At 40.6% G+C, this 57,671-nt stretch carries 53 protein-coding genes (2 of these 53 running past the window's edge); 29 read left to right on the plus strand and 24 right to left on the minus strand.

Going from position 1 to position 57,671, the window contains the following annotated elements; genetic code table 11:
- Positions 1-869: the end of an AMP-binding protein gene (locus HJP15_RS01610; RefSeq protein WP_170172913.1), read on the plus strand. It extends 2,926 nt beyond the left edge of the window; only the last 869 of its 3,795 coding nucleotides appear in the window; its start codon lies beyond the left edge, outside the window; the stop codon is at positions 867-869.
- A 249-nt stretch (positions 870-1,118) separates the two neighbouring features.
- A complete protein-coding gene (locus HJP15_RS01615) occupies positions 1,119-3,215 on the plus strand; it encodes a TonB-dependent siderophore receptor (protein ID WP_170172914.1) in 2,097 nt (698 codons plus the stop codon).
- Positions 3,216-3,291: 76 nt separating this feature from the next.
- On the opposite strand, the gene HJP15_RS01620 is transcribed toward HJP15_RS01615, so the two are convergent.
- From HJP15_RS01620 to fhuF, 6 genes are all read right to left on the minus strand, one after another.
- Positions 3,292-4,056 (minus strand): SDR family NAD(P)-dependent oxidoreductase, encoded by a 765-nt coding sequence (locus HJP15_RS01620; RefSeq protein WP_170172915.1) that lies wholly within the window; start codon positions 4,054-4,056, stop codon positions 3,292-3,294.
- Positions 4,046-5,380 carry a condensation domain-containing protein gene (locus HJP15_RS01625; RefSeq protein WP_170172916.1) on the minus strand — a complete coding sequence of 445 codons (1,335 nt, stop codon included), beginning with the start codon at positions 5,378-5,380 and terminating at the stop codon, positions 4,046-4,048. Before HJP15_RS01625 ends, HJP15_RS01620 begins: the two co-directional genes overlap by 11 nt.
- A complete protein-coding gene (locus HJP15_RS01630; protein ID WP_170172917.1) occupies positions 5,380-6,246 on the minus strand; it encodes an isochorismatase family protein in 867 nt (288 codons plus the stop codon). The genes HJP15_RS01625 and HJP15_RS01630 overlap by 1 nt, the downstream gene beginning before the upstream one ends.
- A gap of 8 nt (positions 6,247-6,254) precedes the next feature.
- Positions 6,255-7,865: a (2,3-dihydroxybenzoyl)adenylate synthase gene (locus HJP15_RS01635; RefSeq protein WP_170172918.1), complete on the minus strand. Its 1,611-nt coding sequence runs from the start codon at positions 7,863-7,865 to the stop codon at positions 6,255-6,257.
- Positions 7,855-9,069, minus strand: a complete 1,215-nt coding sequence (locus HJP15_RS01640) for an isochorismate synthase (protein WP_170172919.1) — start codon at positions 9,067-9,069, stop codon at positions 7,855-7,857. Before HJP15_RS01640 ends, HJP15_RS01635 begins: the two co-directional genes overlap by 11 nt.
- Positions 9,070-9,172: 103 nt before the next feature.
- Positions 9,173-9,901, minus strand: coding sequence for a siderophore-iron reductase FhuF (fhuF, locus tag HJP15_RS01645; protein ID WP_169327553.1), 729 nt, complete (start codon positions 9,899-9,901; stop codon positions 9,173-9,175).
- Between the two features lie 121 nt (positions 9,902-10,022).
- On the opposite strand from fhuF, the gene HJP15_RS01650 reads away from it, so the two are divergent.
- From HJP15_RS01650 to HJP15_RS01660, 3 genes are all read left to right on the plus strand, one after another.
- Entirely contained in the window at positions 10,023-11,657 is a 1,635-nt protein-coding gene (locus HJP15_RS01650) for a cyclic peptide export ABC transporter (RefSeq protein ID WP_170172920.1), read from the plus strand.
- Between the two features lie 407 nt (positions 11,658-12,064).
- Entirely contained in the window at positions 12,065-12,379 is a 315-nt protein-coding gene (locus tag HJP15_RS22390; protein ID WP_170172981.1) for an IS66 family transposase, read from the plus strand.
- Positions 12,330-13,235 carry a heme/hemin ABC transporter substrate-binding protein gene (locus tag HJP15_RS01660; RefSeq protein ID WP_170172921.1) on the plus strand — a complete coding sequence of 302 codons (906 nt, stop codon included), beginning with the start codon at positions 12,330-12,332 and terminating at the stop codon, positions 13,233-13,235. Before HJP15_RS22390 ends, HJP15_RS01660 begins: the two co-directional genes overlap by 50 nt.
- Positions 13,236-13,250: 15 nt before the next feature.
- Here the strand turns inward: HJP15_RS01660 and HJP15_RS01665 are convergent, their stop codons facing one another.
- The 3 genes from HJP15_RS01665 to HJP15_RS01675 form a co-directional block, all read right to left on the minus strand.
- Positions 13,251-13,703 (minus strand): hypothetical protein, encoded by a 453-nt coding sequence (locus tag HJP15_RS01665; protein WP_054203971.1) that lies wholly within the window; start codon positions 13,701-13,703, stop codon positions 13,251-13,253.
- A 338-nt stretch (positions 13,704-14,041) separates the two neighbouring features.
- Positions 14,042-16,108 carry a TonB-dependent receptor domain-containing protein gene (locus tag HJP15_RS01670; protein ID WP_170172922.1) on the minus strand — a complete coding sequence of 689 codons (2,067 nt, stop codon included), beginning with the start codon at positions 16,106-16,108 and terminating at the stop codon, positions 14,042-14,044.
- Between the two features lie 238 nt (positions 16,109-16,346).
- Entirely contained in the window at positions 16,347-17,036 is a 690-nt protein-coding gene (locus HJP15_RS01675) for a 4'-phosphopantetheinyl transferase family protein (protein ID WP_170172923.1), read from the minus strand.
- Positions 17,037-17,215: 179 nt separating this feature from the next.
- Between HJP15_RS01675 and HJP15_RS01680 the strand changes: the two genes are divergently transcribed.
- Genes HJP15_RS01680 through HJP15_RS01695 form a run of 4 tightly spaced genes read left to right on the plus strand, consistent with a single transcriptional unit; the run spans position 17,216 to position 19,344 of the window.
- Positions 17,216-17,596 carry a VOC family protein gene (locus HJP15_RS01680; RefSeq protein WP_054203974.1) on the plus strand — a complete coding sequence of 127 codons (381 nt, stop codon included), beginning with the start codon at positions 17,216-17,218 and terminating at the stop codon, positions 17,594-17,596.
- A 23-nt stretch (positions 17,597-17,619) separates the two neighbouring features.
- Complete coding sequence (locus HJP15_RS01685) at positions 17,620-18,372, plus strand: polysaccharide deacetylase family protein (protein WP_249365774.1); 753 nt, start codon at positions 17,620-17,622, stop codon at positions 18,370-18,372.
- A gap of 3 nt (positions 18,373-18,375) precedes the next feature.
- Positions 18,376-18,738 carry a MerR family DNA-binding transcriptional regulator gene (locus HJP15_RS01690; protein WP_054452502.1) on the plus strand — a complete coding sequence of 121 codons (363 nt, stop codon included), beginning with the start codon at positions 18,376-18,378 and terminating at the stop codon, positions 18,736-18,738.
- A gap of 39 nt (positions 18,739-18,777) precedes the next feature.
- The gene (locus HJP15_RS01695) at positions 18,778-19,344 is read left to right on the plus strand and encodes an NAD(P)H-dependent oxidoreductase (protein ID WP_170172924.1); all 567 of its coding nucleotides are present in this window, start codon (positions 18,778-18,780) and stop codon (positions 19,342-19,344) included.
- A 388-nt stretch (positions 19,345-19,732) separates the two neighbouring features.
- Here HJP15_RS01695 and HJP15_RS01700 read toward each other — a convergent pair whose 3' ends face one another.
- The 5 genes from HJP15_RS01700 to HJP15_RS01720 are packed head-to-tail and all read right to left on the minus strand — an operon-like array spanning position 19,733 to position 24,818.
- The gene (locus HJP15_RS01700) at positions 19,733-20,590 is read right to left on the minus strand and encodes an aminotransferase class IV (RefSeq protein WP_054203977.1); all 858 of its coding nucleotides are present in this window, start codon (positions 20,588-20,590) and stop codon (positions 19,733-19,735) included.
- Positions 20,587-21,456, minus strand: coding sequence for a glutamate cyclase domain-containing protein (locus HJP15_RS01705; RefSeq protein WP_170172925.1), 870 nt, complete (start codon positions 21,454-21,456; stop codon positions 20,587-20,589). The genes HJP15_RS01700 and HJP15_RS01705 overlap by 4 nt, the downstream gene beginning before the upstream one ends.
- A complete protein-coding gene (locus HJP15_RS01710; RefSeq protein ID WP_170172926.1) occupies positions 21,444-22,172 on the minus strand; it encodes a 5-oxoprolinase subunit PxpA in 729 nt (242 codons plus the stop codon). Before HJP15_RS01710 ends, HJP15_RS01705 begins: the two co-directional genes overlap by 13 nt.
- A gap of 12 nt (positions 22,173-22,184) precedes the next feature.
- Positions 22,185-22,982: a putative hydro-lyase gene (locus tag HJP15_RS01715; protein WP_169327550.1), complete on the minus strand. Its 798-nt coding sequence runs from the start codon at positions 22,980-22,982 to the stop codon at positions 22,185-22,187.
- A gap of 21 nt (positions 22,983-23,003) precedes the next feature.
- Positions 23,004-24,818 carry a glycoside hydrolase family 3 protein gene (locus HJP15_RS01720; protein ID WP_170172983.1) on the minus strand — a complete coding sequence of 605 codons (1,815 nt, stop codon included), beginning with the start codon at positions 24,816-24,818 and terminating at the stop codon, positions 23,004-23,006.
- Between the two features lie 811 nt (positions 24,819-25,629).
- Between HJP15_RS01720 and HJP15_RS01725 the strand changes: the two genes are divergently transcribed.
- Complete coding sequence (locus HJP15_RS01725) at positions 25,630-26,079, plus strand: energy transducer TonB (protein WP_169327549.1); 450 nt, start codon at positions 25,630-25,632, stop codon at positions 26,077-26,079.
- A 139-nt stretch (positions 26,080-26,218) separates the two neighbouring features.
- Positions 26,219-27,802 (plus strand): sensor domain-containing diguanylate cyclase, encoded by a 1,584-nt coding sequence (locus HJP15_RS01730; protein WP_212760604.1) that lies wholly within the window; start codon positions 26,219-26,221, stop codon positions 27,800-27,802.
- A 43-nt stretch (positions 27,803-27,845) separates the two neighbouring features.
- On the opposite strand, the gene HJP15_RS01735 is transcribed toward HJP15_RS01730, so the two are convergent.
- Genes HJP15_RS01735 through HJP15_RS01745 form a run of 3 tightly spaced genes read right to left on the minus strand, consistent with a single transcriptional unit; the run spans position 27,846 to position 30,643 of the window.
- Positions 27,846-28,646, minus strand: coding sequence for a heme ABC transporter ATP-binding protein (locus tag HJP15_RS01735; RefSeq protein ID WP_170172927.1), 801 nt, complete (start codon positions 28,644-28,646; stop codon positions 27,846-27,848).
- 3 nt (positions 28,647-28,649) lie between these two features.
- Positions 28,650-29,702 carry a FecCD family ABC transporter permease gene (locus HJP15_RS01740; protein WP_054203983.1) on the minus strand — a complete coding sequence of 351 codons (1,053 nt, stop codon included), beginning with the start codon at positions 29,700-29,702 and terminating at the stop codon, positions 28,650-28,652.
- Between the two features lie 2 nt (positions 29,703-29,704).
- Positions 29,705-30,643 (minus strand): heme/hemin ABC transporter substrate-binding protein, encoded by a 939-nt coding sequence (locus tag HJP15_RS01745; RefSeq protein WP_054452489.1) that lies wholly within the window; start codon positions 30,641-30,643, stop codon positions 29,705-29,707.
- A 64-nt stretch (positions 30,644-30,707) separates the two neighbouring features.
- On the opposite strand from HJP15_RS01745, the gene HJP15_RS01750 reads away from it, so the two are divergent.
- From HJP15_RS01750 to HJP15_RS01785, 8 genes are all read left to right on the plus strand, one after another.
- A complete protein-coding gene (locus HJP15_RS01750) occupies positions 30,708-31,451 on the plus strand; it encodes an energy transducer TonB (RefSeq protein WP_170172928.1) in 744 nt (247 codons plus the stop codon).
- Between the two features lie 24 nt (positions 31,452-31,475).
- Positions 31,476-32,021: a MotA/TolQ/ExbB proton channel family protein gene (locus HJP15_RS01755; protein WP_054203986.1), complete on the plus strand. Its 546-nt coding sequence runs from the start codon at positions 31,476-31,478 to the stop codon at positions 32,019-32,021.
- Positions 32,014-32,427: a biopolymer transporter ExbD gene (locus tag HJP15_RS01760; protein WP_054203987.1), complete on the plus strand. Its 414-nt coding sequence runs from the start codon at positions 32,014-32,016 to the stop codon at positions 32,425-32,427. Before HJP15_RS01755 ends, HJP15_RS01760 begins: the two co-directional genes overlap by 8 nt.
- A 192-nt stretch (positions 32,428-32,619) precedes the next feature.
- Positions 32,620-34,719 (plus strand): TonB-dependent receptor domain-containing protein, encoded by a 2,100-nt coding sequence (locus HJP15_RS01765; RefSeq protein WP_170172929.1) that lies wholly within the window; start codon positions 32,620-32,622, stop codon positions 34,717-34,719.
- Between the two features lie 85 nt (positions 34,720-34,804).
- Positions 34,805-35,860 carry a hemin-degrading factor gene (locus HJP15_RS01770; protein WP_170172930.1) on the plus strand — a complete coding sequence of 352 codons (1,056 nt, stop codon included), beginning with the start codon at positions 34,805-34,807 and terminating at the stop codon, positions 35,858-35,860.
- A gap of 142 nt (positions 35,861-36,002) precedes the next feature.
- On the plus strand, positions 36,003-36,692 hold the full coding sequence (locus HJP15_RS01775; protein ID WP_054203990.1) for a M15 family metallopeptidase: 690 nt from the start codon (positions 36,003-36,005) through the stop codon (positions 36,690-36,692).
- A 574-nt stretch (positions 36,693-37,266) separates the two neighbouring features.
- Positions 37,267-37,476, plus strand: a complete 210-nt coding sequence (locus HJP15_RS01780; protein ID WP_054203991.1) for a cold-shock protein — start codon at positions 37,267-37,269, stop codon at positions 37,474-37,476.
- Between the two features lie 155 nt (positions 37,477-37,631).
- On the plus strand, positions 37,632-38,351 hold the full coding sequence (locus HJP15_RS01785) for a substrate-binding periplasmic protein (RefSeq protein ID WP_212760605.1): 720 nt from the start codon (positions 37,632-37,634) through the stop codon (positions 38,349-38,351).
- Between the two features lie 316 nt (positions 38,352-38,667).
- Here HJP15_RS01785 and HJP15_RS01790 read toward each other — a convergent pair whose 3' ends face one another.
- From HJP15_RS01790 to udk, 3 genes are all read right to left on the minus strand, one after another.
- A complete protein-coding gene (locus HJP15_RS01790; RefSeq protein ID WP_249118509.1) occupies positions 38,668-39,348 on the minus strand; it encodes a substrate-binding periplasmic protein in 681 nt (226 codons plus the stop codon).
- Positions 39,349-39,861: 513 nt separating this feature from the next.
- On the minus strand, positions 39,862-41,085 hold the full coding sequence (locus HJP15_RS01795; RefSeq protein WP_054203994.1) for a NupC/NupG family nucleoside CNT transporter: 1,224 nt from the start codon (positions 41,083-41,085) through the stop codon (positions 39,862-39,864).
- An 18-nt stretch (positions 41,086-41,103) separates the two neighbouring features.
- Positions 41,104-41,733 carry a uridine kinase gene (udk, locus tag HJP15_RS01800; protein WP_054203995.1) on the minus strand — a complete coding sequence of 210 codons (630 nt, stop codon included), beginning with the start codon at positions 41,731-41,733 and terminating at the stop codon, positions 41,104-41,106.
- A 190-nt stretch (positions 41,734-41,923) separates the two neighbouring features.
- Between udk and HJP15_RS01805 the strand changes: the two genes are divergently transcribed.
- The 5 genes from HJP15_RS01805 (at position 41,924) to HJP15_RS01825 (ending at position 45,990) form a co-directional block, all read left to right on the plus strand.
- On the plus strand, positions 41,924-43,156 hold the full coding sequence (locus HJP15_RS01805; protein ID WP_170172931.1) for a phosphopentomutase: 1,233 nt from the start codon (positions 41,924-41,926) through the stop codon (positions 43,154-43,156).
- Complete coding sequence (gene deoD, locus HJP15_RS01810) at positions 43,156-43,857, plus strand: purine-nucleoside phosphorylase (protein WP_054203997.1); 702 nt, start codon at positions 43,156-43,158, stop codon at positions 43,855-43,857. The genes HJP15_RS01805 and deoD overlap by 1 nt, the downstream gene beginning before the upstream one ends.
- Positions 43,858-44,071: 214 nt before the next feature.
- Positions 44,072-44,812 carry an FAD-binding oxidoreductase gene (locus tag HJP15_RS01815; protein ID WP_170172932.1) on the plus strand — a complete coding sequence of 247 codons (741 nt, stop codon included), beginning with the start codon at positions 44,072-44,074 and terminating at the stop codon, positions 44,810-44,812.
- Between the two features lie 94 nt (positions 44,813-44,906).
- Positions 44,907-45,650 (plus strand): nuclear transport factor 2 family protein, encoded by a 744-nt coding sequence (locus tag HJP15_RS01820; RefSeq protein ID WP_170172933.1) that lies wholly within the window; start codon positions 44,907-44,909, stop codon positions 45,648-45,650.
- 19 nt (positions 45,651-45,669) lie between these two features.
- Positions 45,670-45,990: a hypothetical protein gene (locus HJP15_RS01825; protein ID WP_054204000.1), complete on the plus strand. Its 321-nt coding sequence runs from the start codon at positions 45,670-45,672 to the stop codon at positions 45,988-45,990.
- On the opposite strand, the gene HJP15_RS01830 is transcribed toward HJP15_RS01825, so the two are convergent.
- Positions 45,987-46,874 carry a tetratricopeptide repeat protein gene (locus tag HJP15_RS01830; protein WP_054204001.1) on the minus strand — a complete coding sequence of 296 codons (888 nt, stop codon included), beginning with the start codon at positions 46,872-46,874 and terminating at the stop codon, positions 45,987-45,989. The two genes, HJP15_RS01825 and HJP15_RS01830, sit on opposite strands and share 4 nt — an antisense overlap.
- A gap of 1,302 nt (positions 46,875-48,176) precedes the next feature.
- On the opposite strand from HJP15_RS01830, the gene HJP15_RS01835 reads away from it, so the two are divergent.
- On the plus strand, positions 48,177-48,734 hold the full coding sequence (locus HJP15_RS01835) for a TetR/AcrR family transcriptional regulator (protein ID WP_054204002.1): 558 nt from the start codon (positions 48,177-48,179) through the stop codon (positions 48,732-48,734).
- Between the two features lie 261 nt (positions 48,735-48,995).
- Positions 48,996-49,487, plus strand: a complete 492-nt coding sequence (locus tag HJP15_RS01840; protein WP_054204003.1) for a DUF417 family protein — start codon at positions 48,996-48,998, stop codon at positions 49,485-49,487.
- Between the two features lie 168 nt (positions 49,488-49,655).
- Here the strand turns inward: HJP15_RS01840 and HJP15_RS01845 are convergent, their stop codons facing one another.
- The 3 genes from HJP15_RS01845 to HJP15_RS01855 all read right to left on the minus strand — a co-directional run bounded on the left by HJP15_RS01845 (position 49,656) and on the right by HJP15_RS01855 (position 52,951).
- Positions 49,656-50,609, minus strand: coding sequence for a calcium/sodium antiporter (locus HJP15_RS01845; RefSeq protein ID WP_054204004.1), 954 nt, complete (start codon positions 50,607-50,609; stop codon positions 49,656-49,658).
- A gap of 847 nt (positions 50,610-51,456) precedes the next feature.
- The gene (locus HJP15_RS01850) at positions 51,457-52,662 is read right to left on the minus strand and encodes a type II toxin-antitoxin system HipA family toxin (RefSeq protein WP_170172934.1); all 1,206 of its coding nucleotides are present in this window, start codon (positions 52,660-52,662) and stop codon (positions 51,457-51,459) included.
- Positions 52,652-52,951, minus strand: a complete 300-nt coding sequence (locus tag HJP15_RS01855; protein ID WP_054204006.1) for a helix-turn-helix domain-containing protein — start codon at positions 52,949-52,951, stop codon at positions 52,652-52,654. The genes HJP15_RS01850 and HJP15_RS01855 overlap by 11 nt, the downstream gene beginning before the upstream one ends.
- A gap of 1,344 nt (positions 52,952-54,295) precedes the next feature.
- On the opposite strand from HJP15_RS01855, the gene HJP15_RS01860 reads away from it, so the two are divergent.
- The 3 genes from HJP15_RS01860 to HJP15_RS01870 form a co-directional block, all read left to right on the plus strand.
- Positions 54,296-54,889 (plus strand): class I SAM-dependent methyltransferase, encoded by a 594-nt coding sequence (locus tag HJP15_RS01860; protein WP_170172935.1) that lies wholly within the window; start codon positions 54,296-54,298, stop codon positions 54,887-54,889.
- A 5-nt stretch (positions 54,890-54,894) separates the two neighbouring features.
- The gene (locus HJP15_RS01865; RefSeq protein ID WP_249365775.1) at positions 54,895-56,001 is read left to right on the plus strand and encodes an HNH endonuclease; all 1,107 of its coding nucleotides are present in this window, start codon (positions 54,895-54,897) and stop codon (positions 55,999-56,001) included.
- A 569-nt stretch (positions 56,002-56,570) separates the two neighbouring features.
- Positions 56,571-57,671, plus strand: the 5' portion of a protein-coding gene (locus tag HJP15_RS01870; protein WP_170172936.1) for a DNA cytosine methyltransferase. Its footprint extends 156 nt past the window's final position; the window shows 1,101 of its 1,257 coding nt (coding positions 1-1,101); it begins with the start codon at positions 56,571-56,573; the stop codon falls past the right edge of the window.

Raw genomic sequence — 57,671 nt, forward strand, 5'->3', positions numbered from 1 at the left:
TCCAAGCGCCAAGTGTAGCTTTGCTTGCTAAGGCTATTGAGCAGCAAGCACATGCACTCATAGAACCACTTAAATATAGTCAATCAGGAACAAGGAAATTGATTTGTATTCATGATGGGCTAGGTTTGACCTTAGCTTATAGAGCATTGGCTGCGCAACTTCCAGAGCACGTAAACGTTTATGGATTAGCACCACAGCTTGCAGATTTAACTAAAGTCGATAACTTTGACGAATTAGCAGAACACTATGCAACTGCAATTGCATCTCAGTTTGAACAGCAGGTTGTAGAAATACTCGGTTGGTCGATGGGCGGGGTGTTGGCGGCTAAAGTCAGTGCATGCTTAAGTGATAAGGGTGTAAAGGTTAAGCGGTTAGTGGTTGCAGATACCTGGTTAGAAAATGAGAATAATCGAATTGATGAGAATATGTCTGTTAGGGGCTTTATAGAAGATTTGGTTGATGGGGAAAATACCCAATGGATAAAATCTGTTGCGGCTTTCTTAACTGAACAAAGCGTGGAGAAATTGTCTGGGGATAATTTAAGCCAATGTATTGCTAAATGTTGGGACCTTCATGCTGCACAGTTAGCTGAACCGTTTAATGCCATTCGAGGAGAGCAAGTAGCACGTACTTATGCTACGAGTAACAAGCTATTAGAGTTACGAATTAAAGGCTGCCGTGTACCGCATTTACCTCATAATGTGCAAAATGTACAAGTGGTATGGGCGAGTGAGCGCGCTGCATCGGCATGCTCACAATTTACCACGACATTAGCAACGCAAGGTGCGTCTATTACTTCACTAAACCTTGATATGACCCATGAGCAAATTGTCAGCAGCACAGAGTTAGCCCAGTTATTGATAACCTAAAACAGTATGCTCCATCATTATGTAGAAAGCCGCGCAGTGAGATGACGCGGTTTTTTATTGCTCTAGATCCTAAATATATATTGATTACAGCTATTTTATAAATTTTAGTTACTCTTTGAAATAGATTGTTAATACTATGTTTTTTATGAAATTTTTAATTTTTAATTTTTACTAAATTTCTATTGTTCTCATTCGTCATGTCGACAGTATTGGTAATAATTCTTATTTAATAAACATTGTGAGGATCGGATGAAGCAGTTTTCTAAAGTTGCACAGGCGGTAGGTTTAGGTATTTTGGTTGGTACAACTGGGTTTGCGTACGCGGACGATGTAATCAAAGTCGATGCACAGGAACTTGAAAAAATAGAAGTACTTGGCAAACACTACCGTAATATTGGTGCAACGGGATTACCGCTTGCCATTGGTGATACACCACAAGCTATTTCTTTAATTGATGCTGAGTATATCGCATTGTATGACTTAAACTCTGTGGGTGATGCGCTTGAGCACAGTGCGGCAATTCATACTGATCCTTCACCTTCTGGACGTGATCGTTTTGCGTATTCAAGAGGCTTTGCGATGAACCGTTATTTAGTTGACGGTATGGTATCGGCGGGTCGTACCTTTCAAAGTTCATTGCTTGATGCCAGCATGTTTGAGACGGTTGAAGTGATCCGAGGCTCAACGGGTATGCTACAAGAAGTAGGTCAGCCGTCAGGGACTGTTAATCTTATTCAAAAACGCGCACAAGAGAGTTTTTCAGGTTACGTAAATGCTGAGCTAGGTTCTTGGGGTAAGCGACGAGTAGAGGCGGATGTGACCGGTGCGCTGACAAGCGATGGTTCAGTAAAAGCACGTGCGGTTGCGGTTTATGAAAACGCAGATTCGTTTCAAGACCGTGTTAATAGTGAACGTAAAGTGATTTATGGGACAATCAGCGCTGAGCTAACTGATGACCTTTCTGCTTCACTATTCTGGTCGCAACAAGAAGATGAATTAGACGAGTTTTCAAGTGGTTTACCATTTAGCTATAGCGATGGCTCTGCATTTAATGGTGATGCCAGTCACAATGATACTCCGAGTTGGGTGTATGAAAATGTCAATCAAGATAATGTAATGGTTGAGCTACAATATAGTTTGAATGATGATTGGTCTATTCAGGGCCGTTACCACCGCTCAGATGTTGATTCAGAGGGTATCTTTTTTAGTGGCGATTCATTACCCGATGTTGAGTCTGGATTATATCGTTCCTTCATAAACCACTCTGATCGCGAGAATGAAAGTGAACGAGCTGAACTCAATCTAACAGGTAATTTCACGTTGTTAGCACGTGAGCACCATGTGACGTTTAGTGTCGCAGATGCTAGCTTTTCAGAAGTTGAAACGCGTGCATTTCCAAAGGGTTCTCCTGATATCAATGCGAATGACCCTAGCAGTAGCGTAAGTATTCCAATGCCTGTATTTTCTGAACCTTCAATCACTAATTCAGAGCAAGAGTCTAAGAACTACCGTATTGCTGCTAATTTAAATGTGGCTGAACCTATTAATATTCTATTAGGTGCAAATTATAAAGATATTGACTCACGTGCAGGCGCTGGCCATGTATTGAGTGATTGGGTCAACAACAGCGATACTAGCCTATACATTGGCGCAACTTATGATGTTACAGAAGCGGTTTCTGTTTATAGTAGTTACACCGACATTTTTGAACTCCAAATGGTATTCGACAAAAACGGGAACTTACTCGATCCAACAGTCGGTAAAAATAAAGAGATAGGGGCACGTTATTCATCGCTCGATGGCAATTTAAATATTGATCTCGCTTTGTTTAAGATTAACCAAGAAAATTACGCTATTAATGATACAAGTGCAGCGGCAGCCCGTATCTATAAAACGGTTGATGGTGTTGAGTCCAAAGGCTATGAAATTGAAATCAGTGGCTATATCAATGACCAATGGCGTGCATCAATCGCGTATAGCAATCTGAGCCTAGCAGATAACAATGAAGGCCGTATTTCTAAAATTGTGCCTGATAAGGTGGCTAAATTTAATACGGATTATGAATTTGATGGCCTGTTTGCTGGATTAACCCTTGGTGGATTTATTAATTGGACGGGTGAGAGGCATGGCTTTATTCTTGCCCCAGGTAAAGGCTTTGAGTACCCACAGTTAAGTGCTTATACTGTCATTGGTTTAGTGGCGAGCTATGACGTGACGGATAACTTAAATGTCAAAGCGAATATTAATAATGCGTTTGATAAAGAGTATGAAGGTAAAGTGGCATGGTTTAGTAGTAGACCGGGCACGCCTCGTAATTACTCAGTACAGTTAAATTATAGGTTTTAAGACCGTCAGAGAGTGACACCCAAAAAAGGAGGCATATGCCTCCTTTTTTGTTAATGAGAAACTGAATTTAATAGACTTAAAAAGTAGCGCCGCCATCTATCGTGAGCACTTGCATGGTGGTGTGTGAAGAAAGCTGTGAGGCAACAAAAACAATACTACGAGCTATCTCATCAGCGGTGGCAATTTTTTGTAATGGGATCCCTAGTTTATATTCTTGGGCAAAGCCAGCAATGACATTATTAGCACCAGATTCATCCTGCCACATGCCCGTTTGCATGGGGGTCAACGTGGAACCAGGAGCAATCACGTTACAGCGTATGCCATAATTAGCAAGCTCTAACCCCGCAGTGAGTGTTAACTGAGTAACCGCCGCTTTGGATGCGCAATACGCTGCCATTTTTTGTCTAGGGGTATTCGCTGCATTTGAACCCACCGTGACGATGCTGCCTTGTTGCGTGGTTTTAAAGTGTCCATAACAGGCTTTTATAAATAAAAAAACGGCACTGTTATTAATGGTTTGGCATTGCATCCATTGAGCGAGAGAGAGGTGTTCAATGGTTTCGAACTCTAAAACACCTGCGACATTAATTAAATTATAAGGTGCCAAACCTTGAGCAATCAATTCACTTAATGTTGCTGCTAATTCCGTTAATTTTGCTAAATCACACTGCACAGATTTATATAAGCAAGCGGTGTCGCTGAAGTGTTTGTCAAAGCCGATGACTTTGGCTCCTAACTTTGCGAAATGTTGTGCGGCACTGAGCCCAATCCCTTGACCTACACCCGTTATCCAAATAATTTTGTCTTGGTATTCGGTATTTAATTGTGTATCAAAAGACATGTTTAGGCTCCTGTATAAGGCATTTTACAAGTTCAGATAACGCAAGAGTAGGCTGGTTTGCCCAGCGTATCGCAACGTCAAAAATCTGTGCTTGGATGGCATTGACTTGGCTTGGCTGATACCGTGCTTCATTCACATCAAAGTCAATATTCGCAGGGGTATCACCCAGCAAGTGAATTTGCAACATGATGTCATCAGTGGTGCCTGCACTGAGAATATGGCTATGCGTTTCAATGCCTGCATATTTCGGATTGCTGGAAAACGGTAGTAAATTAATAGTTGGACCAAAGACAGTCAATGATTTTCCTTGCTTCTGTCGGTCGCGTTTTAAAGATTCAACACGGTAGCTTTGCAGCTGCTTTAACGCTTTTATCTGGTGGTTCACTAATGCGGTGATGTCTTGTAATGTCATCTCAGGTGCTAAGTTTAGTGGCAAAGGTAATACATTGCTTTGTACACAGGGCGCAGACAGTTCTGCCATTGACTGGCGGTTCATCATGATCAGGCCAAGTGTGACGTGATAATGCTGAGTTTTGGCAATTAATGCGGTTGCGATCGCGGCTAATAGTATTTCTGAGCTACTTGAATTAATTAGCGACGCTGCTGACTGAATGGTTTGCCACTGAGCACGCGTAAATTGCTGGCTAGTCCGTATATTTGCAGTAGTGACGTCGGCTTTACTGTCACTAAAACTGTGGATTTCGCCTATATCATCAAGCCATTGGTTTAATGTTTCGCGTGCTGAGTCAACTGTTGCTAAATAGGCGGTTTGTTGCTGTGCCTCAAGTAAAGTTTGTTGATCAGAAAAGCGTAAATTTGGCAGTGCTTTATTTTTCATGAGTGCGTTATAGCTGCGACTCAATGCCTGGCTAAAGAGGCCAAATCCATAGCCGTCTAATAATAAATGATGCGCTAAAATCATCAAATAATCTTGAGATTCTCCCCTAAGGAGCTGCAACTGCATTAATGGTTGCGATGATAAATCAAATGACTGAGAGAGCTTTGGAGCCATAAATTGTTGAGCATATTCAGCAATGTGTTCAATATCATGTTCAAGTTGAATGATCTCGATAACAGGGGTGTTATGTGCTGGTTGTAGCGAGGGTGTGTAATCCGCATCATGGGGAAAGCGACAACTTAACGTATTACTGGCTTGCCAAACATGATTGAAAGCATGTTGCAGCGTAGTTGCTGCAACTTTACCTTTGAACACCATACATTCAGCAACATTAAATAACTCACCTCGGCCACTAATGGTGTGGAGTAGCCACATGGCATGCTGAGATGTCGTCAGTGGTAGAGGTTTTGCTATTGTATGGGTCATTAGTCGTCCTTGCGTTCTTCTAGCAATTCAACCCACGCAGAGAGGGTTGGAATTTGCGCTAGTTCGATAAAGTTAGTCTCAATACCTTGTTGTTGCCACAATGCAATCAGGTTCATGACTTGAACTGAATCTAACCCATAGTCAATCAGGCTTTCGAATTCATCAAATTCGTCTGGTTCACAGTCAATAAGTGGCAGAATGTGTGCTTTAAGCCCGTCAAGAGAGGTTAAGTCTAATGTTTCTTCACCTAATACTTGCGCAGTATTGACGACTTTTCCGCAGCGCTGTGCAACGAAATTCAGCGCCATTTGATGTTCATCATAACTAAAGTCAGCAACGGCATCGGCTATGACAAATGGCTTAATATCACGCATAAAGGCATCAACGGCGGTGGTCATCACACCAATATGCGCATAAATGCCGACGATGAGTAATTGGTCGCGGTTTGAGTTTGTTAAGCGTTCTTCAAAGTCACACTTTTGAAAAGCACTGTAACGCCACTTGGTTAAAATAATGTCTTTGTCAGTGGGGGCAAGTGCATCAATCACAGGTTGTTGTGTTGGATCTTGTAGACCATCCCCCCACATGTCACGAAGTAATCCGCGCTCCTGAGTACCTTGCTTAATAGGCTGTGCAGTGTAATAAATAGGAATGTCGTGCTCATAGCAATAGTGTTTTAATGCTTGAATATTGGCGATAACGGCATCGATAAGCGGGTTATTTTCACCATAAAAGTTAATGAAATAATGCTGCATATCATGGATAAGTAACGCAGCTCGCTGTGGATCAACTTGCCAATCAACGCGGTTGTTTGGCAGTTGTGCTTCTCGTGGTAATGGGTAGTGACTTAACTTTGGAATACTCATAATTAATCTTATTGTTGTTCAAATGTAGCACGCAGTGCTTTCTTATTGACTTTACCTACTGCGGTTAAAGGCAGTGCTGCAACGAATTGGAATTTATCCGGTACTTTAAAATCAGCAATACCTAATTGGCGTAAGTATTTTCGCAATACTAAGGCAGATAATTTAGTTGGTGGGTTTTCTTGCAGCACGATAAATGCGCAGCTTTTCTCGCCGAGGGTGCTGTCTGGCATCGATACTATTGCCACATGTGCAATGTCGTTATGGCCTAGGAGTAAGTTTTCTACCTCTTCGGCGGCAATTTTTTCGCCACCGCGATTTATTTGATCTTTGTCTCTACCTTCAACAATTAAATGACCTGATGGCAGCTGTTTAACCAGATCGCCTGAACTATAAAACCCTTCATCATCAAAGGCGTCAGCATTATGAAGCGGAGATTTATAGTATCCTCTAAAAGTGTATGGGCCGCGTGTAAGCAGTCTTCCTACAGTGCCTTGTGGCACGTCATTCCCTTGTTTATCAACAATTTTAATTTCGTCATCAGGGCTAATGGGTTTCCCTTGGGTGTTGATCACAGACCAGATGTCATCATCATGACGAGTGTAATTAACCAGGCCTTCAGCCATACCGAATACTTGCTGTAACTGACATCCTAAAATAGGTTCGACTTGCTCAGCAACTTTAATACTCAGCTTTGCGCCACCGACTTGGATGAGTTTTAGACTGGTTAAGTCATACCCTGCTTGCGCCGCGTGACTCAGCCATAGTTGCAACGCTGGCGGCACTAACGCGGTATGGGTAATTTGGTAGTGCTCGATTAATGAAAAGCAGCTAGTTGGGCTTGGATCTGGTGCAAGTACCACACTTCCTCCAGCATGGAATACGCCAAGTGCACCGGGAGAGCTTAGCGGAAAATTATGCGGTGCGGGTAAGGCACATAAATAGCGCGTTTCACCATCAAGTTGGCAAATCTCAGCACTGGCAACCACACTGTATAGGTAGTCATTGTGAGTACGTGGTATCAACTTAGGAGTGCCGGTACTGCCTCCTGATAGTTGAAAAAAAGCAACGGCACTGGCATCTAAATGAGTAGGAGTGAATTTCATAGGTTGTTGGTAAGCCTGCTTTAACTCACTGTTACCTTTATGATGATCAAGTAATAAGGTGGTTAAACAGCTAAAACGTTCACTTAGCCGATCACTAAATTGATTATCTAAAAATAAAGCATGTGATGACGATGCAATTAATAACTTTGGTTGTAAAATTTCGCAATAGCTATTCAACTCAGTTTGCTGATGGTTAAATAAAGCACATACTGGTGCAACGCCTAATTTTAATAAAGCAAAGAAACTAATATAATATTCAATACAATTAGGTAATTGGATCAGAGCTGTATCACCAGCAGACAACCCTTTTTGCTGTAAGTAGGCGGCTAAATTGTCGCTATAACTAGCCAGTTCTCCATAGCGAATAGACCGACTGCCATCAGCGACAGCAATGCCTTGTGAATTGGTCTGCAGTTGTTCATCAAGTAGGCTGGTAAGCGGCTTATCTTGCCAATACCCTTTACGACGATAACGAGCAGCTAGATCGTCAGGCCAAGGAGTGTATTCAATTGTCATAATGGTAACTTTTTTGAAGAGAATAATAAGATTGCTGAATGCCTAATGCGTTCAGCATAGTGTTTAGTTTTGCTTCGGTTTCTTGCCATTCTAAATGTGGTTCAGAGGCCGCAACGATCCCTGCCCCTGCAAAAAGTCTTGCTGTGTTCTTTTGTATTTGGGCGCAGCGGATAACAACGACCCATTCACCATTACCATATTTATCACACCACCCGATAATGCCTGAAAAATAGCCTCGGCTTTGCCCTTCAAGGGCTGCTATTTGTGGATAAGCCTGAGTTGTTGGCTTTCCACAAAGTGCGGGAGTAGGATGTAGTTGATTCGCAATTGATAATACGTGAGTATTGGCGTCATGCAGCGTGCCCGTTAGCTCTGTTGATAAATGCCACATGGTGGCAGTGCTAAGTAAAGAAGGCGTGAGGGGGGTGTGTAAGGTATTGCAAAAGGGAGTCAAAACTTGCTCCATGTCTTCAATAACAACACTGTGCTCAAAGCGATCTTTATTTGAGGCCAATAATATTTGTTGGCGTATTAGCTCCTCATTAGGACAGCTATGGCGCGCAATTGAACCAGCCAGCGGGTTGCTTAGTACTTGGTGATCGTTTTTATACAGTAGGAGTTCAGGGCTAACCCCCATTAACACACTTTCGTCTGATACTGGAAACGAAAAATGATAACCGCTTTGGCTTTGTTGTAATAAATCATGAAGTAACTGCTCTTTATTAATTGCTTCTTTAAAGCATAAATCGACTTGTTTACTTAATACTATTTTTTCAAGCTGCTCAGTATTAAACAAAGTTTTTGCATGTGAAACCGCATGTTCAAACTGTTGTTTGGATTGTAAATAACGCAGTGATTGCAAGTGATTTTGGGGATCTTTATAAACACTCAATTCGGCGTTTAGACAAGCCGTAAAAGCCCCTTTATCCCAACGAGTAACCTGCTTAGGAATAATAAACTGTGCCTGCTCTGATTTACAAAAAGGCAATACACCAAAAGCAAGCGTATCATCACTATAAGCGGCTAGTTTTTGACGAAGTGAGTCAACTAACTCAGCGGTATCATCGATTTTAATACTGAATTTATCAGCAATACCTTGGCTGGCTAAACAGTATTTGGAAGAGACAAATAAACAATCATACTGACTTTGAAAGTTTAAAGTCGAGCGTGAGTTAGCACTGTCAAAGGCATGTGTTGCGTACATAAAAGCTCCTTACTCGCTGTTTGCGTGATAGCTAAGAAATAAATCCATACAGAGGTTATTAACGTTTTCTCCAAGACGAAAAGTGTTGGCAAAGATTTAGTCCTCAGCGCCTGTTTAAAGCGTAATGATCAATATGGTGAGACAGTTTAGGGCAATCATTACAATAGTGTTTGGCTGGAAGCTCATGTAACAAGCAGCATTCGTTGCGTAGTTGATAGGAGTCATTATGACTGTTGATGATAATAGGTTTTTTATAAAGAGGGTTTATCCTATCGCCAAGCTTTGATTGCGTTAGCAAAGTTGATTTATCATTCTTTAAGCGCGTATTTGGCCCTATGGCTGATTCGATTGTGGTTAAGAAATGCTTGATCCGAAAGGCACAATTACTCCATAACACTTTAGGCGCTATAGAAAAATGTTTGTGCAACCAAAGGTGTAGGGGGGCGAAGTGATCAAATATTAGCTCTTCATAGCGATCAAAGGTTTCAGTTTTTGGGCGTAGGTTTCCCTGATGCAGTAATTGTAACTGTTGTAATTGGGGATCCCAGTAAACTGCCTCCAGTGCTAGCGGGAGGGGGCGTGCTAATACGCTATGAGAGGCTAATATACTGGGTAAAACTCGTAGGGTGTAATGCATATGCCAAATTGATGCTTGTGCTCTTGGCTTTGTCACGTTTTGCGCCAAGGTAAAGTTCTGTATCGAAGACATAAGCCCATTTGGGTCTTGCATAAAATTATCAAGTGTTGGATTCTTTGTAGTGGTAACTAATGTTACGCCCTGAGCATAAGGTTTAAATGGCCCAGAAAAATATGACTCTAGTACAGGTAGCATAAGTCTCACTGTGAATAGCAAAAAGTGTGTTTTTCCTTCAATGTTGTAATGACGAGGTAAAGGCTAATTTTTTTAGTTTTTTATCGTCCTGTTACTATATAAATTAAATTTAGGAACGACAGTGCTAGGGGATTTAATTAAGAAAACACGAGGGCGCTTTATTGCGACGGCGTTAAGTAGCGTATTATTTGGTTTAATGAGTGTGTCTTTGGTCGCGCTTATAAACGAGATAATTAATGGTAACGCACAGCAGCGAAGCACGCAGTTTATCTATTTTGCGGTCTTAGCGAGTGGTGGAGTGATCTTACAGTTAATTTCCAAATTAGTGTCTGAGCAGTTAAGTGAGCAAAGTCAATCGGTTATTCGCCAACAAGTTGCAGAGCAGGTCATAGGCGCTAAGTTGTCTAATTTAGAGCAGCTAGGTGCTGCAAAAATTAAATCCTGTTTAACCGAGCATAGCTTAAATGTGGCTAGCTTTTTTCAAAGCTTACCCAATATATTAACTAACGCCGTAATTGTAATTGGTGCATTGGTTTATATGGCATGGCTTGATTGGCGAGTGTTTATATTTGCATTACTAACTCTGTTTTTAGGCTCGTTAGGTTATAGCCTCGCTAATGTAAAAGCATTTAAAAAAGTAACCGAGGCTGCCTCTTTACAGGATCAGCTATTTAGTCATTTTGATGCAATAACGGCGGGTGCGAAAGAACTTAAGTTGAATAAAGCTAAGCGCACCTTGTTTAAAAACCAAATTTTAGGCCAAGCAATTACATTACTTAGAGAGCGTCGTTTGCAAGGTGCGACAATTTATCATATAGCCTCATCATGGGGTGGGTTTATGATATTTTCGTTTATTGGTGGTGCATTGTTTTATCTCAGTCAAACAACGGATATTAATAGTGCAAAAACAATGTCGGGCTTTGCGTTGTTATTCTTGTATATGTTAACGCCTTTAGAAGTTATGTTAGATGCGATCCCGCGAGCAGCATCAGCTAAAGCGTCTGCAAACTCAATATTAAAATTAACAACGAAGTTAGATCAAGTTACTGAGACGGAAAATCTTCCTTTAACTCACTTTTCTAACTTAACAATACAATCTCTCAGTCATCGTTATTACCATGAACAAAGTGATGAAGTGTTTTCTTTATCACCTGTCGATCTAACCATAAACCAAGGGGAGTTGATTTATTTAGTGGGCGGAAATGGCAGTGGAAAAACGACATTCGCCAAAGTATTGTGTGGATTATATGAAGCAGATCAAGGCAATATAATTGTTGATGGAAAGCACGTATCAATAAACGAACTAGATAACTACCGCCAATTATTTAGCACTATTTTTAGTGATTATCATTTATTTGACCAGCTTTTAGAGAACAACGCACATGCATTGGAAGCTCAAGGTAATCAATTAATTAGAAAACTCAATTTACATCATAAAGTGCAAATAAAAGATGGAGCCTTCACCACGCAAAAACTGTCACAGGGGCAGCGTAAACGTCTTGCTTTAGTTGCTGCTTATTTAGAGGATCGCCCATTTTATTTATTTGACGAATGGGCTGCCGATCAAGACCCCGTATTTAAAGATGTTTTTTATACAGAGTTGTTACCAGAGTTAATTGCCAATGGTAAAACAGTGTTTGTGATCACCCATGATGATAAATATTTTCACCTCGCTGATAGGTTATTAAGGATGGATAACGGCCGTTTAACTGAGTTGAATAATGTGGATAAACAGAGCGCTGCATGTGTCTTGTGACACTTGCGGGGAAAGTGCTTGGGTTATTTTAAAGCAACTGCTCAGCCCTTAGTCATTTTTTAAGATCGACTTGCATGATCATTTTAAAGCGTTACGCTAACTGCATTCCTTCTAAGTTAGCATAACCAACATGAAAATAAGTGGTCTTGATATTGAAGCTAATATCGACAACATAAAACAACAAATTGAAGCGGATAAAACATTGTCTGCTTTGATGCGCACGACATAATCAACGCGGGCCAACGAGCAAGATAATCAGGTGTGGGCAGAAATAATGCGCCAATTTTTAGTGATCCTTAATCAAACAGTACTTGATGAAGGGGAGGATGCTCAGCCAACAGCAACAAATTGACTATCAATCAATATCGCGCCATTTTAACAGAAGGTGAAAAAGAAAGCCCTCCCCAATCCCACCAGTAGCAGGTAAGCGTGGCAGACCAAAGAAAACAAAATCACGAAACTTACTAGGGCGACTGCAAATTTATGAAGGCGATGTACTTCTATTCATGGTCGATGAAACGACTCTTTTTACAAATAATCAAGACGAAAATGACTTGAGGATGGCAAAGGTTCAGCAAAAAATATCAGGGTGCTTTAAAAATTATAATCAAAAGCTACAAGTTAAAAATAGAAACTGTTATTATTTTTGTTTTCAAATTGGATTTGATCACAATGAAGCCCTTTGTACTATTCCTTATTTCGTTCGTTACTTTACTTACTAATAGCTACGTCCATGCAAGCCCGCAACCTTTTAACCCACAAAAAATTGTGGTTGCAGGGGGCTCAATAACGGAAGTTATTTATGCGCTTGGTGAACAACAGCGCATTGTTGGGGTTGATAGCAGTAGTATTTTTCCTGCTGTCGCCACTACACAGCCTCAAATTGGCTATGTGCGTAAAATAAGCGTTGAAGGGATATTGTCATTAAACCCTGATATTATCCTTGCGGAAGCCGATATAGGCCCTAAAAAAGTAGTAGAGCAATTAAAACGTACCGCTGCTAATTTGGTTATTTTGCATGAAAATGATAGCTTTTGGCGTATTGAAAATAAAATAGAACAAATAGCCAGCCTGTTGCAAGTCCAGAGCAAAGGAGCGGAGTTAGCGCAAGCGCTAAAAGTAGATCGTGATGCCTTAACGCATATTTTAGAACAAGCAACGACTAAACCTAAAGTCTTGGTTATTCGCAGTAATCAACTAATGGTCGCAGGAGCTGATACTACGGTAAATGAGCTCGTTAGTATTGCTGGCGGTAAGAATGTGATGGCGTCTAGCGTAACTAACTGGCAGACAATATCTAGTGAAGCTGCGTTAGTCTTAAACCCCGATGTGATTATTACCATGAGTATTGGTGTGCATGATCAGCAATCAAATTCAGAGCTTTTAAACGCGTTTAAGTTTTCCAATGCAGTTAAAAATAAACGCGTGCATAATTTTGATGTTGCTTATTTGCTAAGTATGGGCCCTCGAACGCCGCAAGCTCTCGTTGAATTAGCACATGCTTTTTATCCTCAAGCGCAATTACCTGATGGATATCAATATAGATTTTTAAAATCAGCAGCTAATAGCGCTAAATAACCTGAGTTCATCAGGTTAAAGAATCAATGTGTGAACAAGCCTCTCTATTTGCATAAACCTTGTTTTCTCAAGTGTCTTATTGTGGTTTGATGTTTTCATTAGCCAAGCATGGGCATCATCAAGTGATGCAACGACTGCACCGGGTATACCAAAGGCTTTTTGTACACTCATTTTTTGCATTCGTTCAAATTGTTGCTCGGGAACCACAATAAGCATTGCTTGAACATGCTGCTGCATTTGCTCTGCTGCTCCCTCTTTTAACCATTTTTGCGTAGCTGGGCCTGCTCCTTTTGGGTGCTGTAAAGATGCCTCATCGTTGTAAACACGAATAACTACGAAGGGTTCAGCTTTATTAAACCAATCATCCCATGCTTGCAAGGAGTTTAAATGCATCTCGAGTGTGCATTCACCTTGCGCAACGGTGACGGCTAATGGCCAGAGGCTATTATCGTGCTTTAGAATTGCCATATTGTATGAATCCTCGTTATTGTTTTATAAAGGGTTTATATACCCAAGCCACCTCAAGATGCAGAATTCAGCGTTTCACAGAGGCTTAATATCAAGGCGTTACTTGCAACAATGGCAGTCCCTTTTAAGAAATAACAACGCTGAGAGTAAGTGCCTGTGAAACGCCCAAAAGGTTGGTTTAAAAGCGATTTATATTTGGTTATTGATTTTAATAATAGAACCACTATTACTTGCAATCAATGCCTTGCCTAAATCGCTTTTAATTCCAACTGAAACACCCATCTTGAGATGGTTTGGGTATACAGCAAGCGAGCCTGCCGTGTAAATTATTAGTTAGATCAAAATGTATACTGTAAACCAGCGCTAATGGTTCGTGGTTGAGTTAAAACGGCTTTATCAAAATGGCTGTCTGGTTCATTACTGTCAGCAGGGGCTGTACCAGGATATAGCGCAACAGGCGCATCTTCATCAAGAATGTTACGCACTGAAAGGTACAGTTTAGCCTGCTCTGATATTAAATAACTTAAGCTAGTATCAAAGGTGGCAAAAGCGTCTGTTTTACTGCCTTCATCGTTTGAAATATTGGTATACCAGCCATCAGTGTACTGACCACTCACATTAATAACCCAATTATTTGACTGCCATGTTCCGCCTAACTTCATAGAAGCAGAAGGAACCATAAATAATGAATTTCCTTCTAATCCAGAGCCTGGATAATCAGTGATTTCGGAGTCTAATAGTGCGAAGCTACCGTAGAGGTTAAATTGCTCATCAATACGCCAATCTGCGCTAAATTCAAAACCAACAGTGGTAACTTCGTCTGCGTTTCTTACCACATAAGCTTCATCACGCGTATTTTCGGGTGTTAAATCAAAGGGCAATTGCATATCTTTATATTGCGAGTAAAATAAATTTTGCGATGTGCTAACGCTATTGTCAGCCCATTGTTGACGACCATATAATTCCAATGAGTTTACGTATTCTTCGTCGTATTCATAGTTCACAATAGGTGCACCAAAAGAAATACCTCCACCTCCTGCGTTATAGCCACGAGATAATTGCAAACCAATTGTATGTCCATCGTTGACTTGATAACTAAGGCCAAGCTTTGGTAAGAGGGCGCTGTAATCATTATCTGATTCAATTTTCGCTATTGCCCTATCTGGATCGCCACCTTCACGTTTACGGTTTTCTTTTTCGTAGCGTAAACCCGCGGTTAGCTCAAAGTTTTCACTAAATGGAAATGCGCCCTCTGAGTAGATTGCAAAATTATTGGAATCATCAGTAAAACTCTGTTTTACAATAAACTGAATCCAATCATCTTGTTTAGAGCTATAGTAACGACTACCAATAACCCATTGTGCGCCATTATCACCTTGATAACGTAAGCGCGGCTCTACCACAAACTCCTTAGTATCAACATTAGCTTTAGAGCCGTCAGGTGTTGATTTACGCTCAAAATTAAAGTCTGTTGCTGATGCCGTTACTTCCAGCTCTAGTTGCTCATTTATTGAAGCGCTGTATTCAATGCCTAAGCTTTTTGTATGTGTAACATGTACGGGTTGTTGTGGAAAATTAGAGCGTCTTTCACCAAACGGGTAATCAATAATTTCACCATTTGGGCCACTGTACTTGTTGTCGTTTAGTGTGATTACAATACGTGTATTATATTCGTCATCGCCTTCATAGAGTAACTTGCCTCTGATAGCACGACCTTCCATGTCTGCAGGGTCTTCAACGCCAACATAGGGGTCATAATCAACAGAAGAGCGACGTTCAAATTGGTCAGCTGCAATACGCAAAGAAAATTGCTCTGTAAGCGGCTGATTATAAGTGGCTGATAGGCGTCTTTGGTCTAAATTTCCTCCTTCGGCGCGAATTGTAAACTGTTGTTCGAACGTTGGATCTTGCGTTTCAACGCGGATAGTACCTGCGATAGCATTACGTCCAGCGAGTGTGCTTTGTGGCCCCCTGAGTACCTCAATCTGATTGAGATCCCAAATACCTAAATCGCCAAATACTATTTCGTTATAAGTAGCTGATCTACCGTCAATTTGCCAGTTTAGCCGTGCTCTGCTGCCGGCAAAAAATGCATTGGCATTTTCAGCGGCGCCAGTACCATCAATCCCTCGAACTGTGGGGGCTTTGCCAGTGCCTGTGACCATAGTAATATTAGGGATTTCACTTAAAACATCTCTTACGGTTCTAAGCTCAGGGCGGTTTTCGAGTGTTTTGGCATCAAAAACAACAACACTATTGCCACTTTGTAGCAAGCTTCTTGATAACAATTCACCGGTAACTTCTATGACAGTCATTTGATTTGCAGTCTTAGTTTCTTCAGTATTTGCTAATGCTGTAGTTGATACTAATGCTGCAACAGGGATTAAAACGTCCTTAATTTTCACCTTCTCTCCGTAGCGGTAATGGTAATTGTAATTGTTATCAATTGTACTTTTGTTACTTATTTTGTGCAACAACTATACTGTTACATTTTATTCTGCTGGTTGTTGGTGATAAATTGGCTAGCTTGAACTTGAAAAGGCAAGTTAAATACGCATTTGCACTAAGTGCGTATTAATAGTGTAACTATATTCACTATATAGCTTTAATTGTTGAGGTAGAAAAAGTGCTGGATGGCTGAGTTCACAAGGGCGTTTTAAATTCGCACTCCGTGAGTACAACAGTATTATTACATTGATAAAATACGGTTAAGCAAGTGCCTTGAGGCACTTGCTCTGAGAGTGTTTTCGTTATTTTAAATTGTAGCTGTTGCTCATTAAAAGCAATAAGCTTGGCGGCTTCAAAACCAAAAAACTGCTTTACGCTTGGATATAACGCTTTAAAAATACTTTCTTTAGCTGAAAAAACAATCGTTAGTGGGTGCGATATTTGCTCAGCCAGTTGCTTAAACTGTGAGTATTCCTCTGGATGCAAAATTTGCTTTTGTAGTTCTTGTTCTTGTTTGTCACTCATCAATTGCTCTATATCAATGCCTATTCCAGCAATATCCGCACGGTGGCATGCCATCGCCATGGCGATTCCTTGCGTGTGAGTAATGCTGCCAATAATATTATCTGGCCATATTGGCGCGCGATCATTACCTGAAAGAATATCGCAAGGGTGAATATTGAGTGAACTAAGTACCTGTTTTGCACAAAAACGGCCTGCCAAATATTCAGCTTTTCGTTTTGCTACTGCTTTTTGTAGTTGTGGCGGTGAAAAAATCTGATAACGAAAAAAGTCATTTTCAACAAGAAAATTATTATCAAACTCATAGCAAAAAGCGTTGTAGGGAAGTTGGGGAGGAAGCTGAGTATAAAGGGAAAATTCCATGAGTGATTTACACTTATCCTTAGAGTAAAATTAACATCTTGATAATACGTTAAAAATATAATAAATACAGTAAACGCCACGACTTAATTGTTACCTTTTAGCATATTAGCAGTAGACGAGCATCACTCATAACGTTAACTTGGAGATGCATTTTTAATCGTAAAGAAAAAGGAATATATATGATTGGTTATACAATGTTTGGCACGAATAATTTTGCCAAAGCGGTGGTGTTTTATGATGAGTTACTCGCTTTATTAGGAGCGACACGTTTTTTAGAGACCGATAATTTTGTCGCGTGGAGCAGTGGTGCAGATAAGGCTGGTTTTTCAATAACAAAACCTTATGATGGACAGTCTGCAACAGTGGGCAATGGTACGATGATCGCGTTAGCTGTAGAGAACCCAGATCAGGTTGACGCATTTTATGCCAAAGCAATTGCATTAGGTGCAACAGATGAAGGCGCACCTGGTCCGCGTGAAATGCCTGGATTTTATGCGGGCTATTTCCGTGATTTAGACGGCAATAAACTCAATGTATTTTGTTTTATTCAAACAGCTTAAATTTTTATACTCAAGGATTGAAGATGAGAAGATCAGCAGCGCTGTGGTTAGCATTAGTTTTTGCTATGCCTGCTGGCGCGCAAACACACGGTTCTAACAAGGATGATAAGATTGCGGTGAGCTTATCGTATGATGATGCCTTAGCGAGCCAACTTGATAACGCAATACCTGCGCTTAATAAGCTTGGTTTTAAGGCGTCGTTTTATATCTTGCCCGATGCGCAAACGATGCAGTTCCGTATGAATGAGTGGAAAACTGTTGCCAAACAAGGCCATGAGTTAGGTAATCATAGCTTATATCATCCATGCAGTGGCTCAAAACCTTACCGTGAATGGGTCAGTGATGAACATGATTTAGATCGCTACACCCGTGCACGTGCAATACGTGAGGTGCTTAGCGCGAATGTATTTTTACATGCAATAGATGGTAAAACGCAGCGTACATTCACACCGCCTTGCTTTGATACACAAGCAGCAGGTGAAGACTTTATAGAGCCGCTTAAGGCGCATTTTATCGCAATTAAAGGGGTTGATGATAATGGCCGCTCAGTTTTATGGGCTCCATCGAATGTTACAGGGCAACAGCTCATTGATTATGTACGCAATGTCTCAAGCCAAGTGCAACTTATAAACATTATTTTTCATGGTGTTGGTGGGGATCATTTAAGTGTATCGGTTGATGCGCATGCACAGTTACTGGATTATTTAGCAGCTAATACAAATAAGTATGACGTTGACTCATACATTAATATTATGCAAAAGCAGGCGAAGGAATAAGCTGTGTTTATAGGTGAAATGGCAAAGCGTTCAGGTGTTTCGGTCAAAGCGATTAGACACTATGAAAACATTGGACTGCTAACAGATATAACACGCCAAGGCAGCTACCGTATTTATGATAACGCTGATGTCGAGTTTGTCACCCTTATTAAGCGCGCGCAGTTATTGGGTTTAAGTTTAGCGCAACTAAAAAGTTTAAAAGTCACTCGTCATGACTTAGATTGGCCAGCTGTTGTGGAATTACTCGAAGCAAAAAAGCAGCAAGTATTGGATGATATAGCTGCACTTGAGCAACAAAAAAAATTGCTAGATTATTATCACCAAGACATAAAGATATGCTTAGATAAGCTTGACTCTGCCCTCTAGGGGAGGGTGTATGCTGCTGCTTTTAAAGGAGTAGTTAGTATGAAAAGAAATATATTAGTGATTGATGCAAATCCAAAAAGTAGCAGTTTTTGTGATGCATTGGCAAAAGCATATGTAGCGGCAAGTCATAGTGAAGTACAATACCTGTCTCTCAGTACTATGCAATTTAACCCTGACTTAAGCAATGGTTATGACAGCGAACAGCCATTAGAGCCTGATTTAGTCGAATTTCAAGCAAAGTTACAATGGGCTGAGCATATTGTATTGTTTATCCCTGTTTGGTGGGGCGGTTTACCTGCAAAATTTAAAGGGTTGATTGACCGTACTTTCCTACCTGGTTTTGCATTTAAATATCAGCCTAATAAAACCATTCCCGATAAACTATTAAAAGGCCGCACAGCTGAAGTTGTGTTAACCCTTGACACTCCCGCTTGGTATTATCGTTTCGTCCAAGGTGCTCCAGTGACTAAGCAGCTAAAACACACTATTTTAGGCTTTTCTGGCATTAAAGTTATCTCAACTGCATATTTCGGTCCAATTATCAGTTCAACGCCAGAGCTGCGGGTTGAGTGGTTAAACCAAGCCGCAAAACTGGCAAGAAAATAAAACTACTAGGGAGTGTTGACCTTTCGTGATTGATTTTGCAGCAGTATGTTTGGTATTTAGGCAAGGCAGAGCCTATGTCGTGTGGTTGTTCCCCATAAATAGGTGATAACGCAGTATAAATACCAAACATGCGCTGCCCAAAGGGTTCTTCCTAGGGGCGATTGACTCTTTGTTACTCGGTTTTTACTTAGCCCGCTAGGTTACAAACCTCGCGCCGCGATTAAATCGCCCCTAGGTTGAACAAATTTCAATCCACAAAGGTCAACACGCCCTAGGCAACTGGTTAATTCTAGGACTTAAAAAGCCATGTTTGACTAAACAAACATGGCTTTTATAATTACCGCTTACCGCTTACCGCTTACCGCTTACCGCTTACCGCTTACCGCTGTTAATAATCAAACTTATGTAAGGTAAAAAGACTTTGCACTCGTTGCCAAGTTTTACCAGGTTTACCGGTGCCAATAAGTGTGTCATTAATTTTTATCACAGGCCCGACCTCTTTAGTTGCACTGGTGATCCATACTTCATCAGCATCAAGAAGTTCTTCTTTGCTGATCCTGCGCTCGTGTACTTTAAGCTCACTGTGTGAGTGAAGAATATTGATAATCAACCAGCGGGTGATCCCTGGCAAAATCTGATTATCTAACGGTGGTGTACTTATTACGCCATCTTTAACAATAAACACATTACTTGAGCTGGCTTCGGTAAGTTCACCAAGACCATTATATAAAATAGTTTCTTTATTGCCGGCCGCCGCGCCATGTTGGTAATGTATTACGTTACCCAATAATGCGGTTGATTTTATATGGCATCGTTGCCATCGCTTGTCTTGCTCAAGTGAAACCGTGTATGTTGTGGCTGACTCTATAATGCTTACAGGTTGTTCGGGTATCTCAAACGCATAAGCGAATACAGTGGGTGTAATACCAGTAGGGTAAGCATGAGCTCGTTTTGTATCAGCACCGCGACTAACATGCAGGTAAATACCAAAGTTTTTACCTTGGTTTTTGTTACATAGCTGATCGCAAATTATACGCCATGTATCTGGCGTATAATTAAGCACAATTTCCAGTTCATTTAAACCATTGTTCATACGCTCTATGTGTGCGGTAAAGCCAAGCATGTCACCATTGTAAGCTGGGATCACTTCGTAAATACCATCACCAAATAAAAAGCCTCTATCCATAGGCGAGATTTTGGCGTGCTCAGCATCCATATAATCGCCGTTTAAATACACCGTACTCATTGTAAATCCTCATTCTGATTGGCAACACCGCTAAGCTGACGTAGTCTTGCGATGAGTTGTTGGCCATGCGTGGCATGTAAGCCATCTTCGGTTAATTCATTTTGCTGGGTAACACCATCTACACTGCCACGCTCACTTAAGTACTGTAAAATACCCAGCGTATTAATATTGGCGAGTAAGTCCTGGTTGTGCCAACGACTTAAAAAAGCGATCAGGCCATAAGCAGCCCAATTAGATACATCGGCTAGCAGCAGTTCATCGCAGCAAGTAAGGCTAGGCGTAATACTTAGCTCAGACATATATTGTGATAAGTTGCCCATACCTATTTCGTTGCCACCATCGCCAATGGCTACAGTTGGGCAGGGGGCTTGGCTCACAAAAAAATCAAAACAACCACAATCTGCAGATATATCAATGCCACGCATATTGTAATACTTATTACCATGGCATAGCCCTGGTCGCTCTATTGACAATACACAATCTGGTTTTAAAACAGCCAGTGCCGTTTTGCTAAAGGCCATAGCATCAACAAAGTTATTAAGGGGGAGTTCAAAACAATTAAAGTCATTTTTTAAGGCGGTGTAAAGGGGGTTTCCACATACTAGAATCGGCTGTTTACCAAGTGCTATTAATGCGTTATATAAAGCAATTGCCCCCACAGGGCCATCAGTTTCAAAGGTTTGCTTAACAGCAAAGCCAGTGCCAATTAGCACCGTTTGTTTTGCGTTAAATAATGACTTTGCAGCGCGTAAATAAGTGCCGGTAAGTTGGTGCGCATACAGGCTTTGCATGCCACGCAAATTCTGTTCAATCATCATGTTCTCAATGGTATGACTTAGCTGCTCATCACTTACTAAGTTTGGCATAGTGCTTTGATCTCTTGAATAAGAATTATGCCAGCTGCGTTATCGCCATGCACACATAGACTATCAGCATGTAAAGGGAGTTTTTTACCAGACTGTGTTGTTACACAACCTGTAGCGAGCAGTTGTTTGACCTGCGAAATTAATGCCGGTTTATCATGCACGCTGCCGGCAACTTTTCGTGAAACGAGAAGTCCATCGTCGGTGTATTGGCGATCAGCAAAGGCTTCTAAAATTAATGTTAAGTGGTACTTTTTTGCCAGTTGCTGATGGCTTTTTGCATTCGCAGTGGCAAGTAGCATCAGCTTTAATGGACTTGGATAGCTGGCAATGGCTTGCATGACGGTGGTTAATATTGTTTCATCAGTCATCATGTCATTATAAAGCGCACCATGTGGCTTCACATAGCTAAGTGCTAGCCCTTGCACTTTAGCCATACCTTCAATTGCGGCAATTTGGTAGTGTAGGCAATTAGTCAGCTCTTGCGGTGTTAATGTCATTGAACGCCGACCAAACCCTTGCTTATCAGGGTAACTAGGGTGGGCACCAATAGTTACAGTGTGCTGTTTAGCAAGCGCTAAAGTATACGCCAAAACATCGCTGTCACCGCCATGAAAGCCACAAGCAATGTTTGCCATATCTATATGCGGCATAACAGCTTCATCGAGGCCCATCTTCCATGCTCCATAGCTTTCACCTAAATCACAATTAAGCTTCATGTTTGTTTCCGTTTAAAATGCAGATATATGAGCGTTTTGAATATCAGTGATCAGCATATGACCAGGACTATGCGTTATGCAAAAATCAGGTGCGGCATTGGCAATTGCAACTTGAGGTGTAACACCACAGGCCCAAAATACAGGTACTTCACCGTCTTTTATTGTTACCGATTCACCAAAGTTTGGGCGGTTAATATCTTTTATACCGATAGTCGCCGGATCGCCAAAATGCACAGGAGCACCATGCACATCCGGAAAACGACTACAAATTTGAATCGCGCGTATGGCATCAGCAGGCTTCATTGGTCGCATGCTCACAACCATATTTGCTTGAAAAATACCTGCACTTTCACAGGGAATATTAGTCATATACATAGGCACATTTTTGTGTTCTGTAATATTGCGAATTTCAATACCAGCTGCTTGCAGCGACTCTTCAAAAGAGAACGAGCAGCCAATTAAAAAAGTTACTAAATCATCGCGCCAATGCTCTTTTATATTAGTGACTTCTTCAATCAATTGGCCTTGTTTAAAAATCCGATAACGTGGTAAGTCTGTGCGAATATCTAAATCATGCGCAACATTTGGGATCGTGATAGCACCAGGAGCGCTACTACTAGCAACAATCGGGCAAGCTTTTTTGTTTGCTTGGCAAAATTGTAAAAAATCAAAAGCATACTGCTTGGGCAAGATCACTAAGTTAGCTTGTACAAAGCCTGGTACAAAGCCTGATGTGTGGCCTGTGTAATCTTCATTACGGATCATATTCCTGATAGCGTAAGGCGTAGTGAGCGAAGCATTATGTTGCATAGTATCCTCTTAAGCGTAAATTTAGTGGTTATTTTCACTAATTGTCACAGGTAGCACACCTTGCGCAGGTGCTTTGCCTACAAGCACTTTTGCAAGCGCAGTGAAAGCAGGGCCTGATACTTTAATGTTATTATCTACATCTATGTTATACGCATAAGTAGCTAAAATTGCATCACTAAATTGGCCAAACTTCGCAATATCATAAGGCGCTCTAAGGCTAATAAAAATGGTCTTTTTATTAGCCTGTCGCGCTTGCTTAAGAAGGCTCTCAAGCGCCGCGGTTTGCGCTGACTTAGCAATTGCAAATGCTGGGTTATCAGCAAGGTCATCCATACCGCCAATTTCTACCGCGCTTTGATTTGGAAACGCATTACCAGCAATAATAATATCAGCTTCAGTAATGGCTTTTAATGTAGTTGCTGGCTCATACCCTTGCAAGCTGGTACAGCTGAACGAAACAATATGTTGGGTCTGCGCAGCAATTGCTTGTTGAAGTGCAATGCACTTACGCGTATCGGGCATTATGATATGTACTTTGCTATTAGCCGTAAGCTTAATCGGTAAAGTGTTTTTATCATTTTTAACTTCAGTAATTGCCGCAAGCGCAAGCTCGGCTTCGACCTTTCGATGACTAGCATTACCTAAAATATGGTGTGCTTTTTGTGTTGCGAGTGATTCATTCAGCTCGGTAGTAAGTTTAAATTTATTTTTTAAATTAATGATACGTTGAGCAGATATATCTATCTCTTTGGCATTTAAGTTACCTTTTTCAACCTCGCTGACTAATCGCGTTATTAACGTATCAAGTACGACTAAATCCTTTGGGCTACGGATTTCAATCGGCATTAAAGCAATATCAACACCGGCTGCAAAGGTGTTTACAACGGCTTCTATAGGCTCAAAAAAGTGGCTAATACCTGCCATATCAAGCGCATCAGTGATCACAACACCTTGATAACCTAACTCATCACGTAATAATTTGGTGATTATTTTACGCGACATAGTGGCTGGTTTGATCATGGTTTTGCCATCTTTACTAACAAATGTACTGCTATCAAGCGCTGGGTACTGGATATGCGCTGTCATGATCATACCGGGGTTCTGATCTTTAATAATTTGTTGAAATGGCGGTAAATCTTGCTGCCAAATCGTTTCTTTATCATGCATTACTTTTGGTAAACCTGTGTGGCTATCAACACTGGTATCGCCATGCCCCGGAAAATGTTTTAGTGAAGTAATAACGCCATTACCTTCAAAACCTGCTACTTGGGCAGCACCTAAAATACTCACTAATGCAGGGTCTTCACCGTATGAGCGTACATTGATCACCGGGTTATCAGGGTTCATGTTTACATCAACTGTTGGTGCGTAATTAACATTAACCCCCACCGCTTTTAGCTCATCTGCGATCACTTGCGCAGATTGTGTTGCAAACTTAGTTCCGTGAACTGCATAGCTTGCACCGATTGACATATTACCGGTAAATGAGGTGGCAATATCTCGAGGAATGCGGGCAACACGTCCGCCTTCTTGGTCAATAGAAATAAATAATGGGGCACCTAAGCTAGACTTTGCAGCCGCTTGTTGCATGGCGTTATTTAATTTAACGATTTGTGAGATATTCTCAATATTTTCAGCAAACAAAATAACTCCACCAATATTATGTTTGGTGATTACTTTAGCTAAGTCTGCAGGTAAGTGAGTGACAGGGGTACGGCACTTTTTCTTAATAGAATGTTCGCTGTCTTGTTCACAATAATAACGAAAATCAAGCATTAGCTTTTGGCCAAGCTGTTGCTCAAGAGTTAATGTGGTCGCTGCAAAGGTCGATTTCATTGGTAATAAACACCCTAGTCCAAAGATAATTGATGATATGGCAAACTTATTTAACACAGAAGGCTCCTAAGCTAAATTGCTTATTGTTGTTTTGAATAATTTATTCCTAATAATAACGTTAAAAAAGATTAAAAGGCAAACTGATTCTAGCACACTCATATTTTAAATATAAATTCAAAATGTATCGTTAAACGCTATTTTTCTTTAAATAAAGCATGTAGATTAAATCTTAGAGGGAGCTGAAAGGACTCGAACTTTAAATTTTCCGTAATAATATATTCCAACCTGTAGTATGTATGGAATTTATGGGGGCGGTAGCAATATACCCAAGCCACCTCAAGATGCAGTTTCAGTTGGAGTTAAAAGCGATTCAGGCAAGGCATTGATTGCAAATAATGGTTGTTCCCTTGTTAAAATCAATAACGCAGTATAAATCGCTTTTAAACCAACCCGTTGGGCGTTTCACAGGCGCTTACTCTCAGCGTTGTTACTTCTTAAAAGGGACTGCCATTATTGCAAAGTAACGCCTTGATATTAAACACCTGTGAAACGCTGAAGTCTGCATCTTGAGGTGGTCAGGGTATAAATACACATTCAGTTTAGGGCTTGTTTATTTTTCGTGGCTGAATTTGCAGTAGTATGTTTTTTAGGCACGGCTGAGCCCATGTAGTGTTTATTAAATTTTCATTGGGAATGAGATTATAAAGTTTATATAAGGCTTTGAATTTATTTAATAAAATTAAAAAGCAGGTTGCGTTGGCAGTTGCTATAAAGTACTCTTTTTAGGTAATTTATTAATTAAGGATAAATAATGACGAAGAAATGCTTTCTTTATAGTGTAGGGGTGGTGCTGTTTAGTCCTGTGCTTTTTGCTAAAACACATTTTGCTGATGTACAAATAACCCACCTCGACCCTGATGTAGCTCAAGCAATTTGGCTACGTAAAAGTAACAACACACCCAAATACCCTATAGCTCTAGCTAAGAAAGGCATAAAAGGGTGCGCGATTTATACCTTTAATATCGACAGTAGCGGTGACGTTAGTGATGTTGAATTGGTATCTGCGATTCCTACTAGAGTCTTACCAAAAGAAGCTAAAAAACTTTTAAGAAATAGTGAGTGGAAAATCGCTGATGGCCAAAATGCAGGGGTTGAAAAAAGAACAACCCGTATAGATTATTGCATGGGTGGTGAAAGTGTAGAGCAAGCGCAACAACAGTGCATTGCGCAATCTAAATTAGCGTGTAGTACGAATAACTAAAGGCGCAGATAAACTCTAAATTTGTACTAAATCATATTTAGAGTTTTTGCTCCTAGAATAAAGACACACAACTTGTTAGTATTCACCGCGTAAATAATGGCCAGGGAGTTGTAAGGCTAATATAAAGAGACATATTATTTTGCGAAGCCTAATCAACATCAATCTAGATTTAAAAAAATTAATATTATTTTTAGCTATTTCAGTTACGATTATCACGTTTTTAAATAGTTTTTACTCCAGTTATCAAGTTCAAAAACAACAATTACAATCTCAAACGTTAATAAATCATAATGCTTATGCTGCCAAATTAGTGTCTGTTACGGACCGTTTCTTGCTATCAGCCCAGCAGCAACTAGCTTATTCTGCAAAAATAATAGAAAGTCACTTTAATGACCGCAATATTTTAGCGCAAGAAGCTGATCGTCTTCGTTTACAAACAGATAGCTTTAATTCAATTGTAATTGTGGATAATCAGGGGTTAGTTTTAGGTTTATCGCCGATGAGTTTACAGCTCGAAGGGGAAACACTGCAAAGTTATGGGGCAAAACAGGCTTTATCAAATAAAAAGGCGATGATAAGTGAGCCTTATATGTCGGCTGCAGGTAATTTAATTATTTCTATTTCTCATCCACTATTTGATCGTAACAGTAATTATATAGGCTATGTCTGCGGTACTTTATATTTAAAGAAAAGCAGTATTTTACATGACCTACTGCAAGTGCATTTTCATAAAGATGGCTCCTATCTTTTTGTTGTTGATAAAAATAGGCGGTTGCTTTATCACCCCGATGTTTCGCGCATTGGTGAGCAAGTTTATAATAATTCAGTCATAGAAGCCGTGCTTAAAGGCGAAAGTGGTACCCAGGAAATTATAAACAGTCAAGGCACTGCTATTTTAGCCGGTTATGCGTCGTTAAAATCAGCCCCGTGGGGAATTGTGACACAACGCTCTATTAGCTCAACATTGGTCCCGCTTGATGGACTCATGTTAAACGTGCTCTATCGTACAATTCCAGTGGGCTTTGCAACTTTCATTTTAATTTGGGTGTTTGCACAATTAATATCTCAACCATTAAGGCGCCTTGCAGAAACTGCAAAAAAACTCGATAACCCCGCTGCATCACAAGATTTAAAGCTGGTTCGTTCATGGTATTATGAAAGCTCAGAACTGCGTTTAGCAATGTTAAAGGGAGTTGGCTTATTACAAAATCAAATCGGTGTATTGCGCCATGAGGCGCAAACAGATCCGTTAACAGGTTTACACAATCGCCGTAGTTTAGAGCGAATGCTTGATCAGCTTATTTTTAATCGCACTTCGTTTACTGTACTTGCCGTCGATATTGATTTCTTTAAACGGGTTAACGATGAATTCGGCCATGATATTGGCGACATAGTATTGCAATCACTAGCAAAAGTTGTGCTGGACGTAACCCGTGAAAGTGATTTTGTAGCGCGTACAGGCGGGGAGGAGTTCATCATTATACTGCCTAGTACAACAGGAGAATCCGCATACCTATTGGCTGAACGACTACGTATGCGTGTATCTGAAACAATCATTGAGCCTGTTGGTTGCATAAATATTTCGATAGGTATTTCAGGTTGGCCACTGAACCAACTGAACGTTGAAGAGGTACTTAAACAAGCCGATCAAGCCTTATACAAAGCTAAAAAAAGTGGTCGTAACCGCTGTATTGTAGACTCACAGCTTACTCACTCAGAGTGAATCGCATTAGCGTACTATTAATGCGATCCATATTTTGTAAAGATTAACTATAGCTCGCTGTTTTAGCGACAACTATATGGGGTAGTACATTTTCTAAATTAGCTTGCAGCCGAGCATCAATGTTATATACCTCATTTAACCGAGTATTAATAAGTACTTCTTCAGGGGTGCCGTGCGCAACAACCTCCCCCTTATTTAACATATAAATACGATCAGCAAAACTCGCTGCTAACGATAGATCATGGACCACGGCAACAACTCCAGCACCTTGCTTTGCAATTAAGCGTGCTTGAGCCATCACTTCATATTGATGGTATAAATCGAGGCTTGATGTTGGTTCGTCAATCAGTAAATAAGCATTTTGCTTATTCGCTAGGCTAGGCTGTAATTGGCACAAGACACGGGCAAGTTGAGTGCGTTGTTTTTCCCCCCCAGATAAACGGGTAAAGCATTGTTGTGCTAAATGATCTATCCCTAAAGCCAGCATTGCATCATGAGAAAACTGCTTTAGCGCTAATGCACTGTATTGCTCTTGATGCGCAAAGTGAGCCATATCAACTACTTCATTAACCGTAAATGGGAAATCTAATTCATAGCTTTGTGTTAACACAGCGCGAAGTTTGGCCAGCTCAGCGATAGTGTACTCGTTCAATGTGCGTTGATTAATACTAACAACCCCACCGGATAAACTAATATCACCACACAAGGCTTTTAATAACGATGACTTACCAGCTCCGTTAGGCCCAATTATTACCACAACTTCATGGGGTTTTACCGTAAAATCAACATTGTTAAGGAGGATTTTTTGACCTACTTTGGCCATTAATTTACTGCCTGAAAGCATAATTTATCCTCGCTGCTGATAGGTTTTTAATAACATAATTAAAAAGAATGGTCCGCCAATAGCACTTGTAATAAGGCCTATGGGCACTTCGGCAGGTAGCATCACCGTGCGTGCAAATAAGTCAGCTAGTCCTAGCATTAAGGCTCCGCCTAAAATGCTGGCTGGCATGAGATAGCGATGATCGGGCCCTAAAACTAAACGCACAATATGTGGCACAATAAAACCGACAAAACCAATAATTCCAGTAATTGCCACAGCTGCACCGGTGCATAGTGCTGTATAAATAAACACCTGCTTTTTAAGTTTAGTGACATTAATACCTAGATGCTTTGCTTGTGCTTCACCTAATAAGTATAAATTAAGCGGCTTTGATAAACGCAGTAAACCAATACAACTGGCTATAATAATACACAGTGTGGGTGTCATCATTGCAAAGTGGTTTCCGGCGAGGGAACCCATACTCCAAAAAGTTAAATCACGCAGTTGCTGATCATTACTTATTAATGTTAAAACGCCAATGAGTGAACCCACAATCGCGTTTACAGCAATGCCTGCTAATAACAAACTAATAATCGTAAATTGGCCACTATGCGCACTCAGCCGATAAATAAATACGCATACACCAATGCACCCTAAAAATGCACCAACAGGAACGGCATAAATACCAAAGCTATCACTAAAATTTGCAAATAAGCTTGTACCTAATACGATGGTAGCGACTGCGCCAAGGGCAGCACCACTAGAGACGCCAATTAAACCTGGGTCAGCCAATGGATTTCTAAATATTGCCTGCATTGCTGCGCCACAGGCAGCCAAACCTGCACCCACAACCATTGCAAGAACTAAACGAGGCAAGCGAATTTGCCAGATAATCGCATTTTTTAGCTGATCATCAGCAGTGTGGTTAATTATGCCAATGATCTCGCTAATACTAATGGCGACACCGCCTTTACTTAGTGCAATAAAAAACACCAGCACACAGGCTATAAACAAAGCAGGAATAGCAAAACGGCGTTGCTGTTGCTGGGTAATGAGCGTACTACCAAGAGCTAACATCGTTATAAGTCACTTGTTTTGTTTGTTGCTTTATCAGTGGTGCTTTGTGCTGTTTGTAAAAATTGGTAGTTATAGCCACTAGGCAAGCGTGTTTTTGGATGAAAAGTATGTGCTAATTCAACCACAGCTTGTGGCGTACGCGGTCCCATTCCCAGTAAATAGCTGCCATCAAAACTGTGTACTTGACCATTTTTTACTGCGTTAGTGTATTTAAAATGAGCGAGTTTCTCTATTTTAGGTAGCGGATCATCGCCATGGCGGCCCATTGTAATGATGATGTCAGGATTAATAGCCAATGCAGCTTCAGTAGAAAGCGGTTTCCAGTTGGTGATCGCACTCGCTGCAGCATTAACACCGCCAGCAGCCGTGATTAACTCATTCGCAGATGTGCCAGCACCCGCAACGATAGGTTGGCCACTGCGTACGCTAAGTACAAATAGCACATTAGGTTTTGTTTTAGCTTGCTTTAAAATATGCGCTAGTGCATTACGGTCTGCTTGTAGTGATTGAACTAATACATCACCTTTGGCTGGAACATTGAGTAACTGAGCAATGTTTTTTATTTTTTTTTCAATTCCTAAAAAGTTATCGTGCTCATTGAGAATAACTAAATTAACCCCTGTCTTTTTTAACTGTTCAACGACTTTTTTAGGCCCTGTATCGGACTCGCCAAGCACTAAATCTGGATTTAACGACAAAATACCTTCAGCGCTAATTCTGCGTACATAGCCTATTTGTGGTTTTTGAGTGGCAGAAGCTGGGAATACGCTGGTGCTATCTACACCAATAATACGTTGTTGCTCTTGAAGAGCATAAATGATCTCGGTGATAGAACCACCGGAGACAACAACTCTGTGCGGACTATCTGGTTGTGTGGCCGCACTTAGAGGGAAGGCCGTAGCGAATATCATAAAAATTAAATACGTGAGGAGGGGTTTCATAAAAAGTCCAATGTTGATATTATTTAATGTAAATACTAACAGTTCGCATTTATATTTAAAAGTTATGAAGTTTATTATTTTCCTTATTTTATCTATTAGTGGTCATTTAACGTGGTTGTTTTATCAACCTGCGACGCCTTTAATACTGAAATTGAGCACAGCGCAACCTGCGCAGCGCATTGCGATAAATATTGTAAATTCAAAAATGCAGCAGCCAACAGTAGAAACGCAGATCCAAGTGCAACCTGTAGTTAAGAGCACTGAGGCGGCAAATACCCAATTTAGCGGTAAAAAAATACAGTTGGCAGCAAAACCACAAGAACAAATCATAACGACAAAGTCAGCCTTATCTGAGCCAACCATAAAGCAACTTAATCCAGTCCCAGATAAACCTGTAAGCCCTAAGAAAGTTGAGCCACCCACTAAAGTTAAACTTGCTATACAACAAAAAAAGCCAACGATGGCCGCGCCGTCTTCAAGTGCACCTGTTATTGCAAAGCAGCATTCATTAAAAAACCAAGTTATTGACGTAAATACGTTGCCGTTATTTAAAGCACCCAGACCCGCTTTAAATTACCCACGAAGAGCGAAGCGTCGCGGGTATCAGGGCGTAGCAATATTGCAAATTGAGCTCAGCGAAAAAGGCTTAATAACGAATGTTAAGATTTTAAAAAGTAGCGGTTTTGCTGAGCTTGATAAAGCCGCAATTGGTAATGTATCAAAGTGGCAGTTTCACCCTGTAATGCGCGACAGCCACGGTATAAAAGCACGCTTTAGTGTGCCAATCGAATTTTCCCTGCGCTCATAGCGCTTTTATAAAAGAGAACTAACAATGCAAGATGTATTTTCTGCTGTAGGAATTATGGCGTGGCCTTTATTTGGAGTATCAATACTGGCTTTAGCGATTGTGTTAGACCGTGTAACGGCTTTTATATATGGATGGTCACATTTACAAAAAATGAATCAACTCGACAGTGATTTTAGTCAGCAATTACAGAAAAAATTACAACCAGATCAACGCCATCAGTGGTGTCAATTGTATCTACAGGACAGCTTTGCTAATTGGCGAAAAAGGTTAAATATACTCGCTCTCCTTGGTTCGTTAAGTCCGTTAATGGGTTTATTAGGCACGGTATGGGGATTAGTACTAATGTTTAGAAAAATAGCGCAAACCCAACAAGCAGTGACCCCCGCATTACTTGCCGATGGTTTATGGGAGGCTATGTATTCAACTATGGCAGGGCTTATTATCGCGATTCCCTGTTTATTATTAAGTGGGATATTTAACGCGTTATTAGAACGATTACAAACAGATATGACGCGCATAATTAATCATTTAAATTACCAGCTTTGTTTTGATGAAGCCGCCAATGCTTGAGTTACCAAAAAAATCGAGCCACCACACCTTAATGCCTGATCTGACAGCATTAATAGATGTGCTATTTATTTTGTTGGTATTTTTGTTATTAACGGCCGCTGTCAAATTAGACATGATGGATGTTAACTTACCCGATGCGGGTAAAAATACACACGCCCCGATAGAACAACCCGATGCTTTGGTTTTAAGTGTACGTTTTAGCGAGCAAAAAATAACGTACGGACTTGCCAAAGAACCCTACAGCTCGCTCAATACCGTAATGCAGGCATTGCGTTTACAAACTAAAAAACGGCCTTTGTATCTAGCAATAGATCAACACGTTCCTAGTGGCGAACTTGTTAAGTTGTTAGCTGCGTTATCGAGTGAAGATCGTAATGTTGCGAATATACTCATTAAAAACGAATAAAAACAATTATCATTTGCGTGTGTTTTTGTTATAGTGCATCTACTTTAATTAACCTCAACTTGACTTTAGGTATTTAAAAACCGAGTACCTGTTTAGGTTGAATTAGTACACAGTTTGGTGAGTAAGGGGCTTAGCCAAGCATTACGTCATTTTATGACTTTAACTTAGTTCACTTATTTTATGGAGCGACACATGCGCCTTTCAAAACTGGCTTTATGCCTTGCCAGTGTATCACTGCCTCTTATGGCTGAAACAACTACAGCCGACCAATCGCAACTAACTACTGCATTAGATGCCGTAACAGTAACCGCAACGCGAACCGAAAAAACAGCACTCAATTCTGCGCAAGCAGTTAATGTGATCACCAGCGAAAACATCGAAAAAGTACTAGCAACAACAGTGTTTGATAGCCTAATCTCGGTGCCTAATGTAACGGCAACCGGTGGACCGCGCAGCGGTGGTCAAAAGTTTAGTGTACGTGGCTTTAATGACGCCGAAGATGTGCTGGTAAGTGTTGATGGAGCTATTCAAACATTTGAAAAATACCGCATGGGTAGCTTTTTTAGTGATGCAGATTTATATCGCACAATCAGTATTAAACGTGGTCCAAGTACCGTATTGCATGGCGGTGGGGCATTAGGCGGTGTTGTTGACATGGAGCTTAAAGACGCCAGTGACTTTTTAGCACCTGATCAAACTTACGGCGCTAAAGTAAAGCTGGGGCATAATAGCAACAATAACGAAGCTAACGGCAGTGTGTATACCTATGCACGGCCAATCGAATCGTTAGATTTACTAGCGGCATTTATAAAACGCAGCAGTGATGACTTTGAATTATCAAACGGAAAAACGCTTGATAATTCAGCTATAAAGGCAGAGTCACTACTTATTAAAGGCGAATACTATATAAATGAAGACGCGCTAATCGCTCTATCATATACCGAGAGCGAAGATGCACAACGCACCGAATTTAATACCACCGATCCCGGTGCATGGGGCACGGTTTACCGCGAGGTTGAGCAATCTGTCACGAATCTTAGTTACGAACTCAATCCTGAAAATAATACCTACCTTGATTTATCTGTACGCGTAGGCAACACCCAAAGCCACGTAACAGAAAGTGGCGGTAAAGGAATGCTTAAAGACTACATTGGCCTTGCCTCTAACTACGAATACAACATCAACACACTTGATATAATGAACACAAGTGTACTAGGTATGCATGCGCTTACTTATGGTGTGCAGTACTCAGATAAAGAGCGTGTTGGTGAAAAGTTAGGCTACCCATGCACAAATCTTAATAGGCAAACTTACGAATGCTTAGAGTATGGTAAAGACGCCGTAAGGAATGAGATTTCATCACAGCCAGGCGGCACGCAAAAGCGGTTAGGTGTATATATTCAAGACGAGTTTACATGGCAAGCGCTTACAATTACGGGGGGTATTCGCTATGAAGAATACCAAAGTACGCCAACAAGTAAATTTGCAGCGGGCTTTGTAGGTCAAGATTTAAAAGTTAAGCACTCACAAGTTGTACCAGCATTGACGGTTAACTATCAGTTTACCTCCGAATTTGCTGTATTTGCCAGTTATCAAGAGGGCTTTAGAGCACCTTTACTGGATGAAATATACGATCAATACGGTGGCCGAAATATAAACTTAGCCTTGGAAGTAGAAAACAGCCGTAATAGCGAAATGGGTATCAGTTATCAAGTCAGCGATGTGTTCTCTGATATTGATTCACTGACAGCGCGAGCAATTTACTTCAATACTCAAGTAGATGACGAAATTCAGTCAAATACCAGCACCACTACAAACCCTATGCCGGCACCACGCTATAGCAACCGTGGTGAAAATGACCGCGATGGTTTTGAACTCGAAGTCAATTATGCTCATCGCGCCGGGTATGTAAACTTTTCGTATAGCGAAATAGCGGGTGATGATCAAGATGATAAACCGCTTTGGTATTTACCCGCTGATACGTTAACAGTCGATGCCGGCTTAGTGTTTTTTGATTCAACAGTACGTACAGGGATTAGCATTCAAAATATTTCAGCGCGTACCGTACTTGCATACGACCGTGCGGCTCAGGCATCCAAGCAAGTTGAGCATGATGGCTACACATTGGTTGGTTTAAATGCAAACTGGGATATTAATGATAGTTGGAGTGCACGTTTGGCTGTGGACAATTTATTTGACGAAGAATACCAGGTGATGGCAGGCACCGGTGGTGCGATAGGGGACTATGGTGTTGGCCGTAACATTAAAACACAACTGAGCTTTAAATTTTAAGTTAAACCAATTGCATTGAACTAGTGAGCTATTTAGCTCACTAGTATGGTCATGTTTTTAATGAAATTGGTATTAGGAGCGCACAATGAATATTCTAAATGATTACCGCCAACTGCAAATACAACACCCTAATATTAGAGCTATTGACGCAGCGGCGCAGTTAAAAATTACTGAAGCAGAGCTAATTGCTGCACAAGTAGGCGAAGGCGTTATAAAGCTTGAGATCACCCATATTGAAGGGATTTTAAAGGGTTTTAAAAAATTACAACACGTTATGGCACTAACACGTAACGCACAAGTCGTCAGTGAAATTTCAGGCTGTTACGAGAAAATTTACTGCTCTGAGCGCAATAACATTAAAACAGCCATCGCTATTAACCCCGGTGGTATAGATTTACGGTTATTTGTGTCTAAGTGGCACAGTGCATTTGCAGTGAACAACAATGCAAAGCACAGCAGTGTTCAATTTTTTGATAAGCACGGTATCGCTGTACATAAAGTGTTTACAACACAGCAAACAAATATGCCTGCATTTGAGCAGTTAGTAATGGCGCATAAAGCAACAGATCAAAGCACTCAGCTAAGCATCACAGAGGCTGATATTGCTGTTAATGAGTATCGCCCATTAGCCGAAATAGATATTCAAGGGTTTAGACAAGGTTGGCAAAACCTTCAAGACGTACATCACTTTCCTGCATTGTTAAAAGAGTTTGGTGTTAGCCGTACTCAAGGTTTAGAAATTGCCGGAAAGCAGTGGGCACAAGAGATCCCGGCTAATAGTTTAAGTGAAGTGCTAGAAACCGTACGTGATCAACACAGTGAGCTGATGATTTTTGTTAATAACAGCAGTGCGGTGCAAATATACTCTGGGACGTTAACTAACCTTAAACAAGTCGGTGATTGGTATAATGTACTGGATGATGGGTTTAATTTGCATGTACAGGATAAGCAATTTTCTCGTGCCTTCGTTGTTAAAAAACCAACAGATAATGGCGAAACGGCGGTTCACTCAATCGAGTTTTTTGATTGTGACGGCAATACCGTTATGACCCTATTTGGCAGACGTACAGAAGGTAAAACCCAAGCCCGCGATTGGATTGCATTATGTGACAAGCTACGTAAGCTACAAATTGCAGCCTAACTTTATACGCATGAATATATACCAAAGTCATCTCATAACGCTGAAACTCGCATCTTGAGGTGATTTGGGTATAAATGCTTGGCAATATTTTTTATGTATGCAATATTAAAAGTACAATTTTCCCACCTTTAAAGCCTGCACTATGGTGTTATATAAACAGTTTAAATTGTGCTTATTACTCAGTATTATTACTTTCAGTAGTGTCGCGAACGCCAATGTGCGCAATACAAAACAACAAGAGTTTATTGATGTAGCAACACTCTTGCCCACCGCTTTGTTTGATATTCGTTATTACAGCAGTAATAACTTTGTTGGCAAACCGATCGATGGCTATAAGTCTGCAAAATGCTTGCTACATAAAACCACTGCTTACGCATTGCAAAAAGCCCATAAACAAGCGCAGCTCGCCGGTCTAAATTTTAAAATATTTGATTGTTATCGCCCGCAACGTGCGGTGGATCATTTTGTACGCTGGGTGAACGACCCAACAGACTTAGTAACAAAGGCTACCTATTATCCAAACCTTGGTAAAGATGAGTTACTGGGTGGATACATTGCAGCTAAATCAGGCCACAGTCGTGGCTCAACTCTTGACCTGACGCTAACTGACAGTGAAGGTACTGAGCTGAATATGGGATCACTATTTGATATGTTTGATACGCTTTCAAATACGGATGACCTACGTATAACTACTAGGCAAAAAGCCAACAGGTACAAACTTAAAAATATTATGGTTGCAGCGGGTTTTGCACCTTACAGCATGGAGTGGTGGCACTTTACTTATAAACCACAAGCATACCCTGACACTTACTTTGATTTTGAAGTTAAATAAGTGTATCTAGGGCGTGTTGACCCTTCGTGATTGATTTTGCAGCAGCCTATTTGGTATTTAGGCAAGGCAGTGCCTATGGTGTGTGGTTGTTCCCATAAATAGGCGATAACGCAGTATAAATGCCAAACATGCGCTGCCCAAAGGGTTCTTCCTAGGGGCGATTAACTCTTTGTTACCTACACGGATGTAGGTAAGGGGCGTGAGCAGGACGCACAAGCTTTGCTCGGTTTTTACTTATTCTCACATGGATGTGAGCCAGTAGAATAACGCAGGAGCAGTTATCGAGCCCACTCGATTACAAACCTCGCGCCGCGATTAAATCGCCCCTAGATTGAACAAATTTCAATCCACAAAGGTCAACACGCCCTAGGGTTCAATAAAGTAGTTGACATTAGGCTAAAACACTATATAGTTTGTCGCAGCTAGAAAGAAAGCATGTAAGCTATAAATCTCCATTTCGATGTTGTATAAGTAATACTTGTAGTACCGTCCTGAAGTTTTTAAAGTACCATCTCATTTTTTGCTACACCCGCCCACTAGGGCAATTATTTTATTTTTATATCAGGATATTACTATGTCTAACATCGTATCAGGTACAGTTAAGTGGTTTAACGAGTCTAAAGGTTTTGGTTTCATCGAGCAAGAAAGCGGTCCAGACGTTTTCGCACATTTCTCAGCAATCAAAAGCGATGGTTTCAAAACTTTAGCTGAAGGCCAACGTGTAGAGTTTACTCTTTCACAAGGTCAAAAAGGTCCACAAGCGGATAACATCACTCCGTTATAATTTTTACTTTTAAAGTAAAAATAAAAAAAAGCGCTTAAGGCGCTTTTTTTGTGTCTAAAAATTGACGTAGCATAAGCCCCTTCCTATTATTTAACTACATTTTCATTCGCAGTGAGCTTACTATCTTTCGATTTATTACTCTAACCTGCTGTTTTTTGTTTTCTTGCATCGGCGTCGGTGCCGAAAAGCCCACTGTAACTATTTATACAGAGCAGTTTCCGCCTTATAATTTTTCAAATAAAGGGCAGTTACAAGGTATTAATTTAGATATAGTGCGCACGCTATGTGAACGCACAGAGTTAGAGTGTAAGTTTGAGTTATTACCCTGGACACGCGCATACAGTTTAGTACAAAAAAATCCGTTGTCTGGACTTGTCTCCACAGCCCGTAGCCCTGAGCGAGAAAGCTTATTTCAATGGGTGGGACCACTCGTATCTTCTCGTACTTATTTTTATCGTTTAGCGAAAAATAACCATATAAGACCAGTAAATTTAGCACAAACAGCTAATTACACCCTAGGGTTAGTAAGGGGAGATGTTTACGAAGAGCTAATACAAGAAATAGGCTTTGAAAAAGATAAAAATTTACTTAAATTCGCTCACCACTATGAATATATTAATTTATTTTTTAAGAATAAAATTGACTTAATCCTTGGATCAGAACAGACACTTGATTATCAATTACAGCAATTTGGCTACGGAGGCAAAGAAGTTGTAAAACTAGTGGAGCTTCCTGTTGATAAACTACAAGGGAATTACCTTGTTTTTAATAAAGCGATCCCCCCTGAAATTATTGAACGATTTAATCAAGAGTTAGCAGCCTTAAAAGCGTTTGACAATTTGAAGCTGTACCGACAACGATATACGAATGAATAGTAGTATGTTATCTAGCCGCAATGCATTGCAAAGTTGAACCAGTTTTAATTATAGTTGTTCTATATACTCAATCCACCTTAATATGCAGTATTCAGCGTTTCGCAGGGGCTTAATATCAAGGCGTTACTTTGTAAGAATGGCAGTCCCTTTTAAGAAGTAACAATACAGAAAGTAAGTCCTTGTGAAATACCTAAAGGGTTGGTTTAAAACGATTTATACTGCGTTATTTATTTTAATGATAGAACCACTATTACTTGCCATCGGTGATTGCATACACTATGCGTGCTTTTTAACATTACCAGCTGAGCGCTCCCAGCTAATGGGCTTCCAACAGTGCTTTGTATTTCGCGGCGTCTTTTATTTTTAAAAATGCCTGCTGCAAAGCATGTAAAATTTCAGGATCGATATCCAAATTTGCAGCTAAGTAACCATCAACGTTGAGCTCATCAATCGCATATATGAAGCTAAACCGATCAGGGGAAACGCCTATGTGCTTACTCATTGCTGGAATATAATTTTCATCATCTATTATTAAATCGACTTTTTTGGCTAGTAATAAATGGTAAGAGTTTTGAATGTCGGGAGTTAAAAGCAGATCAAATCGATGGTTGTGTAAAACAGTATAGGCAAGATCATTCCGTTGTACGGCAATTTTATAGTGCTTCGCTTGCTGCGTGTTATTTACTCGTACGTCATCGCGCTGAGCAAGCTTTACAAAGCCTAACTTAAAATGAACAACAGGTGCTATCCAATGAAATAAAGATTCACGCTCAGGCGTTCTAGCAAGGCTATATATGAGTGTGTTTTTTTGTCGAGAGACCATCTGATAAGCTCTAGCCCAAGGGTAGATTGAAATGGAGGTATTCATGTTCGCTTCATTAACAATCATCGTTACAATGTCAGTGCTGAATCCACCCACCTTATTGCCAATTTGTGTTTGATGAGGAGGCGAGAACTCAGTAACAACGACTAGCGTTGGTTGTGCAAAACTTGACATAGTTACCAAAAGCAAAAAGCACGCTATTAATATCTGCATTAATTTACTCTATTTAGCTGTGTTAAAAACTATCCATATACGATTGTATAGATATAGTAGCAATTGCTCAGAGCAACGATTGTTGCTTTGTTATGATAATACCAATCGGCTTAAATATATAACCATTCTAGCGGACTAAATAAAGCGCTAACTGCGTTAGTAATTTTTCATGTACGACTGCATGGATGCAGAGCAATTGCCAAGAACAACTGCATGTCAAAATGTCTGCCTTGTTATCACTGTATTTATCTTTCGCTATAAATGGTCATTAACTTAACACGATTGGTGTAATTTCTCTGTGCAATATTAGATCACGGTATAAGTTAAAAGAGTAGTACATTTTTGGAATAATTTTGTGGCGAAACGATAAAAGGGCCTTGCGGCCCTTTGTGAAGTATCGTTCAAATCAGATAAGTCTTTAACCCCTTAAAGGCTCATCCTATTGTTTTGCAACCAAGGCTCATCTCAAAGTTTCTAAGCTAGCGAGAGGAAAAAACCTGCAATTGCAGCGCTCATAAGGTTAGCCATAGATCCTGCTAACACTGCTCTGAGCCCTAAGCGTGCGATATCCTTTCGCCGACTAGGCGCCATACCGCCCAATCCACCTAGTAAAATTGCTATCGATGATAAGTTAGCAAAGCCACATAACGCGAATGTGACAATCGCTTGTGTGTGCGCACTTAACGTATCGCGATAATTCATAAAGTCTAAGTAAGCAACAAACTCGTTGACCACTAATTTTTGACCAATAAAGCTACCAGCTATAATTGCTTCACTCCACGGCACACCTAATAACCAGGCAACCGGTGCAAATATATAACCTAAAATTTCTTGTAATGTCAGTGTTGGATAATCAAACCAACCGCCAATACCACCTAATAAACCGTTTAGTAAGGCAATTAAAGCAACAAATGCTAACAGCATTGCGCCTACATTTAATGCTAAATGCATTCCGTTAGCAGCACCTGATGCCGCTGCATCAATCACGTTAACAGGTTTATCTTCATCAATATCCAAGTCAGCTAAGTTATCTTTGGGGGTTTCGGTCTCTGGCACAATCATTTTAGCCATTAAAAAACCACCCGGTGCGGCCATAAAGCTGGCAGCAATTAAATACTTAAGCTCAACCCCAATAATAACGTAACCGGCCATTACAGAGCCTGCCACAGTGGCTAAGCCACCCACCATAACTGCAAATAACTCTGATTTAGTCATGGTTGCAATAAATGGTTTAACAATTAACGGTGCTTCAGTTTGGCCTACAAAAATGTTTGCCGTTGCTGAAAGCGATTCTGTTCGGGAGGTTTTTAACAGTTTTTGTAAACCACCGCCGAGGATTCTAATAATCCAGTCCATAATACCTAAGTGATATAGCACAGCCACTAACGCTGAGAAAAACACAATCACAGGTAATACTTGAATGGCAAAAATAAACCCTAAAGTATCTTGATTTGCTAATGGTCCAAATAAAAAACTAATACCATCATTAGCAAAACCGATCACTGATGATACGGCTTTTGACATGGCAACGAGTGCATTTTTGCCTGCCTCTGAAAACAGTACAAACCCACCAATTACAAATTGCATAGCAAAAGCGATACCGACAGTTCTTAAATTAATTGCTTTGCGGTTTGTCGAAGCCGTAAACGCAATGCCTAGCAGCACACACATGCCGACTAAGCTCATAAATGTTGTCATTTTTTGTTATTCCCGTTGTTATTCTTGCAGTAAATATTTTATTTTACTTTTAATTATATCAATGGCGACGCGATTCATACCACCTCGTGTGACCACTAAATCAGCCTTGTGCTTTGAGGGCTCAATAAACTGATAAAACATCGGTCTCACAGTAGCCTGATATTGTTCAACAACGGACTGTAACGTTCTGCCTCGTTGCTCCATATCACGTTGCATACGGCGCATTAGGCAAATATCAAGGGGTGTATCAATAAACACCTTGATATCAAATTCTTTACGTAGCGCTTTATCGCTAAGCAATAAAATACCTTCAACTATCAATATTTGTGCTGGCATTACGGTGCGTGTTTTATCACTGCGCGTATGTTGAGCATAATCATAAGTTGGTACTTCAACAGCTTTACCATTGCGTAACTGAGTTAAATGCTTACACATTAGCTCATGCTCAAACGCTTCGGGATGGTCGTAATTAGTTTGCGTACGGTGATCAAACGGTAAATGTGATTGATCTTTATAATACGCATCTTCTTCAATTACGGCGATGGCACCTGGTTCAAGCTCATTAACCAATTCATTATAAATTGTTTGGCTAAAAAGAGATTTGCCAGAGGCAGATGCCCCAGCAATGGCTATTATTGTTCGTGTCACTAAAGTTCTCACCCACACAGAAGGATATATCGTTGGTAGATCACAATAGCAAAAAAGACACGAATAATCTCTTTTGCTTCGCTCAGGGGGTGAAATTTATAATGTTTAGGTTTTATGAAACAGGACTTATGTCCTGTACGTTAAAAAGCACAAGAATATAAAGTAGCCATATTGGAAAGACGAGGTAAGCATGGCAAGAGCAATTATTTTAATGGCAGATAGCCTAGGCATAGGTGCAGCACCAGACGCAGATAAATTTGGTGATATTGGTGCAAACACATTTGCACATTTGCTTAAAGCATACTTTGAAGAGACCGGCGAAAAGCTATCACTGCCTAATTTATCGTTATTAGGATTAGTAGACGCATGTGAAGCGGCAGGTAACGAGCCATGCTTAATAAGTGACCGCCAAACACCAATTGGTGCATGGGGTTATGCAAAAGAGCTTTCAAGCGGCAAAGACACACCATCCGGACATTGGGAAATGGCCGGTGTGCCGGTGTTATTTGATTGGGGGTATTTCCCTAAAACGCAGCCGAGCTTTCCACAAGAATTAATTGACGAGCTAATTGCTCGTACCGGTATTCCTGGCATTTTAGGCAATTGCCATGCATCGGGAACAACCATTTTAGAACAGCTAGGTGAAGAGCACGTAAAAACAGGTAAACCAATCTGTTACACCTCAGCTGACAGCGTGTTTCAAATAGCCGCGCATGAAGAATCATTCGGACTAGAGAAGCTTTATCAGGTTTGCGAAATCACACGGGCGCTGCTTGATGAAATGAATATAGGACGAGTTATTGCGCGGCCATTTTTGGGTTCTAATAGTCAAGACTTTGCCAGAACAGGTAACCGTCGTGACTACTCAGTATTACCGCCAGCACCGACTTTGCTAGATAAACTGGCGCAAGACGGTGGTGAAGTGATTAGCATAGGTAAAATTTCAGATATCTATGCGCATCAAGGTATTACCCAAAAACATAAAGCTCCAGGCTTACAAAACTTGTTAGAAAAAACAACTGAAGTTATGGCAACAGCGCCTGACCACAGTTTGATTTTTACTAATCTTGTTGATTTTGATGAAAAGTTTGGTCATCGCCGCAACCCTGTTGGGTATGCAAAGGCATTAAAAGAATTTGACGATTATTTACCAACGATACTTAATCAGCTAAAAGCGGATGACGTATTAGTTATTACAGCAGATCATGGATGCGATCCTACATTTCCGGGCTCTGAGCACACCCGTGAATATGTGCCTGTACTTGCTTATCAAGTAGGACTTGAAAATATCCCTCTTGGTGAACGTGCTAGTTTTGCAGACATAGGTCAAACACTTGCCCAGTGGTTTAACTTACCTGCACTTGAATATGGTGATGGCTTTATTGACAAGCTAACTGCACCAAAAGTAAAAGGAAAAGAATAATGAGTACTCCACATATCGACGCTAATAACGGTGATTTTGCACAAACAGTGCTAATGCCAGGCGATCCATTACGTGCGCAATATATTGCGGAAAATTTTCTTGATGATGCCGTTAAAGTAACGGGTGTTCGTAATATGTACGGTTTTACCGGCACATACAAAGGTAAGCCTGTCAGCATTATGGGTTCAGGGATGGGTATTCCATCAATGTCGATTTATGCTCGCGAGTTAATCGTAAGTTATGGCGTTAAAAACCTTATTCGTATTGGCACTTGTGGTGGTATTGGTAGTGATATTAAAATCCGCGACGTTATATTTGCACAAGGTGCCAGCACAGATTCAAATGTAAACCGTGCCCGTGTTCGTGGTTATGATTTTTCAGCAATTGCTGACTTTGACTTACTATTAAGCGGCGTTAACGCAGCAAAAGAATTAGGCATTAAAGCAAAAGTAGGAAACGTATTCACAACCGATACTTTCTATCAAGCTGACAACACTTTTTATCAAGAGCTTGATAAATTAGGTATGTTAGCCGTAGATATGGAAACCGCGGGTTTGTATGGCGTTGCAGCAGAGTATGGCGCAAAAGCCATGGCATTATTTACCGTAAGTGACCACGTGATCACAGGTGAAGCAACCCCAAGTGAAGAGCGTCAAAGCACCTTCAACGAAATGGTTAAAATTGCCCTAGAGTCAATCTAAGCTATATAACAGTTCCTTGGTAACGTATTCACTCGTTTGGAGACACGCCCAAATACAGTGAGACTAACCTCCCAAAGCCGCCTAGCAACCCTAGGCGGCTTTTTTTATTGTTGAGCTTAAAACTTATCGCTTAAAGCTGCTCGATCATTGACACCCCTTTGTTCCTTTGCCACTGTTAAGTGGGGTATGAAATATTTTTTAAGGAGTATACATTGTGTCTAATTGGATTGAGGCGAGTGTAAAAGAGGTTGTTTGGTGGACTGACACATTATTTAGCTTAATTGTTAATGCAGATGTTGAGCCATTTAAAGCGGGGCAATTTACAAAGCTATCAATGATGATAGACGACAAACGTATTGCTAGAGCTTACTCTTATGTTAATGCGCCAAATTCAAACGACTTAGAGTTTTACCTTATTAATGTGATGGATGGTTTGTTATCACAACAATTAGCTAAACTTACTCTAGGTGATACAGTGTTGATCGAAAGCCGCGCCAGTGGCTTTTTTACTATTGATGAAATCCCCGCTAGTGAACAACTGTTTATGCTTAGCACTGGCACCGCAATCGGGCCATTTTTATCTATTTTAGATCAAGCTGATGTATGGCAGAAGTTTAAGCAAATAACGTTAGTGCATGGCGTGCGGTTGAATGCAGATTTAAGTTACCAGAAAAAGATCAACCAGCTACAGCAACAGTATACGCGGCTGCATTATGTACCTGTGGTAAGTCGAGAGCAGGCAATTATCGGCTTAAATGGGCGCATTACAGATAAAATCATTGATGGGAGTTTATTTAAACACAGCCAAAACACCACTTGTCCGCAAAATAGCCAATTTATGATTTGTGGAAATCCGCAAATGGTGAAAGACACCAGCGCATTATTAATCGAGCAAGGCTACTCCCGTAATCGCCGACGAGAACCTGGGCAAATCACAGTGGAGCAGTACTGGTAGAGTGTGTTACTACTCACGGCTTTAAGTGTTAAAGAACTATCATGAAAGGATAAACTTTGTTATTTTAAACCTTCTTAAATTAGTCAGGAACTGTATGAAATCGTTATTCTTTGTATTAATTTTTTTACTTTCATGGTCATCATTTGCAAACCAAGAAGTAAACGCAGCTCAAGCCCAACAGCAAAAAAAGCACGTTGATACTAAAAAAGCAGTGACAGAAGCAATGAATGGCGCTTCTCAAGATGGCCCAGCGGTGATTACTCTGACGCCAAATAACCCTTCACAGATCACAAAGGTTGAGCAAACAACGGTAACAACCACTGAACAAGATGCAGACACAACCAAAGTACTGGGTAGTGAAGTGTCAAAGCCAGCAGAAATACCAAAAAATAAGCAAGAAAAAGCGGCTGCAGTCGCGTATGCAGAGCAAGTCGTAGCGCAAGCAAAAGATGCATTAACCCAAAAGCAGCAAGCAAAAGCTAAACAGTCTCGCGAGTCACTCGCAGTTGTTGAGCAATTACTTAAAGCGTACAACGCACGTAATATTGATGCATTTGTAAATTTGTATGATGAAAATGTCGAGTTTTATGTTTTCCCAAATGAGCTACTCTTTAAAGGAAAAGAAAAACTGATTGCTCGTTACGGTATTATGTTTAAAAAACTTAAATGTATTCAGTCATCGCCAATTAAGCGTATTGTTCATGGCAATATAGTTATTGATCATGAGCTATCAGAAACCTGCTCAAGCGACCCTAAAGTTGTTGATAAGCGCGCTGAATTTGTTTCTAGTTATCAAGTTGAAAACGGTAAAATAACTAAAGTGTTATTTTTCAAGTAGCGGTTTAAGAGAGAAAGGTATGCAAATTAGTGATGATAAAAAAATTCAGTTACTTTATCGTGTTGAGCCTGGTTGTTTAGGTCCGCAAGGAATAGATCACATTGAAGGTTTTTGCAATTATGCGAATCAGAATATTAGCTCGCCTTATTATGCTTTGTATCAGTTCACTGCACGATTAGATAAAAGTAAAGCAGAAAGACAATACAGTATTAATGGGCGTTTATTATCGCAACAGCATGCACAAGTTTATCTTGCACGCTTTGATACTTGTATCGATGAGTTTGAAGAGCAACTCGACGAGCTGCTCACTCAAGCCATAGATCGCTTTTTTGAGCGTTAAACATCACCTGCCAAAATAGCATTAAAGCTGGCGTTATCATGTAAACTTGCGAATGCACTTTCATGCAGTAATTCATTACGTAAGTTAGGTGAGTACTCTAACGACATTTTAATATCTGCTAATGCATCGGCATGTTTGTGGGTTAACGCATACGCACACGCACGTTGCCAATAGGCATAGCCGTAGTCACTGTCTATATCCAGTGCTTGGTTGCATAACTCAATGGCTTGTGCTGTTTCATTAAGCTCTAATAATGCGTCGGCCTTGTAGGCTATTGCTTCAACATCTTCAGGTTTACGATTTAAAATTTCGTCGAATATCTCTATTTTATTGGCTACATCGCTTTCTAGATTTGCGCGCATCCATAATGAGTGGACTTCATTTGTGACTGATATTTTTTCTTGGTTACTTAAAATTTCTTCTGAGCGTTCACGTAGTTTTTCTTCAAACGTGTTTAGACGTGCTTCGTATTCATTAGTGATCACACTTACACGCGTATTTACAATATCTTCAACTTTGTTTTTTACATCACGTAATGAGTTCCAACCCACTAATACCAAAATAGATGCAGTGGCAGTAATAATAAAAAATACATTATTTATGGTGTCAGTTGTGTACGTTATTGCTCTATCGGCGGTATCTAACTGTGCGTGAGTTACTTGTTTAGTGACATCTTCACGCAGTTTTTGTTGATCTTGGCGTACAGCTTTAAGCTCATCAAGAATATAGCGTTCCATAAGTGGTTTATACATAGGTTCTTGTACTTGCGCTAAGGCTTGTTCTTGCTGTTGCTCGCTTGGCGCTGGACGAGATTGCTCAGCATGTACCTGAAACGACAATAAAGTAACAAAAAAAAGTGGAACAAGTAAAAAATAATGACGCATAGTAATGCCTAGTAGATAAATTTAAGTGCTTAAAGGCGAACTGTACCATGACTACTTAGTTGTAACTAGGCAAAACACAGGCAAAAAAAACCAGCTCTAAAAAGAGCTGGTAAAATTGCTTAAACAACAAATTGTCGTCAGGGGTATTAACAGGAGTGAGTGAGCATAATAACCAAATTTATCTGAACAACTACTTAATAATCTCATAGGGTTATGTGATCCTTTGATAAATACAGCATTACCAATGACGATCTGCTGTGCCAGAAACAGAAAAAGCGCATTGGGCTTAACAATGCGCTTTGATCTGTGCTAATGAATATCTGAATCAATACCCAAACTACCTTAGTGGCACTTTACTAATACCCTAAGGTAGTTTGGGTATAGTAGTTATGGTGAAGGTGTACTCCATTGTGCGCTATATAAATAGCCACGTTTAAACCCTTCACATACCATTACGGGGTAACAAACCAATACGATCATATTTAAATTATATACCCAAGTGTTGTGATTCAATGAAACCGTAGGTCGTGCTTTAGCGCGAAGATAAATACCAAAAGTAACAACTGTTGACAACAATCGCGGCTAAAGCTCGCTCCTACCTGCAATTTACCCCATATCGCAGGAACAGGCTTCAGCCGTGATGGTTTACCGTAGGCGTGAGTGTACCTCGCGCTTTTAAACCGTAGGTCGTGCTTTAGCGCGACAATAAATACCAAAAGTAACAACTGTTGACAACAATCGCGGCTAAAGCTCGCTCCTACCTGCAATTTACCCATATCGTAGGAACAGGCTTCAGCCGTGATGGTTTACCCGTAGGTGGGAGTTTACCTCGCGTTTTTAAACCGTAGGTCGTGCTTTAGCGCGAAAATAAATACCAAAAGTAATAATCGCGGCTAAAGCTCGCTCCTACCAGCAATTTACCCCATATCGTAGGAACAGGCTTCAGCCGTAATGGTTTGCCCGTAGGCGGGAGTTTACCCCGCGTTTTTAAACCGTAGGTCGTGCTTTAGCGCGACAATAAATACCAAAAGTAACAACTGTTGACAACAATCGCGGCTAAAGCTCGCTCCTACCATTAATCTACCCCTTATCGTAGGAACAGGCTTCAGCCATGATGGTTTGCCCGTAGGCGGGAGTTTACCTCGCGCTTTTAAACTAAAGACGCCAAACTTACGTGTTATTAATAATATTATTTAAATTTAAGTATAAACAACAAGATCTTAAAGGGTCATAATGATCTTATTTTATAAAATGGTTAAAAAACAGCTTGCAAACCTACCTACTGGTAGGTAGTATTGCTGCATGAACACAACATATACAACTATTTTGCATCATGCGGACGAGTTAATTCAACTCAATGGCTTTAACGGCTTCAGCTATGCAGATTTATCAAAAACATTGGGTATTACTAAAGCCAGTATTCATCATCACTTTCCGGCTAAAGCTGATTTGGGTATCGCGTATTGTTTACAAAAATGTGACGCATTAGCACAGTTAGACTCGCAACTGAAAGCTAAAAAGCACGCAGCAGAGCAATTGCAAGGCTACTTTAATATATTTGAAAGTTGCGTACAGCAACAACAAATGTGCGGCATTTATGCCATGCAAACTGATTTGCAGCTAATGAGTGAGCCACTGCAAAAACAGGTGAATAAGCTCGCTGATCTAGAGTTACAAATACTCGCGCGCATTTTAGAACTTGGTGCGCAATCAGGTGAATTTAAATTTAAGGCAACGCCTTATCAGCAGGCGGTTATTATTTGTTGTGCTATAAAAGGCGCACTAATGTTAAACCGACGTCAGCATCAAGATTTGTTTAAGCAAACCTGTGATGCCTGTATAAATATGTTAATTGTCTGATTTACAATGGGCAATTAACACCAAAATAACCGTGTTAAAAATTACTTATATACAACTACATGGATTTAGAGAGTAGAGCAATGCAGGAGCAATTGCCAAGAACAGTTATATTTCAGAATTTTTACCTTGTTATTGCGCTTGCTATCAGGCGCTAAAATTGCACTAGTAACATAATGCAATTGAAGTAATGCAAAAAATTTTAACCAACAAACCTACCTACTAGTAGGTTTGTTTAACTCACAAAATACAGTGGAGCTAGTTATGACCTTTACATCAACTCAATTAAATACATTAACAACTTTAGGCAACAAGCTCGAAAAAGCAGGCCTACCATTAATTTATATTACCCTAGGCGTTATTTATATTTGGTTTGGCGGGATCAAGTTTAGCGCTGGGCAAGCCGAAGGCATGTACGGCATGATTGCCAATAACCCATTGGTATCATGGATGTACGCCATTTTTTCAAAACAAGGCTTAGTGAACTTTTTAGGCAGCCTTGAAATTATAATCGGCTTATTATTTATTGGCCGTTTTGTAAATCCAGCGCTTTCAGTTGTCGGTGGTTTATTGTCTATGGCGCTATTTATAGTCACCATTAGCATGATGGTATTTCTACCAGGTATAACTACCGATGCCGGTTTCCCGGTACTAAGTTTTGTAGGTGAGTTTTTACTTAAAGACATAGGCTTATTTGCTGCTTCGTTATTTGTTGTAGGGAACAGTTTAAAAGCATTAGTCGCTAAATCAGCGTAATTCCCTAAAGGGTAGTGATGTACCCAAAGGCCCAAAAGGGCCTTTTTTCATTATATAAACAATACGAGATCAACTTTAAGCCGGAGTTGATCTCGTGCTTGTTGTAACTGTCGGTCACGCTTTAGCGCGAAAATAAATACCAGTAGTAACAATTGTGGTCACAGTGGTTTATAAGTTAACGGTCACAGCCAAATAGGCGCAATAACCTAACAGTAATATAGCGCCTTCACCGCGACCAACACGACGGCCAGTATATAAAAAGGCCACTAAAAGTAGCGAAGTAGCTAACAAAACCCACTGATCAAAATGCATAATACGCGAGCTTAATGGTAAAGGTTGCAACAGCGCCGACACACCTAAAATACCTAGCATATTAAAAATGTTACTGCCTAAAATGTTACCCACAGCCACATCGGCATGTTTACGCAACGCCGCAATAACCGACACAGTTAACTCAGGTAACGACGTACCAACAGCCACAACGGTTAAGCCAATTACACCCTCAGATATACCAAATGCTTGCGCTACACCAATTGCACCAATCAACAATACTTTAGAGCCAACAATCAATAGCGCCAAACCGGCAATCAGCATCGCACTGCTAACGAGCAAAGATTGTGGTAATACAGTTACTTCGTTTGCTTCATCTACATGCAACAACGCCTGCGCAGATTGCTGCTGCTTTTCAGTTTTGTAAGTGTAAATAAGGTAAATAAACAGCATGGCGAGAAGTAGCAAACCATCAAAAAAACTAATAAAGTGATTAAACGCCAACACACTAAAAATAACAGACGACGCCAACATAACCGATGCATCGCGCTTTAGCGCCAACGCCGAAATAGTTAGCGGCGTTATAACCGCACATAAACCTAAAATAAGCAGAATATTACCAATATTACTGCCCACCACATTACCCACCGCAATATCTGCTTGGTGACTCATAGCCGCATCAATCGATACCACAAGCTCTGGTGCCGACGTACCAAAGCCAACAATAATTAAACCGCTTAACAAAGGCGACAGCCCAAAACGCTTCGCCGCCGCCAAAGAGCTACGAATTAGCGCCTCACCACCGAGTGTAAGTAAAGCAATACCGAGTAACAAAAAGAGTAAATTAGTCATAAATGTTAATAATAAAAGATGATGGCGGAGTATGACCTGCTTTTAAAATATACGCCATTAATTATAGTTGTGATTTAATGAAACCGTAGGTCGTGCTTTAGCGCGAAGATAAATACCAAAAGTAACAACTGTTGACAACAATCGCGGCTAAAGCTCGCTCCTACCAGCAATTTACCCCATATCGTAGGAACAGGCTTCAGCCGTAATGGTTTGCCCGTAGGCGGGAGTTTACCTCGCGCTTGGTGGTAACTGTTGTGATTTAAATGAAACCGTAGGTCGTGCTTTAGCGCGACAATAAATACCAAAAGTAACAACTGTTGACAACAAACGCGGCTAAAGCTCGCTCCTACCTGCAATTTTCCCCCATATCGTAGGAACAGGCTTCAGCCGTGATGGTTTGCCCGTAGGCGGGAGTTTCCCTCGCGTTTGGTGGTAATTGTTGTGATTCAATGAAACCGTAGGTCGTGCTTTAGCGCGACAATAAATACCAAAAGTAACAATCGCGGCTAAAGCTCGCTCCTACCATTAATCTACCCCTTATCGTAGGAACAGGCTTCAGCCGTGATGGTTTACCGTAGGCGGGAGTTTACCTCGCGTTTGGTGGTAATTGTTGTGATTCAATGAAACCGTAGGTCGTGCTTTAGCGCGAAAAAGTCCAATCAATAGGCACAATTCATTTTGCGAGGTTATGTTTCCCAAATTTTAATTTGCGCGGCGTAAAGCCCCGCCTACGGCAAATTTAATACCCGTAGCAGCGGGTTTACCCCGCGTTTTCGGGCTACACCGAGAAGAAAAAACTATGGCATCGAGTAACTGGCGACGGGCTATGAATACACCTAGCACCTTTCTATTCTATATTTGGAATCACACTTTCTAAGCGTTTTATATCTATATCGCTAATATCAGCAAAACGCTTAAAGTGGCTTGGCCATTGCTGCGTGTAGTCTTTTATTTGGCTGATTATTTTTGTTGCTTTCGCAGTCGTTAAACCAAAGCGTTTAGCTTGAGATAATAAATTGTCGATACTGGCATATCGACCATCATCGCCAAGCCCTATACCATGTTGCTTTGAATTATTGATAGGGGTTATGTCGTAAGCTGGGCTCAAGCGCCATGTTTTATCTGCAAAGTGATATAAAAAAGCATGGTTACGGCTGTGATCGTCAGTGTTACCAATCAGCGCATTAAACACCATTCGCTTATAAAGCTCTGTTGCATCATCAGCATACTCACCAGTATGGTGGCGAATAAACTCAGCCAATTCACCGTAACTGTAGTAAGTTTCTAAATCACTCATTGCCACTTTAGGCTTTTGCAGTAAGCTGTTGGCACTTAAAAAGTGATTAGTAGGTAAACAATTACTCACATCAAATCGTTCGACTAATAGCACATCACCGTTTTCAGTTTCATGAACTTGGGTATTAGCACACCGAATACCTAATTCTTTCGCCATACACATGGCTGCGTGTTCAGCTCGTACTAAATTGAATAAATCATCTTGGCGATTAAATTTAGCCAAATAAAGCTTAGTGCCAATTTGCACTGAGGTTTTGGGCCTTGCGCCGCCCATACTTTGGCCAAACTCAAACGCTTTTTTAGCCTCATTTGAAATAGCTTTATTAGCTAAAAGATCATCTTTTGCTTGATCCAGCAAAGCTAAATCAGCCAAAGTATTTTTATTGGTTTTATGTTTAGAGGCACTGCGCGATAAGCTAAATACCAGTGCGCCCACGCCATAGCCTGAGCCTGCAAGTAAAAACTCCAGCTCGTTTTGTGGCTTAGTATTATGTAAAGATAAAATCAGCTTACGCCCCCACGAATCAGCACCTGCATCACTTAATACCCCAAATACACCTTTATTAGCGGTATAACTGACAATGCCTGGTTGTAAAGGCAGATGAATTGGGTCAAGTGCAAAGGCATCAGTGCGAGCAAGATAACTTTTACCATAGTTAAACTCACCTCGGCCAGTTTGCGTATTTAATTTAAAAAAGCCACAAATAATGGGTTTATCTTCTAGCCCATCAATAAACACATAACACTCAGAAGTCATCGTTAATCACCTGGGTTTTATTGGTTTTACGTTGCCGCGCATTGTAGCCACCCACATCAGCGGCCAGCTCGTTTATTTCATCAAGCAGTGACCCTTGTAATTGCAACACCACGAGAGCTTCAAATAAAACATCACTTTTAACCACTTCCCCTTGCTCCAGTTTTTGTACAGTAGAGCGCGACACACCAATCATCTTGGCAAAAGTGCTCTGCGTGTAATGCAAAGTGCGGTGCTGGCGGATTAGGTCACCCAACCGCTGTGCCAGTTTTAATGCTTGTTCAGATTTCAAAAAATGATTACCTATGCAGTCATTAGGTTGTTAATGATTAGTTTAGCGGTATTTATATTGTTTTCAAGGAGATTTATAAATCTTATTAGTGTTGTGAATAATTTCTTAAAACTAATTTGCACAAAGAGTAGTAAATGACGGCAAATGAGAAGGCAAAAAGCCACGATCAATGAGTTACTGGCTATGAATTGAACCCCGCGCTTTTAAATCGTAGGTCGTGCTTTAGCGCGACAATAAATACCAAAAGTAACAATCGCGGCTAAAGCTCGCTCCTACCAGCAATTTACCCCATATCGTAGGAACAGGCTTCAGCCGTGATGGTTTACCGTAGGCGTGAGTTTACCCCGCGCTTTTAAATTGTAGGTCGTGCTTTAGCGCGACAATAAATACCAAAAGTAACAATCGCGGTTAAAGCTCGCTCCTACCTGCAATTTCCCCCACATCGTAGGAACAGGCTTCAGCCGTGATGGTTTGCCCGTAGGCGGGAGTTTACCCCGCGCTTTTAAATCGTAGGTCGTGCTTTAGCGCGAAGATAAATACCAAAAGTAACAACTGTTGACAACAATCGCAGCTAAAGCTCGCTCCTACCATTAATCTACCCCTTATCGTAGGAACAGGCTTCAGCCGTGATGGTTTACCGTAGGCGTGAGTTTACCTCGCGCTTTTAAACCGTAGGTCGTGCTTTAGCGCGAAAATAAATACCAAAAGTAACAATCGCGGCTAAAGCTCGCTCCTACCAGCAATTTACCCCATATCGTAGGAACAGGCTTCAGCCGTGATGGTTTACCCGTAGGCGGGAGTTTACCTCGCGCTTTTAAATTGTAGCTCGTGCTTTAGCGCGACAATAAATACCAAAAGTAACAATCGCGGTTAAAGCTCGCTCCTACCTGCAATTTCCCCCACATCGTAGGAACAGGCTTTAGCCGTGATGGTTACCCGTAGGCGGGAATTTACCTCGCGCTTTTAAATTGTAGGTCGTGCTTTAGCGCGACAATAAATACCAAAAGTAACAATAGCGGCTAAAGCTCGCTCCTACCATTAATCTACCCCATATCGTAGGAACAGGCTTTAGCCGTGATGGTTTACCCGTAGGCGGGGAGTTTACCTCGCGCTTTTAAATTGTAGGTCGTGCTTTAGCGCGAAAATAAATACCAAAAAGCTCGCGCCTACCAGCAACCTACCCCATATCGTAGGAACTGGCTTCACTCGTAGGTTAAAGTAATTAATTTATTAGTCGTAAAAGCCTATATTTTTAGTGGTTATTCAGGTACATTAATTTTTATACTAAAAAACACTCAGTAACCCATTCTTTTGTATTGATTTTTGCCATGGAGCGGTAGAGCAATGTCAGTTAACAGCATCGACTATTACAATCAGCACAGCAAAGATTTTATAGCCTCGTCGTTAAATGTAGATATGTCTGCGTTGTATGCTGAATTTACACCTTTACTCCCCAAACATGCGTTTATATTAGATGCCGGCTGTGGCACTGGCCGCGATACAAAATACTTTATAGAGCAGGGTTTTAACGTTACCGCAATAGACGCAAGCAAAGAGCTTGTTGAATTTGCCACTAACCATATTGCTCAACCTGTTATTCATAAAACCTTTATGCAAATTGATGACACCAACATTTACGATGGTATTTGGTGTTGTGCAAGCCTGTTACATGTGCCAAAGAACGAACTTTCAACGGTATTTACCAAGCTCGCAACGGCCTTAAAAGCCAACGGTATTTTGTATGTGTCGTTTAAATATGGTGATACAGAGCGAGTACACAATGGCCGCGAGTTTACAGATTTAGCTGAGCATGGCCTACAACACATTATTAGCGCACAGCCATCGCTTTGCATAAGTAAACACTGGATCACTGGCGATCAACGTACAGAGCGCGGTCACGAACAATGGCTTAACGCCATAATACGAAAAGAGCCTTAAAGTTTATGAAAGCCATGCAGCAGCAACTCGACTTTATTGCTTATATTCAACGCATGCTGATTGAAGGTGATTTTAGTGCAACCTATAAATTTGCATTACTGCACGCGTTGGCCGATGTATGTGTAGAGCAGCCGATTGAATCCGATCAAGCTGCACTTAAAATAGAGTTAGCCACCTTGGCCGACAAACTTATTGAGCTTTATTGGCACCATGCCGTACCGTTTGCGTCAGATCAAACAGGCGAAAGCGCCTTACTAAAGCAAAACAGTGGCGCGCAATCTAAAGTGATATCGGTGCTGTATGAGTGTCAACAAAACAACATTCGTAATTTACGCGCGTTAAAACAAAGCTCTTTGTATAAGCCAACATTTAACGCGGCAATGGCCACACTTAAAAGTGGCCCACTGTGGCGCTTACAAATACTCGCAAAACAAGCCGAGTGCTTTTTATACCCGCATACCAACAGCACACAATACATTACCTTAAATGCGGGCATCGCCAGTTGTTTTAGGCGCTTTTATGATTTAGTGGTGTATTTGGCCAAAAACGCGTGGCTGCAAAAAATTCAGAGTATTAAACATAACCAAACGTTAATTGGCCCGCAAAGCCAACTGCACGACTTTTTATTCGGCTTCGACCGCAACGCACTGAGTAAAGCTAAACCTGTGTTAATCGAGTTACAACACGGTAATTGCTTTTATTGCCAAAAGCCGTTGAATAGTAAAACCGAGGTTGATCACTTTATTCCGTTTGCCCGCTACGCGAATGACTTAGGTCATAACTTTGTAGCCGCGCACAGTACGTGTAATAACAGCAAACGCGACTTTTTAGCCGCGCAGTTACACCGCGAACGCTGGCAAGAGCAAAACTTAGTAATAAATAGCCAGTATTTAACCCGTGAACTCAGTAATTATTTTAATTGTGATGCAGACAAATCACGTTCAGTGAGTGATTGGGCGTATCAGGTCGCAGAGGCGAACAGCGCGAAGTTGTGGTTAGCGAAAGACAGCTTTGAAGAAGCCGCTGGTATGGGGTTATATCTGCATAACAAAGAGCAGCCAAATGCTGAACTTGATTTAGTGGCAGAAGAAAAGCCAAGGTATGACGCGTAGGTCTTACCGTACGCGGAAGTTTACCTCGCGCTTTGTTTAACTGTAGGTCGTGCTTTAGCGCGACAATGTATTTAATTACAAATGGTTATACTTTTGTTGTAGGAACTGGCTTTAGCCGTGATTTATAGGTGATTTTGGAAAAGGGATTAAAAACCTCTATTCGAGGTTTTATCGCGTTGGCGATGGCAACCAAAGGGCGGCTGCCGCCGACCGCCCTTTGGAATCCCACGGCGCACCCGAGGATCACACTTGATCTTCAACTTGCGTTAATGATGTGAACGTAACCAGCGTAGATAGGCCATCCATGGCCAAGCTACGCTTTTTACAGCATCCATGCTGTAAATTACTCATCATTAACTCAGTTTCAGGTGTGATCACGGGGAATTGGTGTGTGTTGGTAGATTGGTGTTTAACGTTTTATTTAGTGAAGACTCATGCTAAGTTTGTATTTAATAATAAAAAATAAAATAAGCCTAAATTTTATTTGCGGCAAAGCAATTAAAAACTGTTGTTTTTAATTGCAACCATTAAAATAGCCGCATTAAATTAAGTTGTATTAAGAGTAAAAAATGTCTACAAAGATGGATAAAAACAAACAGGGAGTTTATATCGACCTCTTCTCGGGTTGCGGTGGCTTGTCTTTAGGACTTGGAAACGCTGGTTGGAAGGGACTTTTTGCTGTGGAAAAAGATTCAATGGCATTCAACACTTTTAAACACAACTTAATTGACGGAAAACATTCTCACTTCGAATGGCCATCGTTTTTACCTAAGAAAGAAACGACTATCCAAGAGCTTTTAGAAAAGTATCCACAAGAACTTACTTCCTTGCGAGGGAAAGTAGATCTGATCGCTGGAGGCCCTCCTTGCCAAGGCTTTTCACTTGCAGGGCAGCGGAATGAAAAAGATCCACGTAACAAACTTTCTGAAGAATATATAAAAATGGTTGAACTTGTTTCCCCAAAATATATTTTACTTGAAAATGTTAGAGGCTTCGCATCATCATTTAAGTCGGCTACAGGCAAAAAGGCTAAGCTTCCATATGCGATGGTAGTGAAGAAAAAATTAGAAGATCTTGGTTATGCTATTTTCCATGATTTTTTATGTAGTGCTGATTTTGGTGTTCCGCAAAAGCGCACTCGTTTTATAATGATTGGGATTAAAAAAGAGCATTTTAAAAATGAATCACAAAACCCATTCGATCAGCTGTTAACTATGCGTAGTGATTTTTTAAAAAGCAAAGGATTGCCTGATACTAAAATAAGAGTGAAAGATGCAATAAATGATCTTTTAATTGAAAATAATCAATTAGATTACCACTCAGGCAATCAAAAGTCAGGATTTAAAAAGCTTAAATATATTTCGCAAACTAAGCCTAATGCTTATTTAAAGTTAATGAGAAATGGAATGGGCAAGAAATCACCTAATAGTTTACGAATTGCACGCCATAGACCTGAAACTATTATAAAATTCAAACTCATACAGAAAATTTGTAAACCTGGAATTACTTTAAGTAATGAAATGCGTGCTCAAATTGGTACTCGTAAACAAGCTATTACAGTACTAAATCCTGAACAACCATCCAAAACATTAACTACTTTACCAGACGACCTTCTTCATTACTCAGAACCTAGGATCTTAACTGTGAGAGAAATGGCTAGAATACAGTCT

The sequence above is a fragment of the Pseudoalteromonas sp. NEC-BIFX-2020_002 genome, assembly GCF_013002825.1.
Taxonomy (GTDB): domain Bacteria; phylum Pseudomonadota; class Gammaproteobacteria; order Enterobacterales; family Alteromonadaceae; genus Pseudoalteromonas; species Pseudoalteromonas neustonica.

Coding starts and splice junctions, on each gene's coding strand:
- HJP15_RS01640 (WP_170172919.1), bottom strand. CDS start 9,069: ATGTACGCAACACATGCCTTTGACAGTGCTAACTCACGCTCGACTTTA.
- HJP15_RS01675 (WP_170172923.1), bottom strand. CDS start 17,036: ATGGAATTTTCCCTTTATACTCAGCTTCCTCCCCAACTTCCCTACAAC.
- HJP15_RS01625 (WP_170172916.1), bottom strand. CDS start 5,380: ATGACCCATACAATAGCAAAACCTCTACCACTGACGACATCTCAGCAT.
- HJP15_RS01705 (WP_170172925.1), bottom strand. CDS start 21,456: ATGCCAAACTTAGTAAGTGATGAGCAGCTAAGTCATACCATTGAGAAC.
- deoD (WP_054203997.1), top strand. CDS start 43,156: ATGAGTACTCCACATATCGACGCTAATAACGGTGATTTTGCACAAACA.
- HJP15_RS01615 (WP_170172914.1), top strand. CDS start 1,119: ATGAAGCAGTTTTCTAAAGTTGCACAGGCGGTAGGTTTAGGTATTTTG.
- HJP15_RS01635 (WP_170172918.1), bottom strand. CDS start 7,865: ATGACAATTGAATACACTCCTTGGCCTGACGATCTAGCTGCTCGTTAT.
- HJP15_RS01735 (WP_170172927.1), bottom strand. CDS start 28,646: ATGCTTTCAGGCAGTAAATTAATGGCCAAAGTAGGTCAAAAAATCCTC.
- HJP15_RS01665 (WP_054203971.1), bottom strand. CDS start 13,703: ATGGCAATTCTAAAGCACGATAATAGCCTCTGGCCATTAGCCGTCACC.
- HJP15_RS01840 (WP_054204003.1), top strand. CDS start 48,996: ATGACCTTTACATCAACTCAATTAAATACATTAACAACTTTAGGCAAC.
- HJP15_RS01620 (WP_170172915.1), bottom strand. CDS start 4,056: ATGTCTTTTGATACACAATTAAATACCGAATACCAAGACAAAATTATT.
- HJP15_RS01790 (WP_249118509.1), bottom strand. CDS start 39,348: ATGTCAAGTTTTGCACAACCAACGCTAGTCGTTGTTACTGAGTTCTCG.
- HJP15_RS01865 (WP_249365775.1), top strand. CDS start 54,895: ATGAAAGCCATGCAGCAGCAACTCGACTTTATTGCTTATATTCAACGC.
- HJP15_RS01860 (WP_170172935.1), top strand. CDS start 54,296: ATGTCAGTTAACAGCATCGACTATTACAATCAGCACAGCAAAGATTTT.
- HJP15_RS01770 (WP_170172930.1), top strand. CDS start 34,805: ATGAATATTCTAAATGATTACCGCCAACTGCAAATACAACACCCTAAT.
- HJP15_RS01765 (WP_170172929.1), top strand. CDS start 32,620: ATGCGCCTTTCAAAACTGGCTTTATGCCTTGCCAGTGTATCACTGCCT.
- HJP15_RS01680 (WP_054203974.1), top strand. CDS start 17,216: ATGATTGGTTATACAATGTTTGGCACGAATAATTTTGCCAAAGCGGTG.
- HJP15_RS01845 (WP_054204004.1), bottom strand. CDS start 50,609: ATGACTAATTTACTCTTTTTGTTACTCGGTATTGCTTTACTTACACTC.
- HJP15_RS01710 (WP_170172926.1), bottom strand. CDS start 22,172: ATGAAGCTTAATTGTGATTTAGGTGAAAGCTATGGAGCATGGAAGATG.
- HJP15_RS01745 (WP_054452489.1), bottom strand. CDS start 30,643: ATGAAACCCCTCCTCACGTATTTAATTTTTATGATATTCGCTACGGCC.
- HJP15_RS01820 (WP_170172933.1), top strand. CDS start 44,907: ATGAAATCGTTATTCTTTGTATTAATTTTTTTACTTTCATGGTCATCA.
- HJP15_RS01835 (WP_054204002.1), top strand. CDS start 48,177: ATGAACACAACATATACAACTATTTTGCATCATGCGGACGAGTTAATT.
- HJP15_RS01695 (WP_170172924.1), top strand. CDS start 18,778: ATGAAAAGAAATATATTAGTGATTGATGCAAATCCAAAAAGTAGCAGT.
- HJP15_RS01750 (WP_170172928.1), top strand. CDS start 30,708: ATGAAGTTTATTATTTTCCTTATTTTATCTATTAGTGGTCATTTAACG.
- HJP15_RS01720 (WP_170172983.1), bottom strand. CDS start 24,818: ATGAAATCGACCTTTGCAGCGACCACATTAACTCTTGAGCAACAGCTT.
- HJP15_RS01850 (WP_170172934.1), bottom strand. CDS start 52,662: ATGACTTCTGAGTGTTATGTGTTTATTGATGGGCTAGAAGATAAACCC.
- HJP15_RS01715 (WP_169327550.1), bottom strand. CDS start 22,982: ATGCAACATAATGCTTCGCTCACTACGCCTTACGCTATCAGGAATATG.
- HJP15_RS01700 (WP_054203977.1), bottom strand. CDS start 20,590: ATGAGTACGGTGTATTTAAACGGCGATTATATGGATGCTGAGCACGCC.
- HJP15_RS01740 (WP_054203983.1), bottom strand. CDS start 29,702: ATGTTAGCTCTTGGTAGTACGCTCATTACCCAGCAACAGCAACGCCGT.
- HJP15_RS01825 (WP_054204000.1), top strand. CDS start 45,670: ATGCAAATTAGTGATGATAAAAAAATTCAGTTACTTTATCGTGTTGAG.
- HJP15_RS01725 (WP_169327549.1), top strand. CDS start 25,630: ATGACGAAGAAATGCTTTCTTTATAGTGTAGGGGTGGTGCTGTTTAGT.
- HJP15_RS01830 (WP_054204001.1), bottom strand. CDS start 46,874: ATGCGTCATTATTTTTTACTTGTTCCACTTTTTTTTGTTACTTTATTG.
- HJP15_RS01775 (WP_054203990.1), top strand. CDS start 36,003: ATGGTGTTATATAAACAGTTTAAATTGTGCTTATTACTCAGTATTATT.
- HJP15_RS01795 (WP_054203994.1), bottom strand. CDS start 41,085: ATGACAACATTTATGAGCTTAGTCGGCATGTGTGTGCTGCTAGGCATT.
- HJP15_RS01660 (WP_170172921.1), top strand. CDS start 12,330: ATGAAGCCCTTTGTACTATTCCTTATTTCGTTCGTTACTTTACTTACT.
- HJP15_RS01760 (WP_054203987.1), top strand. CDS start 32,014: ATGCTTGAGTTACCAAAAAAATCGAGCCACCACACCTTAATGCCTGAT.
- fhuF (WP_169327553.1), bottom strand. CDS start 9,901: ATGCTACCTGTACTAGAGTCATATTTTTCTGGGCCATTTAAACCTTAT.
- HJP15_RS01755 (WP_054203986.1), top strand. CDS start 31,476: ATGCAAGATGTATTTTCTGCTGTAGGAATTATGGCGTGGCCTTTATTT.
- HJP15_RS01685 (WP_249365774.1), top strand. CDS start 17,620: ATGAGAAGATCAGCAGCGCTGTGGTTAGCATTAGTTTTTGCTATGCCT.
- HJP15_RS01630 (WP_170172917.1), bottom strand. CDS start 6,246: ATGAGTATTCCAAAGTTAAGTCACTACCCATTACCACGAGAAGCACAA.
- HJP15_RS01780 (WP_054203991.1), top strand. CDS start 37,267: ATGTCTAACATCGTATCAGGTACAGTTAAGTGGTTTAACGAGTCTAAA.
- HJP15_RS01805 (WP_170172931.1), top strand. CDS start 41,924: ATGGCAAGAGCAATTATTTTAATGGCAGATAGCCTAGGCATAGGTGCA.